This is a genomic window from Allochromatium humboldtianum, assembly GCF_013385175.1.
GTDB classification, from domain to species: domain Bacteria; phylum Pseudomonadota; class Gammaproteobacteria; order Chromatiales; family Chromatiaceae; genus Thermochromatium; species Thermochromatium humboldtianum.
Genome location: NZ_JABZEO010000011.1, coordinates 1 through 56,101, shown reverse-complemented (window position 1 = coordinate 56,101; position 56,101 = coordinate 1). Strand labels below are relative to the sequence as shown.

General features: G+C 65.6%; 58 protein-coding genes and 1 tRNA gene (1 of these 59 cut by a window edge). 41 read left to right on the top strand and 18 right to left on the bottom strand.

Features of this window, described 5'->3' with window-relative positions; all coding sequences use genetic code 11:
* Positions 1–256, top strand: the end of a protein-coding gene (gene nifL / locus HW932_RS15430; protein ID WP_176977385.1) for a nitrogen fixation negative regulator NifL. Its footprint begins 1,391 nt before the window's first position; 256 of the gene's 1,647 nt are visible here — the last part of the coding sequence; its start codon lies off the left edge, out of view; the stop codon is at positions 254–256.
* Positions 257–273: 17 nt separating this feature from the next.
* Positions 274–1,863, top strand: a complete 1,590-nt coding sequence (nifA, locus tag HW932_RS15425; protein WP_176977384.1) for a nif-specific transcriptional activator NifA — start codon at positions 274–276, stop codon at positions 1,861–1,863.
* 26 nt (positions 1,864–1,889) lie between these two features.
* On the opposite strand, the gene HW932_RS15420 is transcribed toward nifA, so the two are convergent.
* Positions 1,890–2,246, bottom strand: a complete 357-nt coding sequence (locus HW932_RS15420; protein ID WP_176977383.1) for a cupin domain-containing protein — start codon at positions 2,244–2,246, stop codon at positions 1,890–1,892.
* 438 nt (positions 2,247–2,684) lie between these two features.
* Here HW932_RS15420 and HW932_RS15415 point away from each other — a divergent pair, with 438 nt between their 5' ends.
* The 15 genes from HW932_RS15415 (at position 2,685) to HW932_RS15345 (ending at position 12,995) form a co-directional block, all read left to right on the top strand.
* On the top strand, positions 2,685–3,950 hold the full coding sequence (locus HW932_RS15415) for a site-specific integrase (protein WP_176977382.1): 1,266 nt from the start codon (positions 2,685–2,687) through the stop codon (positions 3,948–3,950).
* On the top strand, positions 3,943–4,593 hold the full coding sequence (locus tag HW932_RS15410; protein ID WP_176977381.1) for a hypothetical protein: 651 nt from the start codon (positions 3,943–3,945) through the stop codon (positions 4,591–4,593). The genes HW932_RS15415 and HW932_RS15410 overlap by 8 nt, the downstream gene beginning before the upstream one ends.
* 70 nt (positions 4,594–4,663) lie before the next feature.
* Complete coding sequence (locus tag HW932_RS15405) at positions 4,664–4,867, top strand: helix-turn-helix domain-containing protein (protein ID WP_176977380.1); 204 nt, start codon at positions 4,664–4,666, stop codon at positions 4,865–4,867.
* 332 nt (positions 4,868–5,199) lie between these two features.
* Positions 5,200–5,781, top strand: a complete 582-nt coding sequence (locus HW932_RS15400) for a hypothetical protein (protein WP_176977379.1) — start codon at positions 5,200–5,202, stop codon at positions 5,779–5,781.
* The gene (locus HW932_RS15395; RefSeq protein ID WP_176977378.1) at positions 5,778–6,164 is read left to right on the top strand and encodes a hypothetical protein; all 387 of its coding nucleotides are present in this window, start codon (positions 5,778–5,780) and stop codon (positions 6,162–6,164) included. Before HW932_RS15400 ends, HW932_RS15395 begins: the two co-directional genes overlap by 4 nt.
* Positions 6,161–6,352, top strand: coding sequence for a hypothetical protein (locus HW932_RS15390; RefSeq protein ID WP_176977377.1), 192 nt, complete (start codon positions 6,161–6,163; stop codon positions 6,350–6,352). Before HW932_RS15395 ends, HW932_RS15390 begins: the two co-directional genes overlap by 4 nt.
* Before the next feature lie 98 nt (positions 6,353–6,450).
* On the top strand, positions 6,451–8,883 hold the full coding sequence (locus HW932_RS15385) for a DUF3987 domain-containing protein (protein WP_176977376.1): 2,433 nt from the start codon (positions 6,451–6,453) through the stop codon (positions 8,881–8,883).
* A 184-nt stretch (positions 8,884–9,067) separates the two neighbouring features.
* Positions 9,068–9,358, top strand: coding sequence for a hypothetical protein (locus HW932_RS15380; protein WP_176977375.1), 291 nt, complete (start codon positions 9,068–9,070; stop codon positions 9,356–9,358).
* Positions 9,355–9,984: a hypothetical protein gene (locus tag HW932_RS15375; protein ID WP_176977374.1), complete on the top strand. Its 630-nt coding sequence runs from the start codon at positions 9,355–9,357 to the stop codon at positions 9,982–9,984. Before HW932_RS15380 ends, HW932_RS15375 begins: the two co-directional genes overlap by 4 nt.
* 18 nt (positions 9,985–10,002) lie before the next feature.
* The gene (locus HW932_RS15370; RefSeq protein WP_176977373.1) at positions 10,003–10,557 is read left to right on the top strand and encodes a hypothetical protein; all 555 of its coding nucleotides are present in this window, start codon (positions 10,003–10,005) and stop codon (positions 10,555–10,557) included.
* On the top strand, positions 10,554–10,997 hold the full coding sequence (locus HW932_RS15365; protein WP_176977372.1) for a hypothetical protein: 444 nt from the start codon (positions 10,554–10,556) through the stop codon (positions 10,995–10,997). The genes HW932_RS15370 and HW932_RS15365 overlap by 4 nt, the downstream gene beginning before the upstream one ends.
* 119 nt (positions 10,998–11,116) lie before the next feature.
* Complete coding sequence (locus HW932_RS15360) at positions 11,117–11,527, top strand: hypothetical protein (protein ID WP_176977371.1); 411 nt, start codon at positions 11,117–11,119, stop codon at positions 11,525–11,527.
* Positions 11,527–11,742 carry a hypothetical protein gene (locus HW932_RS15355; protein ID WP_176977370.1) on the top strand — a complete coding sequence of 72 codons (216 nt, stop codon included), beginning with the start codon at positions 11,527–11,529 and terminating at the stop codon, positions 11,740–11,742. Before HW932_RS15360 ends, HW932_RS15355 begins: the two co-directional genes overlap by 1 nt.
* Positions 11,726–12,514, top strand: a complete 789-nt coding sequence (locus HW932_RS15350) for a hypothetical protein (protein WP_176977369.1) — start codon at positions 11,726–11,728, stop codon at positions 12,512–12,514. The genes HW932_RS15355 and HW932_RS15350 overlap by 17 nt, the downstream gene beginning before the upstream one ends.
* A gap of 229 nt (positions 12,515–12,743) precedes the next feature.
* Positions 12,744–12,995 (top strand): hypothetical protein, encoded by a 252-nt coding sequence (locus HW932_RS15345; protein ID WP_176977368.1) that lies wholly within the window; start codon positions 12,744–12,746, stop codon positions 12,993–12,995.
* Between the two features lie 198 nt (positions 12,996–13,193).
* On the opposite strand, the gene HW932_RS15340 is transcribed toward HW932_RS15345, so the two are convergent.
* Positions 13,194–13,270, bottom strand: a tRNA-Pro gene (locus tag HW932_RS15340).
* Positions 13,271–13,285: 15 nt separating this feature from the next.
* Positions 13,286–14,254, bottom strand: a complete 969-nt coding sequence (locus tag HW932_RS15335; protein WP_176977367.1) for a polyprenyl synthetase family protein — start codon at positions 14,252–14,254, stop codon at positions 13,286–13,288.
* Positions 14,255–14,516: 262 nt separating this feature from the next.
* Here HW932_RS15335 and rplU point away from each other — a divergent pair, with 262 nt between their 5' ends.
* From rplU to proB, 4 genes are all read left to right on the top strand, one after another.
* The gene (gene rplU, locus HW932_RS15330; RefSeq protein WP_012971351.1) at positions 14,517–14,831 is read left to right on the top strand and encodes a 50S ribosomal protein L21; all 315 of its coding nucleotides are present in this window, start codon (positions 14,517–14,519) and stop codon (positions 14,829–14,831) included.
* A 13-nt stretch (positions 14,832–14,844) separates the two neighbouring features.
* Positions 14,845–15,102 (top strand): 50S ribosomal protein L27, encoded by a 258-nt coding sequence (rpmA, locus tag HW932_RS15325; protein WP_176977366.1) that lies wholly within the window; start codon positions 14,845–14,847, stop codon positions 15,100–15,102.
* A gap of 135 nt (positions 15,103–15,237) precedes the next feature.
* On the top strand, positions 15,238–16,350 hold the full coding sequence (gene cgtA, locus HW932_RS15320; RefSeq protein WP_176977365.1) for an Obg family GTPase CgtA: 1,113 nt from the start codon (positions 15,238–15,240) through the stop codon (positions 16,348–16,350).
* A gap of 42 nt (positions 16,351–16,392) precedes the next feature.
* Positions 16,393–17,517 carry a glutamate 5-kinase gene (proB, locus tag HW932_RS15315; protein ID WP_176977364.1) on the top strand — a complete coding sequence of 375 codons (1,125 nt, stop codon included), beginning with the start codon at positions 16,393–16,395 and terminating at the stop codon, positions 17,515–17,517.
* Positions 17,518–17,541: 24 nt separating this feature from the next.
* Here proB and HW932_RS15310 read toward each other — a convergent pair whose 3' ends face one another.
* Entirely contained in the window at positions 17,542–18,039 is a 498-nt protein-coding gene (locus HW932_RS15310; RefSeq protein WP_176977363.1) for a DUF2939 domain-containing protein, read from the bottom strand.
* Between the two features lie 85 nt (positions 18,040–18,124).
* Between HW932_RS15310 and HW932_RS15305 the strand changes: the two genes are divergently transcribed.
* Positions 18,125–18,769 carry a DUF4126 domain-containing protein gene (locus HW932_RS15305; RefSeq protein WP_176977362.1) on the top strand — a complete coding sequence of 215 codons (645 nt, stop codon included), beginning with the start codon at positions 18,125–18,127 and terminating at the stop codon, positions 18,767–18,769.
* A 1-nt stretch (position 18,770) separates the two neighbouring features.
* Here the strand turns inward: HW932_RS15305 and HW932_RS15300 are convergent, their stop codons facing one another.
* A complete protein-coding gene (locus HW932_RS15300; RefSeq protein WP_343047374.1) occupies positions 18,771–18,953 on the bottom strand; it encodes a Na+/H+ antiporter subunit E in 183 nt (60 codons plus the stop codon).
* Between the two features lie 86 nt (positions 18,954–19,039).
* Here HW932_RS15300 and HW932_RS15295 point away from each other — a divergent pair, with 86 nt between their 5' ends.
* On the top strand, positions 19,040–19,213 hold the full coding sequence (locus HW932_RS15295; protein ID WP_176977361.1) for a hypothetical protein: 174 nt from the start codon (positions 19,040–19,042) through the stop codon (positions 19,211–19,213).
* Between the two features lies 1 nt (position 19,214).
* Here HW932_RS15295 and HW932_RS15290 read toward each other — a convergent pair whose 3' ends face one another.
* Both HW932_RS15290 and HW932_RS15285 read right to left on the bottom strand, forming a co-directional pair.
* The gene (locus tag HW932_RS15290) at positions 19,215–19,808 is read right to left on the bottom strand and encodes a thioredoxin domain-containing protein (RefSeq protein WP_176977360.1); all 594 of its coding nucleotides are present in this window, start codon (positions 19,806–19,808) and stop codon (positions 19,215–19,217) included.
* 12 nt (positions 19,809–19,820) lie between these two features.
* Positions 19,821–21,008 (bottom strand): pyridoxal-phosphate-dependent aminotransferase family protein, encoded by a 1,188-nt coding sequence (locus HW932_RS15285; RefSeq protein WP_176977359.1) that lies wholly within the window; start codon positions 21,006–21,008, stop codon positions 19,821–19,823.
* Between the two features lie 209 nt (positions 21,009–21,217).
* Here HW932_RS15285 and HW932_RS15280 point away from each other — a divergent pair, with 209 nt between their 5' ends.
* From HW932_RS15280 to HW932_RS15255, 6 genes are all read left to right on the top strand, one after another.
* Complete coding sequence (locus HW932_RS15280; RefSeq protein ID WP_176977358.1) at positions 21,218–23,053, top strand: PhoX family protein; 1,836 nt, start codon at positions 21,218–21,220, stop codon at positions 23,051–23,053.
* A 134-nt stretch (positions 23,054–23,187) separates the two neighbouring features.
* The gene (locus HW932_RS15275; protein WP_246296856.1) at positions 23,188–24,852 is read left to right on the top strand and encodes a hypothetical protein; all 1,665 of its coding nucleotides are present in this window, start codon (positions 23,188–23,190) and stop codon (positions 24,850–24,852) included.
* A 121-nt stretch (positions 24,853–24,973) separates the two neighbouring features.
* The gene (locus HW932_RS15270) at positions 24,974–29,221 is read left to right on the top strand and encodes a hypothetical protein (RefSeq protein WP_176977357.1); all 4,248 of its coding nucleotides are present in this window, start codon (positions 24,974–24,976) and stop codon (positions 29,219–29,221) included.
* Between the two features lie 85 nt (positions 29,222–29,306).
* Complete coding sequence (locus HW932_RS15265; protein ID WP_176977356.1) at positions 29,307–29,747, top strand: hemerythrin domain-containing protein; 441 nt, start codon at positions 29,307–29,309, stop codon at positions 29,745–29,747.
* Positions 29,737–29,964 carry a DUF2249 domain-containing protein gene (locus tag HW932_RS15260; protein ID WP_176977355.1) on the top strand — a complete coding sequence of 76 codons (228 nt, stop codon included), beginning with the start codon at positions 29,737–29,739 and terminating at the stop codon, positions 29,962–29,964. Before HW932_RS15265 ends, HW932_RS15260 begins: the two co-directional genes overlap by 11 nt.
* Before the next feature lie 15 nt (positions 29,965–29,979).
* Positions 29,980–31,269: a hypothetical protein gene (locus HW932_RS15255; protein ID WP_176977354.1), complete on the top strand. Its 1,290-nt coding sequence runs from the start codon at positions 29,980–29,982 to the stop codon at positions 31,267–31,269.
* On the opposite strand, the gene der is transcribed toward HW932_RS15255, so the two are convergent.
* The 8 genes from der to ndk form a co-directional block, all read right to left on the bottom strand.
* Entirely contained in the window at positions 31,250–32,653 is a 1,404-nt protein-coding gene (der, locus tag HW932_RS15250) for a ribosome biogenesis GTPase Der (protein ID WP_176977353.1), read from the bottom strand. The two genes, HW932_RS15255 and der, sit on opposite strands and share 20 nt — an antisense overlap.
* Before the next feature lie 5 nt (positions 32,654–32,658).
* The gene (gene bamB / locus HW932_RS15245; RefSeq protein ID WP_176977352.1) at positions 32,659–33,936 is read right to left on the bottom strand and encodes an outer membrane protein assembly factor BamB; all 1,278 of its coding nucleotides are present in this window, start codon (positions 33,934–33,936) and stop codon (positions 32,659–32,661) included.
* Positions 33,937–33,953: 17 nt separating this feature from the next.
* On the bottom strand, positions 33,954–34,580 hold the full coding sequence (locus tag HW932_RS15240; RefSeq protein WP_176977351.1) for a tetratricopeptide repeat protein: 627 nt from the start codon (positions 34,578–34,580) through the stop codon (positions 33,954–33,956).
* Positions 34,581–34,602: 22 nt separating this feature from the next.
* Positions 34,603–35,865, bottom strand: a complete 1,263-nt coding sequence (gene hisS, locus HW932_RS15235) for a histidine--tRNA ligase (protein ID WP_176977350.1) — start codon at positions 35,863–35,865, stop codon at positions 34,603–34,605.
* A gap of 44 nt (positions 35,866–35,909) precedes the next feature.
* Positions 35,910–37,004, bottom strand: coding sequence for a RodZ domain-containing protein (locus HW932_RS15230; protein WP_176977349.1), 1,095 nt, complete (start codon positions 37,002–37,004; stop codon positions 35,910–35,912).
* A gap of 112 nt (positions 37,005–37,116) precedes the next feature.
* Entirely contained in the window at positions 37,117–37,905 is a 789-nt protein-coding gene (gene pilW, locus HW932_RS15225) for a type IV pilus biogenesis/stability protein PilW (protein ID WP_176977348.1), read from the bottom strand.
* A complete protein-coding gene (gene rlmN, locus HW932_RS15220; protein WP_176977347.1) occupies positions 37,902–38,999 on the bottom strand; it encodes a dual-specificity RNA methyltransferase RlmN in 1,098 nt (365 codons plus the stop codon). Before rlmN ends, pilW begins: the two co-directional genes overlap by 4 nt.
* A 20-nt stretch (positions 39,000–39,019) precedes the next feature.
* On the bottom strand, positions 39,020–39,448 hold the full coding sequence (gene ndk / locus HW932_RS15215; RefSeq protein WP_012970493.1) for a nucleoside-diphosphate kinase: 429 nt from the start codon (positions 39,446–39,448) through the stop codon (positions 39,020–39,022).
* Between the two features lie 286 nt (positions 39,449–39,734).
* Here ndk and HW932_RS15210 point away from each other — a divergent pair, with 286 nt between their 5' ends.
* The 3 genes from HW932_RS15210 to lysS all read left to right on the top strand — a co-directional run bounded on the left by HW932_RS15210 (position 39,735) and on the right by lysS (position 43,499).
* Positions 39,735–40,691, top strand: coding sequence for an acetyltransferase (locus HW932_RS15210; RefSeq protein ID WP_176977346.1), 957 nt, complete (start codon positions 39,735–39,737; stop codon positions 40,689–40,691).
* Positions 40,692–40,794: 103 nt separating this feature from the next.
* A protein-coding gene (prfB, locus tag HW932_RS15205) for a peptide chain release factor 2 (protein WP_176977345.1) occupies positions 40,795–41,893 on the top strand; the annotation gives its coding sequence in 2 pieces (ribosomal slippage) (positions 40,795–40,869 and positions 40,871–41,893; 1,098 coding nt in all).
* An 88-nt stretch (positions 41,894–41,981) separates the two neighbouring features.
* Positions 41,982–43,499 carry a lysine--tRNA ligase gene (gene lysS, locus HW932_RS15200; protein ID WP_176977344.1) on the top strand — a complete coding sequence of 506 codons (1,518 nt, stop codon included), beginning with the start codon at positions 41,982–41,984 and terminating at the stop codon, positions 43,497–43,499.
* Here the strand turns inward: lysS and ygfZ are convergent.
* The gene (ygfZ, locus tag HW932_RS15195; RefSeq protein ID WP_343047373.1) at positions 43,496–44,548 is read right to left on the bottom strand and encodes a CAF17-like 4Fe-4S cluster assembly/insertion protein YgfZ; all 1,053 of its coding nucleotides are present in this window, start codon (positions 44,546–44,548) and stop codon (positions 43,496–43,498) included. The genes lysS and ygfZ overlap by 4 nt on opposite strands.
* A 49-nt stretch (positions 44,549–44,597) precedes the next feature.
* Here ygfZ and HW932_RS15190 point away from each other — a divergent pair, with 49 nt between their 5' ends.
* Positions 44,598–46,424 carry a ribonuclease catalytic domain-containing protein gene (locus HW932_RS15190; RefSeq protein ID WP_176977343.1) on the top strand — a complete coding sequence of 609 codons (1,827 nt, stop codon included), beginning with the start codon at positions 44,598–44,600 and terminating at the stop codon, positions 46,422–46,424.
* Positions 46,425–46,547: 123 nt separating this feature from the next.
* Here the strand turns inward: HW932_RS15190 and mepK are convergent, their stop codons facing one another.
* Entirely contained in the window at positions 46,548–47,090 is a 543-nt protein-coding gene (gene mepK, locus HW932_RS15185) for a peptidoglycan L,D-endopeptidase MepK (protein WP_176977342.1), read from the bottom strand.
* Positions 47,091–47,411: 321 nt separating this feature from the next.
* Between mepK and HW932_RS15180 the strand changes: the two genes are divergently transcribed.
* On the top strand, positions 47,412–48,113 hold the full coding sequence (locus HW932_RS15180) for a lytic transglycosylase domain-containing protein (RefSeq protein ID WP_176977341.1): 702 nt from the start codon (positions 47,412–47,414) through the stop codon (positions 48,111–48,113).
* Positions 48,114–48,119: 6 nt separating this feature from the next.
* Here HW932_RS15180 and HW932_RS15175 read toward each other — a convergent pair whose 3' ends face one another.
* Positions 48,120–48,338 carry a hypothetical protein gene (locus HW932_RS15175; protein ID WP_176977340.1) on the bottom strand — a complete coding sequence of 73 codons (219 nt, stop codon included), beginning with the start codon at positions 48,336–48,338 and terminating at the stop codon, positions 48,120–48,122.
* 325 nt (positions 48,339–48,663) lie between these two features.
* Here HW932_RS15175 and HW932_RS15170 point away from each other — a divergent pair, with 325 nt between their 5' ends.
* From HW932_RS15170 to HW932_RS15140, 7 genes are all read left to right on the top strand, one after another.
* Positions 48,664–51,438: a molybdopterin-dependent oxidoreductase gene (locus tag HW932_RS15170; RefSeq protein WP_176977339.1), complete on the top strand. Its 2,775-nt coding sequence runs from the start codon at positions 48,664–48,666 to the stop codon at positions 51,436–51,438.
* A 16-nt stretch (positions 51,439–51,454) separates the two neighbouring features.
* The gene (locus HW932_RS15165) at positions 51,455–52,072 is read left to right on the top strand and encodes a 4Fe-4S dicluster domain-containing protein (protein ID WP_176977338.1); all 618 of its coding nucleotides are present in this window, start codon (positions 51,455–51,457) and stop codon (positions 52,070–52,072) included.
* Positions 52,073–52,075: 3 nt separating this feature from the next.
* Positions 52,076–53,035 carry an NrfD/PsrC family molybdoenzyme membrane anchor subunit gene (gene nrfD, locus HW932_RS15160; protein ID WP_176977337.1) on the top strand — a complete coding sequence of 320 codons (960 nt, stop codon included), beginning with the start codon at positions 52,076–52,078 and terminating at the stop codon, positions 53,033–53,035.
* 104 nt (positions 53,036–53,139) lie between these two features.
* Positions 53,140–53,712 carry a TorD/DmsD family molecular chaperone gene (locus HW932_RS15155; RefSeq protein WP_176977336.1) on the top strand — a complete coding sequence of 191 codons (573 nt, stop codon included), beginning with the start codon at positions 53,140–53,142 and terminating at the stop codon, positions 53,710–53,712.
* Entirely contained in the window at positions 53,702–54,268 is a 567-nt protein-coding gene (hybE, locus tag HW932_RS15150; protein WP_176977335.1) for a [NiFe]-hydrogenase assembly chaperone HybE, read from the top strand. Before HW932_RS15155 ends, hybE begins: the two co-directional genes overlap by 11 nt.
* 190 nt (positions 54,269–54,458) lie before the next feature.
* Positions 54,459–55,412 (top strand): permease, encoded by a 954-nt coding sequence (locus HW932_RS15145; protein WP_176977469.1) that lies wholly within the window; start codon positions 54,459–54,461, stop codon positions 55,410–55,412.
* Between the two features lie 297 nt (positions 55,413–55,709).
* Positions 55,710–56,101: RRXRR domain-containing protein (locus tag HW932_RS15140; protein ID WP_176977334.1), on the top strand; the 392-nt coding region annotated here is incomplete at its 3' end.

The window sequence follows — 56,101 nt, the reverse complement described above, 5'->3', positions numbered from 1 at the left end:
GACCACACGCCCGCTCGACCGGGGTGTCGAGGTCGAGATTCAGGACAATGGTCGAGGCATCGCACCCGAGGATCGTTATCGTGTCTTCGAGCCCTTCCATATCGGCTGGCGCGATCGGCGCGGACGGTCCGGCATGGGGCTTGCGTTGGCTCAAGAGATCGTCAACGCCCACGGCGGATCGATCGAGGTCGATCCCGATTTCACTGGTGGCTGTCTGATTCGACTGTCCCTGAACGCTGTACTTTCGGACGACTGAACTTGACGGATCGACCCATGAGCTTCCAACCTACCGCCCCCGGCGCGTCCGGGGAGACGAGCCGGCTCGCCCTGCTCGAATCGCAACTCGCAGCCCTGTTCGAGGTCAGCCGCGTGCTGAGCCGTTCGCTCGACCTGCGTCAGACCCTGCGCGAGGTGCTCGGCGTGCTGCACGAGCGCGCGCGTCTGCGCCAGGGGCTGGTGTCGCTGCTCGACGAGGAGCGCGGCGAACTCCTGATCAGTGCGCTCCACGGCCAGGACGCCGAGCCGTTCGAGGCCGTCAGCTATCGCCCCGGCGAGGGCGTCATCGGCCATATCCTCAGCGCCAATGCACCCTGGGTGCTGCCGCGTCTGGGCGATGAGCCGCGCTTTCTCGACCGGCTCAATCTCTATGATCCGGACCGGCCCTTCATCGGCGTGCCGATCCGCAGCGACGAACAGGCCATCGGCGTGTTCGCCGCCCAGCCGCCGGTTGGCGCCGAACTGCTGGAAGACCGCGCACGTTTCCTGGAGATGGTCGCCAACCTCATCGGCCAGGCGGTGCGGCTGGCGCGCACGGTCGAGGCCGAGCAGCAGGCGTTGCGCGAGGAGCGCGACAAGCTGCGGCGCGAGGTGCGCGGCTCGCACGGCTTCGACAGCATCATTGGTCGCGCCGATGCGATGCGGCTGGTGTTCGATCAGGTGCGTCAGGTCGCCAAGTGGAACACCACGGTGCTCATCCGGGGCGAATCCGGCACCGGCAAAGAGCTGATCGCCAATGCCATTCACTACAACTCGCCGCGCGCCCGCGCGCCCTTCGTCAAGCTCAACTGCGCCGCACTGCCCGACAATCTGCTCGAATCCGAACTCTTCGGCCATGAGAAGGGCGCCTTCACCGGCGCCGTCTCGCTGCGCAAGGGCCGTTTCGAGCAGGCCGACGGCGGCACGCTCTTCCTTGACGAGATCGGCGAGATCACGCCCGCCTTCCAGGCCAAGCTGCTGCGGGTGTTGCAGGAAGGGGAGTTCGAGCGCGTCGGCGGCGGGCGCACGCTCAAGGTCGACGTGCGGGTGATCGCCGCCACCAACCGCGATCTCGAATCCGAGGTGCGCGCGGGGGAGTTTCGCGAGGATCTCTACTACCGTCTCAACGTCATGCCGATCCGCATGCCGGCTCTGCGCGAGCGCATGGAGGACATCCCGGATCTGGCGCGCTTCCTGGTCGGCAAGGTGGCGCGGATGCAGGGGCGGGAGCTTTCGATCACCGACAGCGCGCTACGGGTGCTGATGCGCTATGACTGGCCGGGCAACGTGCGCGAGCTGGAGAACTGCATGGAGCGCGCGGCGGTGATGAGCGAGAACGGCGTCATCGATCGCGACGTCATTCAGCTCACGGGCATCGATCTGAACGCCGGCGCGTCCGAGCCGGCACGCTCAGCGACCACAGTGACGGCTCCGGGCAGCGGCGCGGTCGATCTCGACGACCCGGATCTCGATGAGCGCGAGCGCGTCATCGCCGCGCTGGAGGAGGCCGGCTGGGTCCAGGCCAAGGCCGCGCGTCTTCTGAACATGACTCCGCGCCAGATCGCCTATCGCATCCAGACGCTCAACATCAAGGTGCGGCAGTTCTGACGCCGGGGCGGTCGCCGCTCCTGGGGTCAGTCGCCGGACCGATGGCGCCGCACCGGCACGGGCGCGCCGAAGAAGGCGAGTACGGTCAGGTCTTCCCGGATGTCGAAGAAGGCGTGATCACAGGCGGCCTGGACGTACATCAGCGTTCCTCGCTCGACATGGTGCTCGCTGTCGCCGATCCGCAGGTGCGCCTTGCCTTCCAGGACCAGATAGAGTTCGTCCTCTTCGTGCGCGCTCGACATGTCCCTGGAGCCGACCGGTAGATGATAGATCGAGCAGGAGAGCGAGGGCGTGCGCAGGAACTCTTTGAGGCTCACGCCCGAACGCTCGACCTTGGCGAGCAGTTCGTCGAGCTGGAAGATCTGCCAGGTCGCGTCGTTCATGGATCGAGATACCTATTGCGCTAACGGTTGGATCGTGGCGGCGTGCGGTGTCCCGCCCGCCTCATCGCGAAGATATCAAGGAGGGGGCGATCGAGCAACTGAGAAACATTCGCATCGTTGTGCGAATCGTCGGAATCCGGATGATACGCGACGTATGGAGGTGACGTGCGGGCAAGAAAAAACCGGCCTGAGCCGGTTGATTCTATTCGTGAATTTGGTCGGGGTGACAGGATTCGAACCTGCGACTTCTGCCTCCCGAAGACGATTCAAGGCCAATCACGATCAGTGACTTACAGTAAAAACAGCGGTTTATAGACCGTCAAAGTTCGCCAAAGTCCGCGCTAGTGTGTATTCTTGCACTTAATAAGTGCGCATTTAGGACACCTGCCGTCCCTCGAACTGGGAAATCGGCGGTTCCTCGATTCGGAGTACACACCCATGCGAGCCTTCATCACTCAGAAGCTGGTCGACTCGACCCGCAAGCGCGCCAAGGCCGGCGAGATCCTCAAGCCGCTGGAGATCCGTGACGAGGATCTGAAGGGTTTCATCCTTCGCGCCCAACCGTCCGGGCACCTGGCCTACATCGTCCAGTACGCGCGCGGCAAGCGCCTCACGCTCGGCGATGCCGCCGTTCTGACTCCGACCCAGGCCCGTAACCGCGCCAAAGCGGTGCTCGGCGCCGTCGCCGAGGGTCGCGATCCCCTGGACGCCATTCGGCAGGCCAAGAGCGCGACCGCACCGACGCTGCGCGAATACCTCGAAGACACCTATGTCGAGTGGGTCACGGTCAATCGCCGATCCGGCGCCGCGCAAGTGGCCCGGCTGAAGGCGTGCTTTTTCGCCCAATTCGGCGAAATCCCCCTCGATCAGTTGGCGCCGCTCGACCTGGAGAACTGGCGCAAGCGCCGATTGCAGCAGGGTCGAGCCGTGGGCACCGTCAACCGTGACTTGAACACGCTCAAGTCGGCCCTGTCGCGCGCCCTGGACTGGGGAATCATCGCCGTCCACCCTCTGGCCAAGCTCAAACCGGGGAGGGAAGATCAGAATGGCGTCGTCCGCTATCTCAGTGGCGACGAGGAGCGTCGATTGCGGCAGGCCCTCGCCGAGCGCGACACCGAGCTGAAGGCCGCGCGCGAGCGGACCAACGAATGGAGACGCCAGCGCCACAAAGACCCCTTGCCCGAGATCCTGAGCTATGGCGACCACCTCACGCCGATGGTTCTGGTGTCGCTGCATACCGGACTCAGACGCGGGGAGCTGTTCAATCTGCAATGGCCTGATGTGGACCTGGAGCGTGCCTTGCTGACGGTTCGCGGGTCCGGCGCCAAGAGCCAACAGACCCGTCATGTTCCACTCAATGCCGAGGCCCTGTCCGCGCTCCAAGCCTGGCAGAAGCAGACCGGCGCGACGAGTGGCTATGTCTTCGCCGGCCGTGGGGGAGGGCGGTTCGACAACACCCGCAAGTCATGGGTGGCGTTGCTGGAGACGGCCGGTATCGAGGGATTCCGCTGGCACGACATGCGCCACACCTTCGCCTCGAAGCTCGTCATGGCCGGCGTGGATCTCAACACTGTGCGCGAGCTGCTCGGGCACTCGGATCTGTCCATGACCTTGCGCTATGCCCACCTGGCGCCCGAGCACAAGGCTGCTGCCGTGGCGCGGCTGGTGGAGGTTGGCAACGAAGCAGGGGGCGTCCGTGCGTAAGCATATCCGTTATCCCCGACTGCACGAGTTGAGCGCGACAGCCGCAGAAGAGTTCGAGCGCTTGCTGAAGAGTGCCCTCGCGGGGCTATGGCACCTGCCGGACCAACATCGCCCAACAGCCGAGCAAGCTTTGACCGAGGCCGGGCTTGATCCTGCCTACGCGATACGCGGTCGAGGGTTTGAAATCGCCGTCTGGCGTTCTCTCCTCGGCGAACCGGATTATGAGGTTCGCTGGATCGGGTTCGATGAGATCGAGTCACAATTTCCCGATGATGTCGTTGCTGCCGCGAAACTCTTGCATCTGCTCAAATTCATTCAGGACCGCGCGCATCGCGAAGGCATCGCCAATACGCCGGAACTGTCATGGTTTCTGATCAAACAGGAGGTCTTGCGCTATTTCTGGATCGCGTTCGTTGTCCCCGAGCTGCACGCTGAAGGCGTCACGCTCAAGCAATCAGCGCGGCGCTCCGGCGGCCCTGATGTGCGCGTCTTCGCATTGAGATTGCAGCGATCAGGGTTATCGCGCGCTCAAGCACGCGATCGACTGATGGAGCGATTCGACTTCGGTAAGCGGCGCGCCTACGCGATTCTTGAAGATGTCTGGGGGCCGGCGCTTGGGAGAAAGAAACCCGAAAAAAGGTAGGGTGTGCATATTTGGAGAGTGCACACCTGTATGGAAGATGGCTTCATCGTCCACCGATGGAGCACATGAAATGCCGCTATCCCCTGATGACCATGCCCGTATTCGTGGCGTCACGATCGAAGATGCCGCCAAGACGCTTGGGATCGCCAAGAGCACCGCTTACAAGCTGATCAGCCGTGGCGAGTTGCGGACCTTCAAGATTGGGCGCGCACGTCGAGTGACACCCGACGCGATCGAGGATTGCATCAAGCGCCTGGAATCGCGCGCCGCCTGACAGGGAGCCGTCACGATGTCGAGAAGATCACAGAAGATCCGCGCAGAACGGCGCGAGAAGATGGCCCGGAAGTGGGCCACAAATGAGGACGCCCCGACGCGCGACCGTCGAGGCGTTGCAAAGCAGTCCGATTTGAGCGTATCGTTAAACCGTCTCGGAGGGGCGCCAACCCCTACCGAGCAAATGACCGACTGATGCCACAGCAGGTCAACCGGCGGGACAAATTGTAGCACCAAGGCCCCAGGCCGCGCACGTCCGCGCGTCTTCGTGCCCGCCGTCTGTCCGCTCGTCCATCAGTCGAACCCTGCAATCCATCTGCACCGAGGTTCGACATGAAGAAGCACCCTGACGACGCTACCGTTCATTTCGGCAGCGACTACCTCACCCCTGAAGCCCTGCTCGCCATCCGCCCCGGAGTTCCGCGCGGTCTGCATATCGATGCGCTCGACTGTGTGCTGTCCCGCGCGGCCGCCGTCACGCAGATGCTGGCCGTCGCACACAGCAACCTCGGCGGCCCATCGCTCCCTCAGGAAACGATCGCTGATGCCATCTGGACCGTCGAGGGCCTGATCGCCGAGGCGCGGATGATCTCCGGCCACTGCGGACAGGAGCTACCCGGCAACCGAATCCCCATCGGGGAATTGATGCGCCAGATTGGACTGTGGGGCGATGCCGCCCTCCAGGCGATGTCTGAATTCGAGTCGCTGAAGACGAGCGAGCAGGAGGGCGAAGCCAAGCCCGCCACCTTCAGCTACTACATCGCGCCATCCAACGCGAATTTGCCGGGACCGTTCAACTGGTTCGTGGTGAATGACTCGACCGCGAGCGTCGAGCAGCATGGCGTCGAGGATTCCTGGCTCGAAGCCGACCGCGCCGCCGTGGTCGCCATCAAGGACGTGGAGGGCGAGCAGTGAACCAACGCCGCTATCTCCCCCAAGCGCTGGGCGCTATCGTCCGCGAACTCGACGACAAGCTGACCGACCTGAGCTGTAGTGAACTCGCCGAGCATCGCGACCACCTGACCTGGCTCACGACCGGAGCGGTCATCCTGGCCGATCTCCTCATTGAGCAGGCCAACGACCGTGAACTGAGAGGTGATCCACCCACCGCGCCTGAGCCGGCACATCGCGATCCATCCGCTTGGGCTACTGATCTGTACCTGACCCCGCTGGAACATCAGCGACTGGCCGAGATTGCCGAGCGCGACTATCGCGGTGATCTGGCTGCCGCTGCGTCCGGGTTGCTGGGGCGTGCGGTGCGGGAACATGCCGCTCGCGTCGTCGGAGGTGCGGCATGAGCGACCTACCCGAATCCTTCAGGCTGAGCTACGCGCTCTCGAAGCAGCTTTCATCCGCCTACGAGATCACCAGCAACTATGGCGGGATTGAACTCGACGACGAGCTGCGCGCCGCCGTCGAGAAGGCCGTCCGCCCGATCCTGGAACGCCGGCTGAAGCAGGCCGAGCGCGAGGAATCGAAGCGATGAACAACCGCCCCATGGAGGGGGCGGCTTCGACCGCTCCTGTCATTCCACCCGTCCAGAGGGGCGCTATCGGCGATCCCCTCTCTCACCTGCCTGAAGCCATGCGCCACGCTCCACGCTGGCTGGTCTGGAAGTCGATCGCCAACGGCGAGAAGAAGCCGCGCAAGGTGCCGTTCTATGCCAACGGCGCGCCGCGCCAAGGCCAGCTCGACACCCCCGAAGACCGCGCGCGGCTGGCCACACTCGACGAGGCCCTGGTGGTCCTGGAGACCGGCGAGTATGCCGGGCTCGGGTTCGCGCTCGGACCCGACGAAGACGGCCACCATTGGCAGGGGATCGACCTGGATGGCACCGACACCCGGCCCGATCTCGCCGCCCTGGTCGAGCGGCTGCCGGGCTATGTCGAGCGCAGTCCATCCGGTACAGGCTGGCACGCCATCGGCATCGGCCGCGACTTCGCCACGCTCGGCAACAACGGCACGGGCATCGAAGCTTATGCCCATGGCCGGTACTTCACCGTGACCAGCACCGATGGCCGGGGCGACCTGGAAGACATCGCCGATTTCGTCACCGTGACGCTCTCCCCGCTGCACGCGCGCGCCAAGGCCAAGGCGGCACCGATCGAGCGGCCGCACGTCGATACCACCGATCAACTGGTCCGGGATCTGCGCTCGGCGCTGGCGTCCATGCGCTCAGACGATCGGGATCTGTGGGTCCGCATGGGTCTGGCCTTGAAGCCGCTCGGCGACCAAGGCCGCGCGCTGTGGCTGGAATGGTCTCAGACATCGGAGAAGTTCGACCCCAAAGACGCCGCGCGCACGTGGGATTCGTTCAAGCCCGAGGGCACCGGCCCGAAGGCCGTCTTCGCCGAGGCCCAACGCTCGGGCTGGGTCAACCCGGCGAAGCGCGAACGCCAGCCGGCCGAGCCGCGCAAACAAGAGGACGCGCGCGCCCAACGTCCTGAACCGCCGCCGGCGGATGTTCACGGCGAGCCGGACGACTGGCCAACCCCCGGCGATCTCTCCGCGCCGATCGATGGCGAACCCTACCCGCTGGCCGCTTTCCCCCAGGCCGCGCAGAACGCCATCCGCGAATATGCGGCCTTCGGTCAGCAACCGCTGCCGCTGATCGGCTCGTCCGCGCTGGCACAGATGGCGCTGGCCGCGCAAGGACTGGCGAACGTCGGCATCAATGATCACCTGGTCTCGCCGATCTCGCTCTACCTGCTGTTGTGCGCGGTGTCCGGCGAGCGCAAGTCTGCGGCCGACAAGTTCTTCGGGCGCGCGATCAAGGCATGGGTCCGCGAAACACGCGAGAAACGCTTGCCGGACCATCGGCGCTCGGTCGCCATGGCGGCCGCGCACAAGAGCCGCGTCGAGGGCACCAAGTCGAAGATCAAGGCCATGGAGGGCAAGGACGATCCTGAAAGCGAAAAGGAGCTGGAGCGCCTGGAGGCGCGGCTCGTCGAGCTGGAACAGAACCCCATCGTTCCCATCCCCCTGCCGAGTCCGAGCTATGAGGACGTGAACCCGGCGTCTCTGGCCTATGCCCTGGCCACCGGCTGGCCGTCCGGCGGTCTGTTCTCTGATGAGGCCGGCACCGTGGTTGGAAGCCAAGGACTGGGGGACGACTCCGCTACGTCCTTGCTCGCGCTGCTGAACATCCTCTGGGACGCGCGCGACTTCCTGCCGACCCGCAAGGGCGCCCCCGTCGCCGAACTGCGCGGCCGGCGCTTCAGCGCCTTCCTGATGATGCAGCCGGATCTGCTGCCCAGGCTGATCGACAAGGGCGCGCGAACCATCGGATTCCTGGCGCGGTTTCTCCTGGCCGCGCCGCGCTCGACCATGGGGACGCGGGCCTATGCTGAACCGCCGGCCTCGTGGCGCGCGCTGGAAGACTTCGAGCGCCACATCCTGGACCTGCTCGCGCTGCCGCTCCCCATCGACGACACCGGCGAAGACAAGGGCGCGCGGATGATGCTGAAGCCGCCCGTGATGCGCCTGAGCGCCGGCGCGAAACTGGCGTGGATCACCTATCACGACACCATCGAACGCGAGCTGGCCGACTTCGGCGAGTTCGCCGAGGTGCGCGACGTGGCCGCCAAGAGCGCGGAAAACGCCGCGCGGGTGGCGACCATCTTCCAGCTGTTCGACCACGGGCGCGTCACGCGGGAAATCGAAGAGCACTACATGGCCGGCGGAATCGCCGTGGCGGCCTGGCACCTGGCCGAGGCCCGGCGGATCTTCTACGAAGCCGACACACCCGAGGTGGTGCTCGACGCGCGCGAACTGTCCGCCTGGCTGACCGGCAAGGGGCGCGAGCTGGCCAACCGCGATGGCGAGCCGATCATCGATCAGGCCGGCCTGGTCTCGCTGCGCGATGTCTCGAAGTTCGGCCCGAACCGCACGCGCGACGCACTGAAGCGAGACGCCGCGATCGATCTCCTGGAAGAGTCCGGGCACGTTCGGCGGATCGATCGAGGACGCCAACGCCTGCTTCAAATCAATCCCCGTCTGCTGGTGTCGGGAGGGTGACGACCATGCTCAATCCAACTGCCGCGAACTGCCGCAGAAGTGCCGCAAGTGGGTTGCGGCACTTCCGGCCCTTGGGTGCCCTGTTTAAACAACGACTTGTGCTGAGTGCCGCAACTGCCGCAAATGCCGCAACCCTTCCAGGAAAATGTTTTGAGAATTCTTTTTTTACCCTTGGAGGTGCGGCATGAGCAGTGTTCTGGGCCAATTCCTGTCCAACTCGAAGACCGAAACCGCTGCGGCAGTTGCGGCAGTTGCGGCAGTTGAAGGGCAAGGCGAGAGCATGTGTACGCGGATCGAGGCGGATGTCCGCTTGCCCCGCGAAGCCCTGGCCGCGCTCAATGGTTGGCTCGACGCCATCGGCGAGACCGATCCCCAGTGCCGAGCCGAATACCTCGAAGCCTGCGCCGCCAATCCCGAGCACCTGCGCTACGCGCTCAAGGCCGCCGCCGATCTCAGCCGGGGGGAAGCCGCATGAACGCCATCGATCGTCATCACCTGGACCCGATCACGCATGACCGACTCACCGGCTCGCTCGGTCGCCTGGTCGAGCACGCCGTCCAGGTCCAGGGTCGGGAGGCCCTGAGCTGCACCCGTCGCCAAGCGGCCTATCACGAGGCCGGTCACTGCATTGCACACCACACGGCCGGCGATCGGATTCGCGAAGTCAAGGTGTTCCCCAGCGGCGAGCAGTGGCTTGGATTCACCCGAGCCGGTCAGCGCTGGGACGCTGGGCCACGCACCGACCCGAGGGCCGATCTCACCCACGCCCGGATCTACATCGCCGGCCCGCTGGCTGAGATCGCTTTCAGTGGAACGCCGGCCTTGGCCGCTGGCGCCGACGAGATCGTCTTGGCTCAGGGCCTCGTCAGCCTGGCTGCCGTCAAGCTCGGCACCGATGCCCAATCGCTGATGCAGACCACCATCGCCGAGACCTTCTGCCTGCTCAGTGACCACCGCCGCGCACTCGACGAACTGGCCACGCTACTCCAACGCCAGCGCAAGCTGCCCGGCGAACGAGTGACCGCGATCTTTCGTCGCCATGCCGTAGGTTCTTCTGCAATTGCCCGCCGTGCGGGTAGCAAACGCGCGCAGTTTGGCTAGACACCGAGGGTTGAGTTTATGGTTTCCTCTTCTGAAACAGGCAGTTACATCAAGACCAGCGAGCTGGTTGCGAAGATCCGAGACGAGTTCAACGTCAAGATCGACGTGCGCACCGTCACCGCGTGGGTGTCGCGCCAGACCGACCCGCTGCCGACCGCCTTCCACGCCAAGCGCGGGCAGTCCCGACTGTTCGACTGGGAGCAGGCCCGCCCCTGGATCGAGCGCGAGATCAGCCGCCCACTCGGTGCCGGCATCGAGGGCCTGGACTGGCACGGGGCGCGTACCATCAGCGCCCGCGCCAAAGCGCAGAAGGATCTGATCGAGCTGGGTGTCATCGAACGCCGCTACGTCGACGCGCGCGCCGTCGAGCGCACCGCCGAGGATCGCGCCCGGCAGGCCGTCAACCTGCTTCGAACCATCCCCTCGCGCGTGGCCCCGACCCTGGTCGGCAAGGACGAGCTGGAGATCGACCGTCTGCTTGATGCCGAGATCCGCCGCGTCTGCGCCGCCATCGAGCAGGCCGCGCGCGAGGCCATCGCCGGCGAAGCGGACGACGAGGATCTGAGCGAGTGAACGCCGCCGAGCTGGCCGCCCTGGCCGATCGGCTGGCCGAGCACGCGCCACCTGGAACACCGGAGCGAGACTTCGCCCGCGCCGTTGCGCGCTGGCTCCAGGGCGAAGAGGACACACTCGACGCTGCGCTCGGGTTGTCGGCACACCGAGGGCAAGATTCCGCGCCGCGCCGCTGGCGTCGCGATCAGCGCAATCGACACCTGACGACCGCGCTCGAACTGGTCGAGGGTGATACTACGGGCGCCCGCTGCCGCGCGCTCGCCGCCGAGATCGCCCGGTTCGAGTCAAGAATCTGGCCGCGCTGGCGAGTGCTGACCGCGCCGCCGCCCGAAGCCAGTCGGCTACGCACCGCCCTCTTCAAAGCTCGCCAATTTGGGTGCCTGCCGACCACGCACGAGCAGCTGCGCAACATCGCGCGCGAAACAGGTTCGTCGTTTTGATTTCACCGCCGCGCGGGGAAAATGTGACCGTGGGCGAGGGTGGGCTGTGGCACCTTCGCGCGGCCGCCGCCCCCCGGCGCCCACAAGGGGGCACCCATCCTCGCGAGGACCACTTTCATATGTTCAGCTGCTTCACGCCCTGCCGCGTCGCCATCCCACGCGAACTAGAGGCGTTGCGTCGCGAACTCGACGAACTCGACGACCGTCCGCCCCCGCCGCGTGAGGCCCTGCACCGCGCCGCCGCGCAACTGCCGGAACTACTGCGTGTCGCCGCCCGCGAACGCCTGAGCCTGGCGCTGCTGGAACTCGCTCGCACCCCGAGCGAGCTGGCCGCGCGGGATTTGGTCGACTTACCCGCGTTGCCCGGCGACTTTGCCTTGCTCGGTAGCGCCCCACGCGCCGCCTTGCAGGACATCGCCGAGCAGCTCGACCGAACCGGCGCCACGCGCCACTTCCTGGCGAAAGCCCGCCGCCACGAATTGGAGCGGGAAATCGCCGATCTCGAACACAAGCTCGGAGGGAAAATCTGATGCTGGCACCCGTAACGCTGGAGCAGGCCCGCCAAGGCTGGGAGCGATACCACAAGGACCGGGGTTTTTTCGAAAACTTCAGTGACTTTGCCCGCAATCTCGGGCTCGATCCCGACGCCGCCGCTCCCAGGTCGCGCGTCGACGTTCAGGCGTTGGAGCGGCAACTGCTTGAGCAGGTAGCCGTTGGAGGACTCATCCATGCGCGCCCTGAGTGACAAAGTCCGCGCCGCCGCGCGCGCCCTGAGTGCCGCCCGCCAATCCGCGCACGGGGCACTGGAAAATCAGCGCACTGAGCTGGCCAGACTCAAGGCCCGCCGCCATGAGCTACGCACCGCACCATTGAGCCGCGCCGATCTGGAGTCCGCCCTGATCGAGGATGTCACCCGCGAACAACAACGCGCGCTGACCGGTGGCGAGCTGTCCGCTTCGCTGTGGGAGATGCAACGCCGCCCACAGGCCACTGCGGCGATTGTCGACGGTGGCACTGAGCGCGCGAATCACTGGCCGCTGAACACTGGCCGCTTCGACATCAACACCGCCAGACTGCTGACCCTGCTGTTGGGCGAGCCGTCGGCACTGGTCGCGCGTCTGGCACCGCTGTTCGATGCGATGGATTTCAGCAACGCCGGCCCGTCACTGGCCGATCGTCGCGCGGAGCTGACGAGCCTCGCATCGAGCATTGCTGCACTGGAAATCGAGATCGGCGAGACGGAAGCCGAAATGCGCGCGCTCGGCGTGATGAGCGCCGCCGATCACAGCCCCCAACAGCCCGAGCGCCCCACGGCCATCATCAGCGGCCCGGACGCCAACGGGCGCTATCGCTTTGCGCGATGGGGGCAAACCCCAGGCAGTGAGCATTTCCCGAGCGCCGCGAGCTACACCGGCTGGGTGTGGAGTGAAAAAACACTCGACCGCGCCGAGGTCGACGTGTTGTTTGAGGCCGGAGCCGTTTCCGAAGACGACTGGCGCGCGCGCCAGTCCGTGTAGCCCGTTCGCCCACCGCCGCCCTCCTGGTCGCCGCCGGTCTGGCGTCTGAGGTCGAAGCGCTGGAGCGGGACCGGGACGGCTGATCCAGCGGAACACCCATCACCGAGCAGCCCGCCAAGCTCTGGTATCCTGAGATGACCGCCGCACCATAGAAGGAGTGACGCCCTCTGGTGGCTCAGGGATAGATCGTTATGCTTCGAAACAACCGACAACCCGAGAGAGACACCCAATGACCGCTGACATCGAGAGCCTTGTCCTGGAACACCTGCGGCATATCCGCGCCCGCGTTGACCAAATCGCCGAAGACGTTGGCGAGGTCAAGCACCGGCTGTCGAGCCTGGAGTTCGCCGCCAGCCGCATCCGTGCTGACATCGCTCATGGCGAGGAAAACAGCGCCCGACAACAGGCCGCGCTGGATCGACTGTCCGAGCGCGTGGCGCGCATTGAGCGACGCTTGGAATTGAATGAAGCGCCACACTGAGGGGATGCGCCCCAGGCTGGCATCACATCGGAACTTCGATAGGGGGATTCTGCCGACCCATTTCTAAATGGCGGCATCCCTCGCACTGGCGAGCCTTAGAAGTGAGGAACCCTCACTTCTATCGTCCGGCCCAGGCACTTACTCTGCACTCACAAAAAAACCGGCTGATGGCCGGTTTCTTGTAAGTCCCTGTTTTATTGGTCGGGGTGACAGGATTCGAACCTGCGACTTCTGCCTCCCGAAGACAGCGCTCTACCAAGCTGAGCTACACCCCGTGAATCGATACACCGTCAATACGTGCGAGCGACCGCGAAATCCGCCAGCATGGCGAGTGCGTCGTTCGCGGGCGAAGCGGGTAGACGTTCGAGAGCGTCTTTGGCCCGTGCCGCGTAGGACTGTGCGAGCTGCGTAGTGTAGTCGATCGCATCGGTGGACGCAATAGCCGCCGTGACGGATTCGATGCGATCGCGTCCGCCATGCTCGATGGCATCACGCAGCAGAGCGCGCTGCTCGGGCGTGCCGACCTGCATGGCGCGGATGATCGGCAGGGTCGGCTTGCCCTCGTCGAGGTCGTCGCCGACGTTCTTGCCCAGCTCAGCATTGTCGACACTATAGTCGAGCGCATCGTCGACGAGCTGGAAGGCGATGCCGAGACAGAGGCCGTATTCGCGGATGGCGTCCTCGATCTCGGGCGGCGACTCGGCGAGCACGGCGCCGAGTCGGGTGCCGGCCTCGAACAGGGTCGCGGTCTTGCGGCTGATGACTTCCATATAGCGCGCCTCGTCCGTGTCGGGATCGCGCTCATTGAGCAGCTGCAACACCTCGCCTTCGGCGATGCGGTTGGTGGCGTGCGCCAGCACTTCCATCACCCGCATGCTGCCGACATCGACCATCATCTCGAACGAGCGCGAGTAGAGGAAGTCGCCGACCAGCACGCTGGCGTCGTTGCCCCAGACCACGTTGGCCGTCTCGCGATTGCGCCGCAGTTCCGAGCCGTCGACCACGTCGTCGTGCAACAGGGTCGAGGTGTGGATGAACTCCACGATGGCCGCGAGATCGATGTGGCGCTCGCCAGCATAGCCGCAGGCGCGCGCGGCCAGCAGCACCGAGAGCGGACGCAGCCGCTTGCCGCCGCTGTTGACGATGTAGTGCCCGATCTGGTTGATCAGCACCACGTCGGATTGGAGTCGGCGCAGGATCAAGGCGTCGACGGCCTTGATGTCCTCGGCGACGGGTTGTCGAATCCTGGAAAGGTCCATGCGTGTCTGGTGTCTACCGTAGAATGGCGGCGGATGCTAGGGGCGGGGACGAAAGGCTGTCAAGCCGAGCGCCCCGGCTGTCGATTCGACAAGGGTACGCAATTTGGCGCTTCCGGTCGACAGCTTGCTGACGTTTGGGCACCTTCGCGCCCGAATCCGGTTTCGGGCGTTGACCCAACAAGGATTTTCTGATTGAATTCCGCTTCTTTGTTCCGGCGCGGAGCGTCGGCCCTATCCGAACACTCCTGGGGATCTTCAGAACATGTACGCGGTCATTCAAACCGGTGGCAAGCAATACCGGGTTTCCGAAGGTGACACGGTCAAGATCGAGAAGCTGACCGCCGAGGCCGGCGACAGTGTCGATTTCGAGCAGGTCTTGATGGTGGCCGATGGCGATGATGTAAAGGTCGGCAAGCCTTATCTGGCCGGCGGCAAGGTGACGGCGACCGTCGAGTCGCACGGCCGCGCCAAGAAGGTCAAGATCATCAAGTTCCGTCGTCGCAAGCATCACATGAAGCGCCAGGGCCACCGTCAGTGGTTCACGGCGGTCAAGATCACCGGCATCAGCGCCGGCTGAGGAGTCAGCATCCATGGCACACAAAAAAGCAGGCGGTAGTTCGCGCAACGGCCGCGATTCCGAATCCAAACGACTGGGCGTCAAGATCTTTGGCGGCCAGCAGATCCGTGCGGGCAGCATCATCGTGCGTCAGCGCGGCACCCGTTTCCACAACGGCGTCAACGTCGGTTGCGGCAAGGATCACACCCTGTTCGCGCTGACCGACGGCGTGGTGAAATTCATCACCAAGGGTCCGAAGAACCGCAAGTTCGTCACGGTCGAGAGCGCCTGAGTTCGCGTCGCATCGGCGCGCGGCCTGCCGCGACGGTTCCACGGACCCTTCGCCGGCCTGTCTCGATCCCGCTGTTCGCGCCGATCGCGAAGCCTCGTCCCTCGGGCGGGGCTTTTTCTTTTTGAGATCAAAACTATGAAATTCGTCGACGAGGCCGTCATTCGGGTCGAGGCTGGCGATGGCGGAAACGGCTGTGTGAGTTTTCGCCGCGAGAAGTACATCCCCAAGGGTGGCCCGGACGGCGGTGATGGCGGTGACGGCGGCAGTGTCTATCTGATCGCCGACAACAACATCAACACCCTGGTCGATTTCCGCTATCTGCGCAAGCATCGCGCCGAGCGTGGCGAGAACGGCAAGGGCAAGCACATGACCGGGCGCAGCGGGCAGGATCTGACGGTCCCGGTTCCGGTCGGCACCCGCGTCTTCGACCAGGAGACCGAGGAGCTGATCGGTGAGCTGCTCGAAACCGGACAGCGGCTGCTGGTCGCGCAGGGCGGTTTCCACGGCATCGGCAACGCGCGTTACAAGTCGAGCACCAACCGCGCGCCGCGTCAGTCCAAGCCGGGCACGCCGGGCGAGCGGCGCGATCTGTTCCTCGAACTGATCCTGCTGGCCGATGTCGGGCTGCTCGGTTTCCCGAATGCCGGCAAGTCGTCGCTGATCCGCAAGGTCTCCAGCGCGCGGCCCAAGGTCGCCGACTATCCCTTCACCACGCTCTATCCGAATCTGGGCGTGGTGCGGGTCGGCGAGCGGCGCAGCTTCGTGATCGCCGATATTCCGGGGGTCATCGAGGGCGCGGCCGAGGGGGCGGGGCTGGGGATTCACTTTTTGAAGCATCTGGCGCGCACGCGCCTGCTGCTGCATCTGGTCGACATCGCACCGCTCGACGAGAGCCTGGATCCGGCCGATCAGGTGCGCAAGATCGAGGCCGAGCTGGATGCTTTCGGCGCCGGCCTGCTGGACAAGGAACGCTGGTTGGTCTTGAACAAGATCGATCAGCTCGAACCGGAAGACTATGAGGCGCGGCGGGCGCAGATCGTCGAGCAGCTCGACTGGCGCGGGCCTGTCCATACCATCTCGGCGCTCACCGGCGCCGGGACCGAGACGCTGATCAATGATCTGATGTATCGCCTGGAAGCGCTCAAGACCGACCCCGACAGTGCCGGCAGCGTCCAGTCCGACGTGGGCGCTTCCGACTGGGACGAGTTCGACGACTCGGCGACCGGCGACTGGCATCCTCTGGACTGAACCCGGATACGACAACTTCAACACTCTGAGCGCGGTTGCAGCATGATCTCGCGAGACAGGATTCCAGGTACGCGGCGTTGGGTGGTCAAGATCGGCAGTGCGCTCCTGACGCGCGACGGCCAGGGTCTGGAGCGCGCCATGCTGGCGCCCTGGGTCGAGCAGATGAGTGCGCGCCGTCAGGCCGGCCATGAGATCGTGCTGGTCTCCTCGGGCGCTGTGGCCGAGGGCATGGCGCGCATGGGCTGGCGTCGGCGGCCCAAAACGCTGCACGAGCTGCAAGCAGCGGCGGCCATCGGTCAGATGGGGCTGGTGCGGGCCTATGAAGACTGCTTCCAGGCGCGCGGGCTGCATACGGCTCAGGTGCTGCTGACGCGCGACGATCTGTCCAACCGCTCGCGCTATCTCAATGCGCGCAGCACACTGCGCACGCTGCTCAAACTCGGCGTGATCCCGGTCATCAACGAGAACGACACGGTCGCGACCGACGAGTTGCGCTTCGGCGACAACGACACCCTGGCCGCGCTGGTGGCCAATCTGATCGAAGCCGATCTGCTGATCCTGCTCACCGATCAGGACGGACTCTTCGACCAGGATCCACGCAAGAATCCGGACGCCAAGCTGATCCCCGAGACCTGGGTCAGTGATCCGCTGCTCGATCAGGTTGCCGGTGGCAGCGTCACTGGGCTTGGTACCGGCGGCATGGTCACAAAGGTGCGCGCAGCGCGTCTGGCGGCGCGCTCGGGGACGCCGACCATCATCGCGCCTGGGCGGGGCGAGCAGGTCTTGAGCCGTGTCGGTGCGGGCGAGTCGGTCGGTACGCTGCTGATTCCCTTCCAGGGACCGCAGGCGGCGCGCAAACAGTGGCTCGCCGGGCATCTCCAGGCGCGTGGTCGGCTGGTGCTGGATGCAGGGGCCGTGCGGGCGTTGCGCGAGAAGGGCACCAGTCTGCTGGCCGTGGGTGTGAAGGCGGTGCAGGGGCGTTTCAATCGCGGTGAGGTCGTCATCTGTCTCGACGAGGCCGGGCAGGAAATCGCGCGCGGTCTGGTCAACTATGACGCGGATGAAGCCGAGCGGATTCGCGGTCGTCCATCGTCGAGTTTCGAGTCCATCCTCGGCTATCTCGACGACGAGGAGTTGATCCATCGCGACAATCTGGTGTTGACCTGACCGGCGGTCATTGCAGCTGAGCTGTCACCGATCCTGGGCGCGCTCTTCGAGCGCCGTCACCCGCCAGTTCAACCCCTGAAGCTGCATCACGACCTCGGTCGAACCGAGGCGGATGCCGAACCTGTTCCAGGACTGGAAAAAGGCGTGATCGATGCTGGCGATGAAATAGGCGGGACGTTCGTCGGTGGCGCGCTGGGCGGCGTCTCGCAGCGTATACCGAACCCAGTCGAGCGTGACGGTGCGTTCGAGCGCCGCTTCACCGAGCGGACGTAGACTCTCCGCGAGCCATTCGACGAGCGGCTCGCTTTCACCACCGCGCGATGAGTCCGGCATCATGTCCTTCAGAGCCGCCCCGGCCTGTTCCCTGTAGCCGGCACGGATGGTAGACAGATCGACGAAGGGGGCGATGGCTTGTACATCCTCGGCACCCAAGGCACTATCGAGCCGATAGATGGTGTAATAGGGCCAGGAGCCGTAGAGCACGACGACGAGCACGACAAGGAAGAGCGCGATACGCTTCATGAGGTGAGTTCCGAAAAGCCTGGATTGAAAACTGGACGTCTGGATTCATTCACCTGACGACCATCCGCCCCAAGAGGATCCGACTTTGGACGAACTGACTCAAACCTTGGCGCTGACCCTGGGCGCGGCCTGGGCGAGCGGTATCAATCTCTATGCCGCCATCCTGATCCTCGGACTGCTCGGCGCGAACGGCAGTCTGGAACTGCCGCCCGGGCTCGACATCCTGACCGATCCGCTGGTGCTGTTCGCCGCCGGTCTCATGTATCTGGTCGAATTCGTGGCTGACAAGGTGCCGGGTGTGGATACCGCCTGGGATTCGCTGCACACCTTCGTGCGCATCCCGGCCGGCGCCATGCTCGCCGCCGGCGCAATGAGCGACCTCGGACCCGGCGCCGAGATCGCGGCGGCCATCCTGGGCGGCGGATTGGCTACGGCCTCACACGCCGCCAAATCGGGCACGCGCGTACTCATCAACACCTCGCCTGAACCCTTCACCAACTGGGCGGCGTCTGTGAGCGAGGACGTGGGCGTCCTGGCTGGTCTGCTGATCGCGATCAATCATCCGGCGGTCTTTCTCGTCCTGCTGGCGCTCTTCGTGCTGCTGCTGTTCTGGTTGCTGCCCAAGGTCTGGCGTGGGCTGGGACGGGTGTTTCGCTTCGTCGCGCGTCTGTTCGGCGGCGGATGGGACGAGCGGGCGGACCGGAACCAGGACACCGCCGAGCGCGACTGATTCAGATCCGCCGAATCGCGCGCTCCAGTTCACCCTTGATCGTTTCGCCTGCCGTTTCGGGATCCGTCTCACGCACATCAATCCAACGGAAGTACAGATCCTCGCCCTCTGTCTCCAGCATGACCGTGCCCGGCATTGGACGCGGAATCGCCAGCCGAACGATGACGAGATAGCGGATCAGCACATGGAGCTTTGGGTCGGCCCATGCGCAGACCTCACTGGAGTGTCAGACCACGTCTATAATGCCTCAGGATCGATCAGGAGTCCGCCATGCCCAAGACCACTCCTCCACCCGCTCGTCCCGCCACTCAGCGCCCGAAGGCGAAACCCGCCACGGCGACACCCGCCGGTGCCGAACCGCGCACGATACCGGCGCCGATCAAGCTCAGCGCCGGAGATGCCAAGCTCATGGCCGCGGTATTGATGGAGATGCTGAAACGCTGATTCAATCGCTCGTCATCAGCGCCTTCATATCCTCGGCCATGTCGGCGCTGTTCTCGGTCTCGGGCAGGATGGCGCGCAGGCGCGCGTCGGGACCGATCACGAACAGCGTGGGTCCGACCCCGCTCGCCATCCCAAGCGCCTCGCGCAGAGGCGTGATCGACTCGGCCGACCCGGCGAGCGGTCGTAGCGCCGGCGAGAGACGGGCGAAGTCGCGTGCCAGCTCCAACCGTTCGCTGGTCTGGATCAGTACCAACCGAAGCGACTCGATCAACTCGGGCCGATCGGCGAGCCGGTTGCGGGTCTCGATCAGGCGTTGCGCGGCACGCTGCCCCGTGGCCTCGGCGAGATCCCCGAACGCCAGCAGTGTCCAGCCGGCGGTCAGATCCGTGCGCCCGAACGGCCGCCCGAAGGGGTCGCGCAGACCGAACTCCGGGATTTCGCCCGGCGGCTGGATCAGGACGCCCCGGATCTCGGCCGGATCGGCAGAGCCGAATTTGTACTGATTGCCCCACTGATAGCCGGCCACGAAGAGCGCCATCGCCCCGAGCGCGAAGACCAGACGCACGCCGAGACGCCGACGATTGGGCAGAAACATGCTGCGCTGGTCTCAAGCCGCTTGGTCGAGTACGGCGCGCGCCGCCGCGATGGCCGCGCCCGCGTCGGCCCGATAGCCCATGGCGTCCAGTTCGCTGGCCATGGCGCCCAGACAGAGCAGGATGTTGGCCGGACGGCTGCTGTAGCCCATGAGTCCGATGCGCCAGACCTTGCCGGCCAGATCGCCGAGTCCGGCGCCCAGTTCCAGGTTGTAACGCGACAGCAGGCGCGCACGCAGCGCCGCTTCATCGATACCGGCCGGCACGGCGACGCTGTTGAGCTGGGGCAGACGCTCGGACTCGGGAACGATCAGTTCAAGGCCCAGGGTCTCCAGTCCGGCGCGCAGGGCCAGATGATGATGGGCGTGACGCTTCCAGGCCGCCTCGACGCCTTCCTCGGTCAGCATCACCAATGATTCGTGCAGGGCGTAGAGGGCGTTGACCGGCGCGGTATGGTGATAGCTGCGCTTCTGCTCGCCGCTCCAGTAGCCCATGACCAGATTCAGATCCAGGAACCAGCTCTGGACCTTGGTCTTACGCGCACGGACCTTCTCCAGAGCGCGTTCGTTGAAGGTCACGGGCGCCAGTCCGGGCACGCAGGACAGACATTTCTGCGAGCCGGAATAGACCGCATCCAGTCCCCAGGCATCGACCTCCAGCGGCGAGCCGCCGAGCGCGGTCACGGCATCGACGATGGTCAGACAATCGTGACGGCGGGCGATCTCGGCCAGGGTGCGTGCGTCGGACTGGGCGCCGGTGCTGGTCTCGGCCTGGACGAAGGCGAGCAGGCGGGCGTTGGGGTGGCGCTTGAGGGTGTCGGCGACCTGATCGGGATCGACGGCGCGGCCCCAGGCGCCCTGGACGACGATGGGTACGCCACCGGCGCGCTCGACGTTCTCCTTCATGCGGCCGCCGAAGACGCCGTTGATGCAGACCACGACCTCGTCGCCCGGCTCGACCAGATTGACGAAGCAGGTCTCCATGCCCGCCGAGCCGGGGGCCGAGACCGGCATGGTCAGGGCGTTGCGGGTACGGAAGGCGGTGCGCAGCAGGTCTTTGACCTCGTCCATCATGCCGACGAAGGCCGGATCGAGATGACCGATGGTCGGGCGGGCGAGGGCGGCGAGCACGCGCGGGTGGACGTCGGCCGGGCCTGGACCCATGAGGGTGCGAACGGGAGGATTGAAGGAACGAATGGTCATCGGCAGTACCCTGGAAATCAATCGACTGGCCGGCGAGTATAAGGCGATTTGCCGGGTCGTATGCAATGCGCGACCGAGGTTCCGAGACGGCTCGACGCGGTGACTCATGCAGTCGTCACAGAATGGCCATCCGAACGTCATGACCCGCCTTTATGCTCTCGCGGTTCGAATCCCAGTCTTTTCCAACCTCGAACCCACGGAGCACGACCATGGAGTCTTCAGTCAAGCAGGCGGTGGCAGCGGTCCTGGCGCTCGGTTGTTGCGCATCGGCCCTGGCAGGCGCCATCCAATTCAGTGAGGCGCCTGTCCCGCGCACCGATGCCGAGAAGCGCGCGATCCTGACCTCGCCCCAGGCCGTCGTCGACGGCGTGACAGTCGATCTCGGCTACAACACCATCCTGCGCTCCGGCCAGACCGGCGTCCAGGATGCGAACGGATTCCGCTTCGGCCAGCTCCACGACATCGATGGACGGCCGTTGCTCGCCGAGGATGGTTCGGCCTACATCTCCAACGACAATGACTTTGCGTCGCTGCTGCGCGGCGCCGACGGCAAGCTCTACATGGTCTCGCACTTCGAGTCGCGTCCCGGAGCCATGTATCTGACCGAACTGGCCCAGGATCCGGGCAACGGTCATCTGACCGCGCTGCGCACCCGTCCGCTCGACTTCTCGCAGGTCAACGGCGGCTGGGTCCATTGCGCCGGCAGCGTCACGCCCTGGGGCACGCATCTGGGGTCGGAGGAATACGAACCGGACGCCAAGCAGTGGCGCGACGGCGCCATCACCGAGTACAACGCCGCCATGGCGACCTATTTCGGCGCCACGCCCGCCGAGGCCGGCTCGGTCATGAATCCCTATGACTATGGCTGGCCGGTCGAGGTCAAGGTCGACGGCTTCGACTCGGCGCGGGTCGAGAAGCACTATGCCATGGGCCGTATCGCGCTCGAACTCGGCTATGTGATGCCCGACCGCAAGACCGTCTACATGTCCGACGACGGCACCAACGTCGGACTGTTCCGCTTCGTCGCCAGCCAGCCGGGCGATCTGAGCGCCGGTGCGCTCTGGGTCGCGCAGTGGAACCAGAAGGACGCCAGTGGCGCCGGGCTGGCCAAGCTCAACTGGATCTATCTCGGCTGGACCACCAACGACGAGGTGCGCGACTGGATCGAGCGCTATCGTTTCGCCGACATCTTCGACGAGGCCGAGCCGGTCGCGCTGGCCGAGGGCGAGCGTCCGACCTGTCCCGAGGGCTTCACCTCGATCAACGCCGGACACGAGGATGGTGATCATCAGTGTCTCCAGCTGCGCGACGTCAACCAGGACGGCGCCGTCAACTGGATGGACGAGAACATCGCCTCACGTCTGGAGACCCGCCGCTGGGCCGCGATGCAGGGCGGCACCACCGAGTTCCGCAAGATGGAGGGCATCACCTATGACTCCGATCGTCATCGGCTCTATATCGGGATGTCCGAGGTCGATCGCGGCATGCTCGATTACAGTCGCGCCGGCCGCGCCCAGGGCGCCTATGACAAATACGACGTCGGTGGCCCGAACCACATGAGACTGGCTCAGGCCAATGTCTGCGGCGCTGTCTATGGGCTGCATCTGGACGGCAACTACACGGCCGTCGACATGTTCCCGCTCGTCGCCGGTACCCCGCTGACCATGGACTATGGCGCTGGCGCCGAGTCGGCCGACTATGACGGGATCAACAAGTGTGATGTCAACGGCCTCGCCAATCCGGACAATGTCACCTACATGCCGGGCTACAACACACTCATCATCGGCGAGGACACCGGGTCGGGTCATCAGAACGACATGATCTGGTCCTACGATCTGAACTCCGGACGGCTCACCCGCATCCAGACCACGCCCTACGGCTCCGAGACCACGTCGCCGTACTTCTATCCCGACATCAACGGCTTTGCCTATCTGATGTCGGTCGTCCAGCATCCCTATGGCGAGTCGGATGCCGACAAGCTCGAAGAACCCGGTCAGCTCTCGGCCTACACCGGCTACTTCGTCTTTCCGGCCATGAACAAGTGATCTTCGCTCATCTTTGAAGTCGGGGGACTTCCACGTCGCCTCGGATCGGTCGCGTGCCGATCCGAGGCGACGGCGGGAGTTTTTGCCGCTCGATTCGAAGCATGAGGCCGTTCGCGTCAATCGGTACCGCTGCCATGTCATTTCCATCCCGCTTTCCCGCCATGCTCTCGATCCTGCTCGGCCTGTCTTGGGCCGGCTCGGCGCCGAGCGCCGGACTCGACGAGCGCATCCTCAAGAACGAGACGCCCCACATCGTCTCGCAGTGCTATACCAAGACGACCGACGATCATGGGCGGATCCACAATCCCTGCTATGCCTGTCACACCCAGTCGCAGGCGCCCAACTATCTCAACGACTCTGATCTGCAACTGACCTTCAGTTTTCCGGCGCCGGCCGAGGAAAATCCCTGGAAGAATCTCTACAAGGATCGGCGCGCCGCGATCGCGGCGATCGGCGATGACGAGATGCGCGACTACATCCGCCAGAGTAACTATCTGGATGCCGAGGGTCGCATCATCCCCGCCCAGCGCCTGGCCGAGCCGCCCGAGGACTGGGACTACGACGACAACGGCCGCTGGGACGGCTATGTCCCGGATGCCTATTTCCGCTTCGACGACGAGGGCTTCGATCTCGACCCCGAGGGTCGGCCGACCGGCTGGCGTGCCTTCGGCTACTACCCCTTCGTCGGCACCTTTTGGCCGACCAACGGCTCGACCGACGACGTGCTCATCCGACTCGCCGCATCCTTCCAGCGCAACCTGGCCGGCGAGTTCGACCGCGCCGTCTACAAGACCAATCTGGCCATCGTCGAGTCACTGATCCGTCGGCGCGACATCGCCATCGAGCCGGTCGACGAGGCCGCGCTCGGCGGGGTCGATCTCGATCGCGACGGTGCCATCGGTACCGCCGAATGGGTGCGCTACGACTGGGCGCCGCGCGAGGGGCGTCTGATGTGGTACGTCGGTCAGGCGCTCGAAGAACAGCGCGCCGGGCGGGTGCATCTGGCTGCCGGACTCTATCCGGAAAGCACCGAGTTCCTGCATACGGTGCGCTATATCGACGTCGACGAATCGGGCGACAACCAGCTCGCCGCGCGCATGAAGGAAGTGCGCCACGCCAGGAAGCGCTATTGGATGACCTATGCCGAACTCGACAGCCGCATGGCCGCCGAGACCAAGGAGAAGCACGACTTCCCGGATCGGGTGCGCGTCTTCCGGGGCAATCTCGAATCCGGAGTCAGCAACGATCAGGGCTGGGTCTATTCGGCGCTGATTGAAGATGCCGAGGGACAGTTGCGTCCGCAGAGCTATGAGGAACTGGCCTTTTGTGTCGGCTGTCACGGCGGCATGGGCGCGACCACGGATTCGAGCTTCGCCTTTCCGCGCCGCTTCGAGGCCGACGGCTTCCAACGCGGCTGGCATCACTGGAGCCAGAAGGGGCTCGACGGCCTGCCTGAGCCTCTGCGGCGCGATGGCGAGCCGGAGTATGCCTTCTATCTAGCGGCCAATGGCGCGGGCGACGAGTTCCGCCAGAACCGCGAGGTGCGCGAACGTTTCTTCAGCGCTGATGGCGAACTCAAGCCCGAGATGCTGGAACGGTTGCGTGAAGACATCAGCGTCCTGCTCTATGCCTCGCCCGAGCGCGCCATGCAGCTCAACAAGGCCTATCGGGTCATCGTCCGGGAACAGAGCTTCATCGAGGGGCGTGATGCCATGATCGAGACGGCCGGCTTCAACGTCCATCCCTGGGTCGATCAGAACACCCCGACCGGGGTCGAGGAGCCGCTGTTGGGCTACTGAACGCCCGTGTAGCCAGGTGCCGAACCCGACGCGCGCGGGTTCGGCCATCCGGCCTCGTCGCACCATGCTATGCTCGTTTCCGATCATGGCGTGGTTCGATTCAACCCGACGAGGTCCAGGTATGTCAGGCTCCAGTCCCGGACGGTTTGCCGTATGGATGGTTCTCCTGGTATTGGCGCTACCGCTGGCGCGTGCCGAAGCCCAAACTCTGTTCCAGCCCGCCGAGTCCACGACTCGATCGGGCAGCGACGAAAGTACCGGGATCGCGATCCCCAAGTCACTCGAACCCTGGGTTCCCTGGGTGCTGGAGCAGGGACCGAACGGGCGCGACCGCCGTGCCTGTCCGCTGGATGCGCGTGGTGTGAATCGGCTCTGCGCCTGGCCGGGTCTGTTGCAGCTCGAACTGGACGCCAGGGGCGGTCGCTTCGAGCAGGTCTGGGAGCTGAAGGCCGAGGACTGGATCGCGCTGCCGGGCGACGTCGATCTCTGGCCGCAGGACGTGCGCGCCGATGACGTGCCACTGCCGGTCGTGGCGCGCGATGGACGTCCAGCGGCCCAGCTACCCGCCGGCCGACATCGTCTGACCGGACGCTTCCAGTGGCGCGAGCGTCCCGAATCCCTGCCGCTGCCCCCCGAGACCGGCCTCCTGACCCTGGCGCTCGATGGACGTGCACCGATCTCGCCGCGACTGGACCGGGACGCGCGTCTCTGGTTGCGCGATCCCGGTCAGACGCGCGCGGACGGGGAGGGCGATCGTCTGCGGCTGGAGGTCTATCGACGTCTCGATGACGATCTGCCATTGCGCGTCCTGACCCGGCTCGAACTGGAGGTCTCCGGACGCGCCCGCGAGATCCAGCTCGGCCCGGTCCTGCTGCCGGCCGGCATCCCCTCGAACGTCGTCAGTCCCCTGCCGACCCGCCTGGAGTCGGATGGGACGCTGCGCGTCCAGGTGCGTCCCGGACGCTGGGTGCTGGAAGTCGCGAGTCACCATCCGGGCGCTGTGACCCGACTGGCGCGACCGACCGACCTGACCGCGCCCTGGCCCGAGCGCGAGGTCTGGGCCTTCGCCGCCCAGCCCGAACGCCGTCGGGTCGAGCTGTCCGGCCTGGAGAGGCTCGACCCGAGCCAGACAGGGCTTCCGGGCGATTGGGCACGGCTGCCGGTCTATGCGGCCGGCCCAGGTGCGGTCCTCACATTCACCCAGCAGGGACGCGGCGACACGGACCCCGAACCGGACCGACTGCGGCTCGCGCGCGAGATCTGGCTCGACTTCGACGGACAGGGCTATAGCGCGCGCGATCGTCTCGACGGCGATCTGACCCGAAGCTGGCGGCTGGAGGCCGCGCCCGGTCTCGATCTGGGTCAGGCGCGGGTCGATGACGAGCCGGTGCTCATCACCCGGCTCGATGCCGACGCACCGCCCGGTGTCGAGGTGCGGCGCGGGCGCCTGGATCTGGTCGCCGACAGCCGTCTTGGCGCCAAATCCGACTGGATACCGGCCTCGGGCTGGTCGCTGGTGCTCGACGGCGCGACCAGCCGGCTGCATCTGCCGCCGGGCTGGGATCTGCTGGCCGTCTCCGGGGTCGACAATCGTCCCGACACCTGGCTGACGCGCTGGACCCTGCTCGATCTGTTCCTGGTGCTGATCCTGGCGCTCGGCGTCGGGCGTCTGTGGGGACTGGGTTGGGGTGCGCTGGCGCTCGTGACGCTGGCGCTCACCTGGCTCGAACCCGGTGCGCCGCGTCTGGTATGGCTGCATCTGCTGGCGGCGGCTGCATTGTTGCGTCTGCTGCCCGATCAGAGCGAATCGCGCGGGCTGGCGCGCTGGCGCACCTTCGTGCTCTGGTATCGGCGGCTGGCCGTGCTTGCACTGCTGGCGATCGGCCTGCCCTTCCTGGTCTCCGAGGTCCGCGGCGGACTCTATCCGCAGCTCGCCCAGCCGTACTGGAGTTCGACCGGCGGCGTGGCAGGCGCCCGAGCACCGGCACCGACCTTCGCCTTCGAGAAGACGCTGACGGAGTCGGACGCACTCTTGCCTCAAGCCGAACCGGAGCCGGCACGTCGTGAAGGCAAGGTCTACGCCCCCTCATCCCTGGCGTCTCCAGCCGCGCCACCGCCGCCTCTGGAACGGCTCGACCCCAAGGCCCTGGTCCAGACCGGACCGGGGATTCCGGACTGGCAGTGGCGTCAGGTCGATCTGAGCTGGACCGGACCCGTCGGACCGAACGATGGGGCGCGACTCTGGTGGCTGACGCCGGGCTGGCACCTCGTGCTGGTGATCGTCGCTGGACTGTTGCTGGTCGCTCTGGGACTGCGGTTGTCGGACCTGAATCTCTCGGGGGCGGACCTGAAACAGCGCTGGCAGACCCAGTTTCGCGCCGGTGCTCCGCTGTCGCTGTTGGCACTGGCCCTGATGCTGGGGGCCGCTCTGACCCCACGTCCGACCCTGGCCGCCGACTTCCCGAGTCCGGCCCTCCTGGACGAATTGCGCACCCGCCTGCTCGCCCCCCCTGAATGTCTGCCCGAATGCCTGACGCTCGCCAGCCTCGCCCTGCGCGCCGAACCGGAGCGTTTGACCCTGGATCTGACCCTGGACGCGGCGACGGCGATGGCCGCCGAGTTCCTCGATGCCCGCTCGGGCTGGTCGCCGAGTTCGGTGGTGCTCGATGGCGTCGTGCTGGAACGTCTGCGCCGCGACAGCGATGGACGTCTGTTGATCCCGCTCGATCCGGGCCGGCATCGGTTGCAGTTGACCGGCGCGCTTGGGGCCGAGACGCGCATCGACCTCCCGCTGGCGCTCGATCCGCGCCGGGTCGAGGTCGTCGCGGCCGACGGCTGGCGGGTCGAGGGTATCCGTACCGATGGCCGGCCTGGACGCCAGATCCAGCTGATCCGTCTGGCGAGCGCCGAGTCCGAAGGCGAACGGCCATTGACTCAGGATGCACTGCCGCCGCTGCTCCTGATCGAACGCCGGCTCGAATTCGGACTCGACTGGCGAGTCGAGACGCGGGTCAGTCGGCTCTCGGCGCCCGAGTTTCCGGCGCTGGTTCCAGTACCGCTGCTGCCCGGCGAATCGGTCCAGACGGCGGCCCTCCAGGTCGAGGGCGGACAGGTTCGGGTCGCGCTCGCTCCGGGACAGACCGAGCTACGCTGGACCTCCAGCCTCAAACCCGTGGCTGAACTCGAATTGACGGCCGGCACGGATCCGCGCCTGACCGAATCCTGGTGGCTGGATCTCAGCCCGATCTGGCATCTGGACAGCATGGATCTGGCCCCGATCCATCATCGGGGCCAGGGCGAGCGCTGGCTGCCGCACTGGCGTCCGCTGCCCGGCGAGTCCCTTCGTCTGCGGATCAGTCGTCCAGAGGGTGTGCCCGGACCCACGTTGACGTTGGATCGGGTCGACGTCCAGGTCGAGCCGGGGCGGCGCGGCACGGACACGACCCTGACCCTGACGGCGCGCAGCACTCAGGGCGGTGTCTACAGGCTCCAGTTGCCCGAAGGCGCCGAGACCCGAACCCTGAGCGTCGATGGCCGCACCCTGCCGCTACCGAGCGGCCAGACGACCCAGGTCGAACTGCCGTTGGCGCCGGGCACGCAGGAGATGCTGGTCGGCTGGCGTCTGGAGTCACCGCTGACACCGAGCTTCAGCCCGGCCAGCCCGGATCTGGGACAGACGGCGGTCAATATCACCCAGCGCCTGCACCTGCCCGACGATCGCTGGGTGCTGTTCGCCTGGGGGCCGGGGATCGGGCCGGCGGTGTTGTTCTGGGGGCTGTTCGTGGTGCTGGTCGGCGTGGCGCTGGTGCTCGGGCGGGTGCGTCTGACGCCGCTGCGCTGGTACGACTGGCTGTTGCTCGGTCTCGGGCTGGCGCTGTCCGAGGTCTGGGTGGCGCTCTTGATCGGCGGCTGGCTGTTCGCGCTCGGCTGGCGCGGGCGTCTGAATACGGCCGGCGTGCTCTGGTGGCGTTTCAATCTGCTCCAGTTCGGACTGGTGCTGTTCACACTCCTGGCGCTGTCGGCCCTGATCGGCGCCGTCCAGCAGGGTCTGCTTGGTCATCCCGAGATGTGGATCCGCGGTCATGGCTCCAGTGCAACCCTGTTGAACTGGTATCAGGATCGCGGCGGACCGCGTCTGCCCGAGGTCTGGGTGATCTCGTTGCCGCTGTGGGTCTATCGCGCACTCATGCTCGCCTGGGCGCTGTGGCTGGCGGTGCGTCTGCTCGACTGGCTGCGCTGGGGCTGGCAGGGATTCGCGCATCCGAGTCCCTGGCTGGATCGACCCAAGCCGGGGACTGGGCCGGATCCCGAATCCGAACCACTGCGGCTCGACGGCTATGGCCGGGAGCACGGGGCCGGGCGCGGATGATCCAGATCAAGGCGGCGCTTGCCGCCGCCTTGCAGAATCGCGCCCAGCCTTCGTTCATCCAGTCATCCAGCGAGTCGATCCAACCATGTCTTCCATCATCACCGAAGCCTTCACCCACGATCATCATGCCTGCGACCATCTGTTGGCTGCCGCCGAGAAGAGCCTGACCAGCGGCGACTGGGCGGTCATCGGCCAGGCGTCCGAGGCGCTGATCTCGACCGTCAACCATCATTTCGACGTCGAGGAACAGACGCTCTTCCCACGTCTGGCGAGCATCTATCGGGTCGCGTCCAATCCGATCGAGGTCATGTGCTCCGAGCACGCTCAGATGCGCGCCCTGCTCAGCGATCTAGGCGAGGCGGTGGCCCAGCGCGACCGCGACACCTGTCAGGGCGTGCTGGAGACCTTCCATTTCCTCACCCAGCAGCACAACTCCAAGGAAGAGATCGTGCTCTATCCCATGGCCGATGGCGCGCTGCGCGATCAGGCGACCGAGATCGCCGGGCTGGTGGCGCGTGAGTCCTGAGACCGGCGAGACGCTTGAACTCGATGTGCGCCGGCTCGAACCGCCCGAGCCGCTCGAACGCATCCTCGATACGCTCGCTGACATGCCCAGGGACGCTCGACTGCGGGTCGTGCATCGGCGCGAGCCGTTTCCGCTCTACGATCTGCTGCGCCGTCTGGGCTATCAGTGGCACACCGAGGGTGCGGACGAGTATTTCGAGATCCTCATCTGGTCCTGAAGCGGAGATCGTACTGTGCTCAATACCGCTGGACTGAGTCTGGATCAGGCCCCGCCGATTCGGGTGCCTTTCGCCTTCTTCCTGGCCGCGCCGTTCTTCGTTTTCCTGGCGGGTGCGCTGCTGCTGTGGCAGGGCGAGGCGGCGTTGCTCACGCGCTGGTCGCCGAGCGCCCTGGCGCTGACCCATCTGATCGCGCTCGGTTTTCTGACCCAGGTGATGCTGGGCGCCTTGTTCCAGATGCTGCCGGTTCTGATCGGCGCGCGCGTGCCGGGGGCCGCCTGGATTGCGCCGCTGGTACAGGTGTTCCTGATCCTGGGAACGCTGGCGCTCGCGGTCGGACTCCAGTGGGGCGGGGCCGTCTGGCTCAGTCTGGGGGGCGGTGCGCTCGCGGTCGGTCTGGCGGTGTTCATGGGCGCCGCCGGGGTCGCGCTCGCGCGTGGCCGGGGTGCACCGCGCACGCTCCAGGCGATGCGGCTGGCGCTCTTCGGGCTACTGATGACGCTGCTGCTCGGCGTGCTGCTGGTGGCCGGTCTGCTCGGCGTGCCGATCGGCGGACTGACGGCCTGGGTCGATCTGCATCTCGGCTGGGCGCTGCTCGGCTGGGTCGGAATGCTGATCCTGGGCGTCGGCTATCAGGTGGTGCCCATGTTCCATGTCACACCGGCCTATCCGGCCTGGCTGGCGCGACCGGCGGCCTGGGTGATCCTGAGCGGCCTGCTGCTGGCTACAGCCGCGACGCTCATGGGCTGGGGCGGTCTGGCGGTCTGGGGATTCGGGTCCGCCGTCGGAGTTCTGGCCATCTTCGCGCTGGTGACGCTGGACCAGCAGCGCCGGCGCGAGCGTCCGCGTATCGATGTCACGCTGCTGCACTGGTGGAGCGCCATGCTGAGCGTATTGCTGGCCGCCGTGGTCTGGCTGTCAGACGGACGAGCGGAACTGGTCGGCGTACTGGTCCTGGTCGGCGTCGGCCTCGGACTGCCGAGCGGGATGCTGTTCAAGATCATGCCGTTTCTGAGCTGGTTCCATCTTCAGCATCGGCAGGTCGCGGCGCGGCGTTTCGACGTGCGGCTGCCGCACATGCAGGCGTTCATCCCCGAGCGCTGGGCGCGCGTGCAGTTCGGGCTGCATCTGAGCGCACTGCTGGCGCTGACGCTGGCGGCCGTCTGGCCTGAAACGGTCTGGCTGACGCCGCTCGGCGCACTCATGATGATGAGCGCCGCCGCCCTGCTGAGCTGGCTCCAACTCGGCTGCTATCGGCGTCATCTCCAGATCGGACGGCGTTTCCTCACTTCTTGCGCTCAGTGAAACGCTTGAGCCGCTGCTTCTTGGCGATCTGACGCGCCGTGAGCGTGTTGCGCTTGCCCTGATAGGGATTGGAACCGCTCTTGAACTCCAGCCGTAACGGGGTGCCGAGCAGGTCGAGTTCCTTGCGGAACCGGTTGATGAGATACCGCTTGTAGGTCTCGGGCACCACGTCGGTCTGGTTGCCGTGGATGACGATGATCGGCGGATTGCGCCCGCCCTGATGGGCATAGCGCAGTTTGATACGCCGGCCATGGACCAGCGGCGGCTGATGCTCCATCACCGCCGCTTCCAGCAGCCGGGTCAGCTCAGGCGTCGACAGGTCGCGGGTGGCATTGGCATAGGCCAGATCGACATCGTCGAGCACATGGCCGACGCCGCTGCCGTACAGCGCCGAGACCCGGTGCAGCTTGGCGAAATCCAGAAACGCCAGCTTGCGCGCGAACTGATCGCGCACCCGGTTGCGTGCATCCGGGTCCAGCCCGTCCCATTTGTTGATCGCCACCACCAGCGCCCGCCCGCTCTCGATGATATGCCCGGCGAGCGTGGCGTCCTGCTCACCGATGCCCTCATGGGCGTCGATCACCAGGATGATGACGTTGGCCTCTTCGATCGCTTGCAGGGTCTTGATGACGCTGAACTTCTCGATCGGGTCATGGACGCGCGCGCGCCGGCGCAGTCCGGCGGTGTCGATCAGGGTGTAACGCTGGTCGTGGCCGGGCCGCTCGAAGGGGATGAAGATACTGTCGCGCGTGGTGCCCGGACTGTCGAACGTGACCTGCCGCTCCTCGCCGAGCAGCCGGTTGATGAGCGTCGACTTGCCCGCGTTCGGGCGTCCGACGACCGCGACCTTGATCCGGTCGTCCTCGTTCTGCGCCGCGTCCTCGTCCGTGCCCTCTGGAAGCTGCTCGAAGACATGGTCGATGAGTCCGCGGATGCCCAGACCCTGAGTCGCCGACGCCGCCCAGGGATCGCCCAGTCCGAGCCGATGGAAGTCGGTCACGGCCAGCGTCGGATCCATGGTGTCGCTCTTGTTCACGACCAGGGTGATCGGCTTGCCGAGCCGGCGCAGCCGCTGGGCGATGTCGATGTCCTCGGGCGTGCAGCCGTCCCGGGTGTCGACCAGGAACAGCAGATGGTCGGCTTCCTCGACGGCGCGCTGGACCTGGCGTTCCATCAGTGCCTCGACGCCCTCGGCGGCGCTGCCGATGCCGCCGGTGTCGACGATGACATAGGGACGCGGCCCGATGCGCCCGATGCCGTACTGCCGGTCGCGCGTCAGACCGGGGAAGTCGGCGACCAGCGCATCACGGGTGCGCGTGAGACGGTTGAACAGCGTCGATTTGCCGACGTTCGGGCGGCCGATCAGAGTGATGACGGGCAACATGCGGATCAGCGCTTCCCTTGGGTGGTGGGTTGAGTGGCGGGCGGTGTGGATTCCGGCTCCGCCTTGGGGGCCTGAGAGGCCTTGGTCGGTACGGTTGTCGTCGCACCGAGCGTCAGCGCGGCGAGCGTGCCGTCGTCGGCATAGACATAGACGCGGTTGCCCGCGACCAGCGGGCGGGCGGTGATGCCGGCCTTGGTCAGACGCATCCGCCCCACCAGTCGCCCATCACGCTTGTCGAGCAGATGCAGATAGCCCTCGAAGTCACCGACCAGCAGCCGTTCGCCGAGCAACGCGGGTGCGGTGAGCCGACGATAGCGCAGTTGATCCTGCTTCCAGCGCCCAGAGCCATCGGCCATCTCGGCGGCCCAGACCTGATCCTGGGAGTCGGTCACATAGAGTCCGCCGTCGTCGGCCACCAGTCCTGCATGAGCCGAGAGTTCACGCCGCCACAGCACTTCACCGAACTCGAGATCCACCGCCGCCAGATCGCCATTGTAGGCGCCGACATAGACCGTCGGGCCGACCACGACCGGATCGGCATCGATGTCGGCGATGCGCGCCAGTTCAGAGCGTCCGCTCGGACGGGTGACGGTCACTTCCCAGAGCGGCAGACCGTCCTTGGGATCGAGCTTGACCAGCTTGCCGCCCGAGAGTCCGACGATGATCCCGTTCTCGGTCAGGGCCGGGGTGCTGCTGCCGCGCAGGGTCAGGACCGGCGGCGGATAGTCGATGCGCCACTGGCTCTGGCCGGTCGCGGCGTCCAGCCCATGAAGACTGTCGTCGAGCGTATGGACGAAGACCCGACCATCGGCCCCCAGACGCGGTACCGAGAGCACCTCGCTGCCGAGCTGGGCGCGCCAGAGTTCATGCCCGTCCTGGGTCGAGAGCGCGACCAGCTCGCCCTGGCTGGTGCCGAGCACCAGACGCTCGCCGGCCACGTCCGGTCCGCCGCTGAAGGCCAGACCCGTGTCACGCTGCCAGAGTTCGCGTCCCGAGTCGGCGGCGAGTGCCACCACCCGGCCGCGCGCATCGGCGACATAGAGCCGCCCATCGGCGAGCGCCGGAACCAGATAGAGCCGCCGCCCCTCGGTGCCGCGCGTCGGGCGTGTCGACCAGAGCGTGTCGAACCGCGTCTCCTGCGCCAGGGGCGGTAGCGGGGAGGGCGGTGTCGGGTCTTTCTCCTTGCCGAACCAGGGAATACCGCCACAGCCGGTCAGCAACAGGGCCGGCAACAAAACCAGGCTGAGCCGCAAGAGCGAAGATCCGAAGCGAAGTCTCATCATGGCGGTATCCGGGCCGCTCAACCGGCGGCAGGCAGGTTGTCGAGCTTGAGTCGGATCAGTTGCGAGAGGCTGCTGCCCGACTCGATCGCACGCTGATAGGCCGCGCGCGCCGCGTCCAGATCACCGCGCGCGGCGGCGATGTCGCCACGCACGGCAGCGAACTCGCCGGCGAAGGCGGGGCTGACGTCGTATTTGTCGAGCGTCTTGGCCGCCGCGTCGAGCTGGTTCTCAGCGAACTGGAGACGCGCCAGACGCAGCGCGGCCAGACGCGCGATGGCCGGATCGGGGGCGGTGTCGATCGCGTTCTGGAGCGCGGTCATGGCCTCGGCCGTCTGGCCAGCCTCATGGAGCGCCTTGGCCGCGACCAGGGCGCCGAGCGCCGTGTAGGGCGTGGAGCCGAAGTCGTCCTCAAGCCGGTCGATCTGCTTGCTCACCGCCTCGGTCTGCTTGTCGGCGGCATCGAGCATCAATTGCTCGAAGGCCATGGACGCCTGGCTGGCGGTGCTCTCCTGATGGCCGATCCACAAGCGCCAGCCCCAGATGGCACCCAGACCGATGGCCGCGCCGGCGATCACCGACAGACCATTGTCTTTCCACCAGGTCTTGATCGCCTCGACTTTTTCGTCGTCGGTTTCGTAGCTCACGACAGTCTCCGTCAATAGGGGGTCAAAGCATCTCGGTGAGGAAGGCGGCCACGTCCTCGTGACGCAGCTCGCGCTGCCCGGACTCGCCGCGCAGATCTTTCACGCCGATGACGCCGCGTTCCAGTTCCTCGTCGCCCAGGATCAGGGCGAAGCGCGCCCCGCTCTTGTCGGCTTTCTTGAACTGGCTCTTGAAGCTGCCGCCGCCGCAGTTGGACTGTAGACGCAGACGGGGCAGGGCATCGCGCAGTCGCTCGGCCAGCGCGGGCGCTGCCGCTTCGGCGCGTTCGCCGACGGCGACCAGATAGGCGTCGAGGCGCCGCTCGGGGGCGAATCCGGACTGCTCCAGGATCTCGACCAGCCGTTCCAGCCCCATGGCGAAGCCGACCGCCGGGGTCGGTCGCCCGCCGAGCTGCTCGACCAGACCATCATAGCGCCCGCCGGCGCAGACCGTCCCCTGAGCACCGAGATCCTCGGTGATCCACTCGAAGACGGTGCGATTGTAATAGTCCAGACCGCGCACCAGACGCGGGTTGATCTGGTAGTCGATGCCGGCGGCATCGAGTCCGGCACGCAGACGCTCGAAGTGCGCGCGCGTCTCCTCGCCCAGGACGTCCATGAGACTGGGTGCGTCGACCAGCAGCCGCTGGGTCTCGGGGTGCTTGGAGTCCAGGATGCGCAGCGGATTGGTGCTCAGGCGCCGCTGGCTGTCGGCGTCGAGCCGGTCGGCGCGCGCCTGGAGATAGTCCACCAGTCGCTCGCGATAGACCTGACGCTCGGCGCTGTCGCCCAGGGTGTTGATCTCCAGCCGGAAGCTGTCGAGTCCCAGACGCCGCCACAGCCGCGCCGTCAGCAGGATGACTTCGACGTCGATGTCGGGACCGGCCAGCCCGAAGGCTTCCACGCCGATCTGATGGAACTGACGATAGCGTCCGCGCTGCGGGCGCTCGTAGCGGAACATCGGTCCCTGATACCAGAGTCGCTGCGGCTGCACCAGCAGACCGTGCTCGATGGCGGCGCGCACGCAGCTCGCCGTCCCCTCGGGACGCAGACTGAGACTGTCGCCATGACGATCGGCGAAGCTGTACATCTCCTTCTCGACGATGTCGGTCACTTCGCCGATGGAGCGCTTGAACAGCTCCGTCACCTCGACCAGTGGCGTGCGGATCTCGCTGTAGCCATAGCCGGCCAGCACCTCGCGCGCGGCTTCCTCGATACGGTGCCAGATGGCGATGCGCTCCGGCAGGATGTCGTGCATCCCGCGGATGGCTTGGATGTATTTGCTCATGGATGAGGGCGCAGGTCAGGGTCGGCCGGAATCCAGCCAACGGGTCATTCGAAAGAACTCGGATCGAGCGTGAAGCGCGCGACATTGCCACGGGCGCGACGCTGGAGATCGAAGGGGCGACCACCGATCGTCAACTGGGTCGCGGAGGTATTGCCGATGACGAATTTGTAGGGCGGTTCCCCATCGAGCACGCGCCGATCCCCCGAGCGCATCTCGCCATTGAGCACCACGCCGCCACCGGCGCCGCGTACGTCGATCCAGGAGGTGCCGGTGAACTCGAGCACGACCTCGGTGGAGGTCGGTTCGGGTTCGGGAGCCGGTTCTTCCGTCACGGATTCGGTCTGCGTTTCCGCGTCCGATGCCTCATCGCCATCCTCGGGCGCCTCTTCGGGCGTGCTCTGAGCGCTCGTCAGCGTACTGGCGGCGACGAGCGTCTCTGCGGGCGCCGGGGTGGTCGGCGCGGCGGGTTCGGCTGGAGTCGCGCCGGCAGGCGACGGGGATTGCGTGCCTCGGAGCGGGATGCTCTCGGGAGGCGCGGCGATCGTCGACTCGGGAGCGGGGCGAGAGGAGGCGGGCGCGGGCGTCACGGTATTCGCCGCCGTGGTCGCACCGGACGTATCCGAAGGCGTGGCGGGTGCGGCGACCGTGCTCGCCGACTCCTCGCCCTTGGGCGACAGGGCGAGCGCATCCGATTGCAACGCGGAATCGCTCTGTCCGCGCAACCAGAGTGCGCCCGCTCCGGCGACGACGCCGATCAGCAGGACGGCGATCACCCAGACCAAGCGGCCGCCCCCGGACGACTGCGAGGAATCGTCCGGGACGCTCAGGGCATGGCTCAGACCGACCTCACGGGTCGGAACCATGGCGCGATAGGCCGTGACGATGGGCGCCGGGTCGGCCCCCAGGAGCCGAGCGTAGTTCTTGAGATAACCGACGACGAACACGGGCGCCGGCAGACGCTCGTACTGATCGCCCTCGATCGCCTCCACGACATAGCGCTGCAAATGGAGCTGAGCCGCAACCCGCTCGATGTCGAGTTTGCGCGACTCACGCAGCGCCCGCAGTCGGCGACCCGGGGTGTCGTTTGGCTCCAGCATGTTGGGATCGTCTGACGGCGTGGTGTTGATCGATGGACTCATGGCGTGATCAATGGTCGGTTTTCAAAGTGCGGTATCACTTGACTGGGCGATTCGCGGGATCGGCCGGCGGCGAACGCCAAGGAGGCGGCCTGGTCGGTCTCGTCTTGGTCATCTAGGGGACGCGGCCCGTCGTCGCCGGGTCGGGGAAGTTCTTTTTCAGGGCGTCTTGATAGAAGGCGGCGCGCTTGCGGTTGCCGAGCGCGCGCTCGGCCTCGATACCGACCTGGAGGGCGGTGCGTGAGGCGGCAGGCGTGCGCACCGTCTCCGGTTTGAAATAACGGTCGATGTAGTCCTTGGCGCCCTTGGCGTCGCCGCGCTTCATCGTCAGCTCGGCGAGACTGGCCAGCGGTGCGCCGAAACCGGCGTTCGCCTGTAGGGCCGCACGGTAATGGGTCTCGGCTTTAGTCGTGTCACCCGCCTCGACGGCGCAGTTGCCGGCATTGGTCAGGGCGATCCAGGGCGCGGCGTAGACGGGGTTGGCGGCGGCCTTGACGAACTGGGCATCGGCCTCGGCATAACGGCGCTGATTGCACAGGAAGGAGCCGTAGGCATTGAGCACGTCCGGGTTGTTCGGGGCGAGCCGGATGGCGCGCTCATAGTGCTTGGCCGCCTCGTCGGTCTGCTGCAACTGTTCGAGCAGGAAAGCCAGCCAGACGTGCGCCGGTGCATATTTGTCATCGGTCTTGACGGCCTGTTGGGCACGGCGCAGGGCGACCTCGGTCTGTCCCAGCCGATGGTATTCCTTGGCCAGATCGACATAGAGCTTGGCCGGACTGTCATCCGGGGTCAGGCCCAGTTCCGTGTCGCCCGTTTTCAGGGGCGACTTGCCGCCACAGGCCAGCAGCGTCAGGCAGAGGCCGAGCACCAGCGGCAGGCGTGGAGCGAATCCGTGCAGCGTCATCGCAGACCCGCCCGCGTGTCCGTCTCGACCCGGACGCGCCCGAGCCGTCCGGTACGATCCTGGACACGCCCGACCAGTTGTCCGCAGGCGGCGGCGATCTCATCGCCACGGGTCTTGCGCGTCATGGCGAAGATCCCCGAACGGGCCAGCCGCTCGCGGAAGGTCTCGACCCGATCCGGCGGCGAGGTGCCGAAATCGCTGCCGGTGAAGGGGTTGAAGGGAATCAGATTGACTTTGGACGGCACGCCTTCGAGCAGCCGGATGAGCTGCTTGGCGTGAGCCGGGCTGTCGTTGATGCCGTCGAGCATCACGTATTCCCAGGTCACTTTGCGCCGCTTGTCGCCGGCGACATAGTGCTTGCAGGCGGGAATCAGCTCGGCGAGCGGATACTTGCGGTTGATCGGCACCAGCTCATCGCGCAGTGCATCGTTGGGCGCGTGCAGCGAGACGGCCAGGGAGACGTCGCTGACCTCGCGCAGCCGGTAGATGTTGGGCACGATGCCCGAGGTGCTCAGGGTCACGCGCTGCTTGGCCAGCATGTAGGCCAGATCGTCCTGCATGACGTCCATGGCCTTGACCGCCGCCTCGAAGTTGGCCAGCGGCTCGCCCATGCCCATCATGACCACGTTGGTCGGTGCGGCGCCGAGCTGGCGCGCGGCATGCCAGACCTGACCGATGATCTCGGCGACGCTCAGGTTGCGGTTGAAGCCCTGGCGCGCGGTGGCGCAGAAGGCGCATTCGAGCGCACAGCCGACCTGCGAGGACACGCAGATGGTGCTGCGCTTGCCCTCGGGGATGAACACGGTCTCGACCCGTTGCCCGTCGTCCAGCGCCATCACCCACTTGACGGTGCCGTCGGCGGAGGGATGGGTCTGGAGGATGCGCGGCAGCCGGATCTCGACCGTATCGAGCAGGACGGTGCGCAGGCTCTTGGGCAGATCGGTCATGGCGTCGAAGTCGACGACGCCATGCTTGTGCATCCACTTGAAGAGATTGCGGCCATGGAACGCCTTGAAGCCGAGCGCCGTCACCAGCGACTCGCAACCGGCGAGGTCGAGGTCGAGCGGATTGGGTTTGGCTTGCGTGGCGCTCATGGCAGTCCTGATCGTCTCGATCAGCGGGTGCGGGGGCAGACGCCCTCGGGGAAGAAGAAAGCGATTTCGACGGCGGCGTTCTCGGGCGAGTCCGAGCCGTGCGCGGCGTTCTCGGTGAAGGAGTCGGCGAAGTCGGCGCGGATGGTGCCGGGTGCGGCCTGGGCCGGGTTGGTGGCGCCCATGATCTCGCGGTTCTTGGCCACGGCGTCCTCGCCCTCCAGCACCTGCACCATCACCGGGCCGGAGATCATGAAATCGACCAGTTCGTCGAAGAAGGGCTTGCCCTGATGGATGGCGTAGAAGGCGCTGGCCTGCTCGCGGCTCATGTGCAGCATGCGCGCCGCGACGATCTTGAGACCGGCGGCCTCGAAGCGGCCGAGGATGGCGCCGATGGCGTCCTTGGCGACGGCGTTCGGCTTGATGATGGAAAGGGTGCGCTCAATAGCCATGCGGGCTCCTAACGAAATGGGGCGTTTGATAATGGGAGTTTAGAGTCGGAATTCGACGCGGATTGGAACGATGTCGGGAGGCGGCTGGTCCGGTCCGAACGCGGACTGTCCGACGGATTCCAGCGACGTCTGTGTCAGGTCGATCCCTAAGTCTAATGGTAGCGGCGTGGTCGGGCAATGGCGCGATGCTTTGGATCGCGGCCGGAGTGTTGTAGAGTCGTGCGCGTTCGCACGCGTCAGCCTGATGGCGATGCGACGCTTGCACATGATTCGATTAGAGATTTGCATGAGCCGATACGACGTTTTCAATGGCGATGCCGACGGGCTGTGCGCCCTGCATCAATTGCGGCTGATCGAGCCGCTCGACACCCGGCTCGTGACCGGCCCCAAGCGGGAGATCGATCTGCTCGGGCGTGTTCCCGTGGGTGAGGCCGAGTCAGTGACCGTGCTCGACCTCTCGATGGAAAAGAATGGCGTGGCACTGCGTGCTCTGCTGGAGGCCGGCGTCCGTGTGACCTATTTCGATCATCATTTTCCCGGTGAGATCCCGGAGCATCCGGGGCTGAGTGCGCATCTGGACATGCGGCCCGAGGTCTGCACCAGTCTGCTGGTCGATGCCTATCTCGATGGACGGGCGCGGGCCTGGGCCGTGGTCGGCGCCTTCGGTGACAATCTCAATCGCTCGGCGCGGCGTGCAGCCGAGTCGCTGGGTCTGGACGCGCTCGAGGTCGAGCGCCTGCGCGAGCTGGGGATCTGCCTCAACTACAACGGTTACGGCCCCAGTATCGAGGATCTGCACTTTGCGCCGGATGCACTCTATCGACGTCTCCAGCCCTACGCCGATCCGTTCGACTTCATCAACGAAGAGGCAGCCTTCGCGCATCTGCGCGACGGCTATGCCGATGACATGGCATGCGCACGCGCACTGAAGTCCGAATACGAGGACGACCGGCATCGTCTCGTCATCCTGCCGGCCGAACCCTGGGCGCGGCGCGCGAGCGGTGTCTATGCCAATGAACTGGCTCAGGCGGCGCCCGAACAGGCGCACGCCATCCTCACGCGCCTGAGCGCGGGCGGCTTTCTGGTCAGTGTCCGCGCTCCGGTGGCCCGTCCTCAGGGCGCCGACCAGCTCTGCCGTCGCTTCCCGACCGGAGGCGGGCGCACGGGCGCGGCCGGCATCAACCATCTGCCCGAGGCCGATTACGACGCCTTCATGGAGGCGTTCCGCGCGGCCTTCGTCTGAACGCCCGTCGTCAGCGGGCGTTGGCATTCACGCTTCGCCATCACTGGAAAGCCCGTGTGACGACGGGTTATGATCTCAAACTTTTATCCGGCCGGGACTGCTCATGCTCGACATCAATCCGATCGCCCATCAAATCGCCGACCTGAAGGGACGTGTCGAGTCCCTCAGGGGGTATCTTTGACTACGCCGAACGCAAGGATCGGCTGACCGAGGTTCTGCGCGAACTGGAGGATCCGACCATCTGGAACGATCCGGGCCGCGCCCAGGCGTTGGGGCGCGAGCGCGCCACGCTGGAAGCCGTGGTACTCACAATCGACGAGTTGACCGGCGCGCTCGCTGACGCCGACGATCTGCTCGCGCTCGCCGCCGAGGAATCCGACGAGGACACCATCGCCTCGCTGGCGGCGGATCTCAAGGAGCACGAGGCGCGCGTGTCCGAGCTGGAGTTCAGGCGCATGTTCTCCGGCGAGATGGACGCCTGCAACGCCTTCGTCGACATCCAGGCCGGCTCGGGCGGCACCGAGGCGCAGGACTGGGCCGAGATGCTGCTGCGCATGTATCTGCGCTGGGGCGAGCGGCGCGGCTTTAAGACCGAGCTGATGGAGGTCTCGGCGGGCGAAGTGGCGGGCATCAAGTCGGCCACCGTCAAGTTCGAGGGCGATTATGCCTTCGGCTGGCTGCGCACCGAGATCGGCGTGCACCGTCTGGTGCGCAAGTCGCCCTTCGATTCGGGCAACCGGCGGCATACGTCCTTCTCGTCGGTGTTCGTCTCGCCCGAGGTCGACGACTCGGTCGAGATCGAGATCAACCCGGCCGACCTGCGCATCGACGTCTATCGCGCCAGCGGCGCCGGCGGTCAGCACGTCAACCGGACCGAGTCGGCGGTGCGTATCACCCACAACCCGACCGGCATCGTGGTCCAGTGTCAGAACGACCGTTCGCAGCACAAGAACAAGGATCAGGCGATGAAGCAGCTCAAGTCCAAGCTCTATGAGCTGGAGATGCAGAAGCGCCGCGCCAGCCAGCAGGCGCTGGAAGAGACCAAGTCCGACATCGGCTGGGGCAGCCAGATCCGTTCTTATGTGCTCGACCAGTCGCGCATCAAGGATCTGCGCACCGGGGTGGAGATCGCCAACACCCAGGGCGTGCTCGACGGCAATCTCGACCCCTTCATCGAAGCCAGCCTCAAGAGCGGGCTTTGAACCGCTGTCCGTTTCAGCCAGCGCGATCAGCCGGCCGCCGACCCAGGCCGCCGGCTGATCGCCGGATCACCTGGAGACTCCCAATCCGATGAGCGACGCGCCATCAACCGCCACCGAGGCACTCGACGAGAACAAACTGATCGCCCAGCGGCGCGAGAAGCTGGCGCGGCTGCGTGAGCGCGGCAATGCCTTTCCGAACGATTTCAGGCGCGATGCGCTGGCGGGCGACCTGCTGGCTCAGTACGAGGCGCTGGAGGCCGAGGAACTGGAAGCGCGTGCGGTGCGCGTCAAGCTGGCCGGTCGACTGATGACCCGGCGCGTCATGGGCAAGGCGAGCTTTGCGCACATCCAGGACATGTCGGCGCGCATCCAGGTCTTCGTCCAGCGCGATCAGGTCGGCGAAGAGACCTACGACCACTTCAAGCGCGAGCTGGATCTCGGCGACATCGTCGGCGTCGAGGGTCAGGTGTTCAAGACCAAGACCGGCGAGCTGTCGGTGCGCTGTGATTCGCTGCGTCTGCTGACCAAGGCGCTGCGTCCGCTGCCCGAGAAGTTCCATGGTCTGACCGACATGGAGAGCCGCTATCGGCAGCGTTATCTCGATCTGATCATGAACACGGGCACGCGCGACACCTTCCGCGTGCGCACCGCGATCGTGCAGTTCATCCGCGACTATCTCAACGGTCGCGGCTATCTGGAAGTCGAGACGCCGATGATGCAGGTGATTCCGGGCGGCGCGGTGGCGCGGCCCTTCATCACCCATCACAATGCGCTCGACATGCAGCTCTTCCTGCGCATCGCGCCCGAGTTGTTCCTCAAGCGGCTGGTGGTCGGCGGCTTCGAGAAGGTCTACGAGATCAACCGCAACTTCCGCAACGAAGGTCTCTCGACCCGGCACAACCCCGAGTTCACCATGCTGGAGTTCTACGAGGCCTATGCCGATTATCACGATCTGATGGATCTGACCGAGGACATGCTTCGCCGCATGGCGACCGAGGTGCTGGGCACGACTCAGATTCAGTATCAGGGCGCGACCTATGATTTCGGTCGGCCCTTCGCGCGGCTGAGCGTGCGTAACGCGATCCTTCAGTTCAATCCCGAGCTGACGGCGGCGGACGTCGACGACCTGGATCGCCTGCGCGCGGTGGTCGAGCGTCATGGCGTCGTACCCAAGGCGACCTGGGGGCTGGGCAAGCTGCAAGTCGAACTCTTCGAGCAGACGGTCGAGAGCCGGCTGATGGACCCGACCTTCATCACCCGCTATCCGACCGAGGTCTCACCGCTGGCACGGCGCAATGACGAAGATCCGAGCGTCACCGACCGCTTCGAGCTGTTCGTCGGCGGGCGCGAGATCGCCAACGGCTTCTCGGAGCTGAACGACGCCGAGGACCAGGCCGAGCGCTTTCGTGCCCAGGTGGCCGAAAAGGAGGCCGGCGACCAGGAGGCCATGTACTATGACGCCGACTATGTCCGCGCCCTGGAGCACGGTCTGCCGCCGACGGCGGGCGAGGGCATCGGCATCGACCGGCTGGTGATGCTCTTCACCGACTCGCCCTCGATCCGCGACGTGCTGCTGTTCCCGCACATGCGGCCGGAGTCGGTCTAGGCCGCAAACCCGTAAGGCGGCTCGCGCAAGCTGAGCACCGGCCCACCGACCCCGAGCCGGATGTCGCAACCGCTGTCGACGGCAGCACTCTCGGTGACGACCAGCAGGGCATGGCGCCGGTCGCCGATCGGACAGGCATCGACTACCCAGCCTTCCGTCTGTTGCGAGGCGCTGGAGGCGGCCGAGAGTTCATCGCCAGGCTCAGGCGGAACGTCGCGCTCGATCTCGGCCAGATACATGCGCCGCTTGAGCTTGCCGAGGAACTGCATGCGTGCGACGACTTCCTGGCCGGTATAGCAACCCTTGTTGAAGCTCACGCCGTCGATGAGTTGCAGATTGAGCATCTGGGGCACGAAGGTCTCGACCGTCCGGTCATAGACGTTCGGCAGGCCAGCCTGGATGTCGAGCCGGGTCCAGTCGGCGGCGTTGGCGGGCGTGGCCTGGGGCGCGAGCGCCTCCCAGAGCCTACGCAGCGGCTCGAAGGGGCCGATCAGTTCGAAACGTGGCGTGGGGCCGGGAATCCGGATCACGGCGACGTCATCAGACTGAACCAGCCCATTGTCGCGCTCGGGCACTGGCAGACCCTGAGCAGCGAGTAGTGCCGGAGCCGTCTCGCCTGCCAGCCCGATGCGGATCAGCTCGTCACTGGCATCGTTCAGCGTGACCTTGGCGCGCAGGATGAAGCGGCTCAGGCGCTGGATGCTCTCGGTCACGCGCTCCATCGGCGTCTGGAGATAGATCGTCTCGCCCAGACGCAGGACGCGAAACAGCGTCAAAATGCGCCCCTTCTGGCTGCAATGCGCGCTGAGTTGGGTATGACTGGCCGACAGCTCGCGAATGTCGTTCGTGAGCTGTCCCTGCAGAAAGCTCGCTGCGTCCGCACCGCGCGCCGCGATCAGCCCGAGATGCGAGAGATCGAACAGCCGGCCGTCCGTGGGCGTCGCCGGTTCCGGGAACTGGACGCGCCCCTGGGCGTCGATGGACGCCGTGCCGGCGGTCAGGAAGTCTCGCCATTGATGCATCATGATATGGACCTCGAAAATAGACATCTAAGCCGCGTCCAGTATGACATGCGGTTCCACCGGAGATAACAGCGCTTTGCCGACACATCAAGTGACACCGCCCCTCGATAGTCTGGTGCTCTACAAGAGCCGGCCGGCGCGCGTGGCCGCGCTCGGCGAGAAGATCGAGATCGAGCTGGAGGGCGGTCAGACCAAGCGCGTCCGGCCCAAGGACATCGAACTGCTGCATCCGGGGCCGCTGCGCCGGTTGTCCGAGCTGGCGCCGCTGGAGGGCGAACTGAACGCCGCCTGGGAGCTACTGGAAGGCGGCGAGACCACTCTGCGCGAACTGGCCGAACTGGCCTTCGACGCTTACACGCCGGCGAGCGCCTGGGCTGTCTGGCAGCAGGTCGCCGAGGGGCTGGCCTTCGTCGGCACACCCGAGTCGATCCAGGTCCGCCCGCGCGAAGTCGTCGAGCGCGAGCAGGCCGAGCGCGCCGCCAAGGAAGCCGCCGAGCGCGACTGGCGCGCCTTCCTCGAACGCATGGCCGCCGCGCGCCCGGCGCCCGAGGATGTCCACCGGCTCAGCGAGGTCGAGCGTCTGGCGCTCGGTCAGTCCGAGCACAGCCGCATCCTGGAAGCGCTCGGTCATCCGCAGACTCCGGAGAGCGCCCATCGCGCCCTGATCCAGGTCGGACACTGGCCCGAGCGTCACAATCCGCATCCGCGCCGCTGCGGCGCCCCGATCACCGACATCGAACTGCCGGTCCCGGATCTCGACGAAGAGACCCGGCTCGACCTCACCCATCTGCCGGCCTATGCCATCGACGACGAGGGCAATCAAGACCCCGACGATGCCCTGAGCCTGGATGGCGACCGCCTCTGGGTCCATGTCGCCGACGTCGGCGCTCTGGTGCGTCCGGACAGCGAGCTGGAACGCGAGGCACGCGCGCGCGGCTCGAACCTCTATCTGCCCGAGGGCGTGGTCAACATGCTTCCCGGGCTTGTGACCGAGCGTTTGGGGCTGGGCTTGCAGGAGGTCTCTCCCGCGCTCTCCTTCGCCCTGCGCTGCGACACGGACGGTGAGATCCGCGACATCGAGATCCACCGCACTTGGGTGCGCGTCACGCGGTTGAGCTATGAGGCCGTCGAGCACCGGCTGAACGAGGAACCCTTCGCCGCCCTGCGCGCCTTCACCGACCGCTTTCGCACCCGCCGCTTCGCCCAGGGCGCCAGCCGTCTGGCTCTTCCCGAGGTCAGCGTGCGGGTCGAGGACGGCCGGGTCAACATCCGCCCGCTGCCACGGCTGATGAGCCGCGAGCTGGTGACGGATGCCATGCTGATGGCCGGCGAGGCCGCCGCCCGCTTCTGCCTGGAGCGCGAGATTGCCATCCCCTTCGCCGTCCAGCCGCCGCCCGACTCTGCCGAGGAAAGCACGGATCTGGCCGGCATGTATGCCCGTCGGCGCGGCTTCAAGCCGACGCGACTGGTGCTGGAGCCTGACCGACATGCCAGTCTGGGGCTGGAGCGCTACACCCGCGCCACCAGTCCGTTGCGGCGCTATTCCGATCTGCTGGTCCATCAGCAGATCCGAGCCTGGCTGGACGGCGTGCCGCCGCTCGATCGTGCCCAGGTACTGGAGCGCGTCGGCGAGGCCGAACAGTCGTCGATCGCGGTGCGACGCGGCGAACGACTTTCCAACCAGCACTGGAAGCTGGTCTATCTCAAGGAGAATCCGGGTTGGAAGGGGCAGGGCGTGGTGGTGGCGCTCGAAGAACGCCGGGCCGTGATCCTGGTGCCTGATCTGGCGCTAGAAACACGTATTCGGGTCCGTGATGCCGTGACGCTCAACCAGTCGCTCAGGATCGCGGTCAACGAGGTCGATCTACCGGATCTCAGCGCCAGTTTCCGCACGCTGGGTTGAGCGGGGGAGAGCGTCGTGGAGGCAGGGTGCGCGAAGGGATTCGGCGACTGACGTGTGCCGGAAATGTCGGTGTCGAGGGATTCGAGCCGACCGCCTTCGCGCTTTGGGTTTCGCTCGGAGCGCTCAGGCGCCCCAGGAGCGGACCGCGCCCGTGTCGAGATGGACGAAATCGGAGCGCCGGTAGTAACCCACGCCGCCACGCCCGAGCGACACGGCGGCATCGCGCAGACGACGGGTCGAGAGGTCGGGCAAGCGCACGTCGATCGCCTGGCCGCGCAGATGCAGGCTTTTCTTGGCCACGCCGCTGGACGTCTTTCTGAGTCGCGCGTTGGTGGCGGGCGAGCGGTAAGCGCTGATGATGTCGAAGCGGGCGTCGGTGTCGCCGAGCCTGAGCTTGAGATCGTAGAGGATGTCGAACAGTTGCGGATCCATGTTCGTGACGTCGCCGGTGCGGAAGTCACGGAAGAAATGGTTCAGCCGTTGCAGCGCGGGGCGCTGGTAGCTGTCGCCGATACGATAGGTGACATCGACCCATTCATCGGTATGCAGATGGCGGAAAGACAGGATACGCGGACGTTCGGTCGTGCGGCGTGAGAAGAAGGGCGAGGCGGCGACGGGAGCAGCGGCTGCGGACAGCGCCATCCCTAGGAAGTAACGTCGATTCATGTTCCCCCCGGTACATTTAGTGACGTTAGTCGGTTTGGAGGCTCGATTATAGTGCGCTCGACAGCCGAGGCAAATGAAAATTTGTTCGATCTCAATTTCAATGCGATTTTTATACTTGACACTAGAAACCAATCATAACTATCGAGATTCAAAGCAAACCGCGATGCGCCCTGAGCACGATTTGATCGAACTTCGAGTGGCTTTGGAATCAGGCGGTTGGCGCGTGTTATGACGTTGGCTGTATGCGCGATTCAGGCTGATTTCAGGGCGCGAATGGACTATGCTAGTCCTGATCGTCGAATCTCGAAGGGGGATTGGAGGATGTATGGAACGCTGAGGCTGGCCGTGGTGCTCGGTGCCGTTGCGCTTGCATCCTGGGGAACGGCACGGGCGGATATCTACAAATACGTCGATGCGGCGGGTAACGTCTACTTCACCGACTCGCCGCTCCAGGGCAGTCGTTACAGGCTCGAATGGCATCGCGAGTCGCGTAAGGTCGCGCGCGAGGTCACGACGCGATCGGAGTCGAGCATCGCCGCGCGCGGGCGTGTCATCACCAGCAAACCCGCTCCGAAGCTCAGCCAATCGCAATCACAGCGGCGCGAACTCTATCATCATCTCGTCCTGGCCAACGCGCGCCGCTACGGTCTCTCGCCGAGTCTGCTCCATGCCGTCATCCGCGCCGAGTCGGCCTACGATCCCGCGGCCGTCTCGCGGGCCGGCGCCCAGGGGCTGATGCAGCTCATGCCGGGCACGGCCGCGCGCTACGGCGTCCGTGACAGCTTCGATCCAGCCGAGAACATCCGCGGCGGTTCGGCCTATCTGCGCGATCTGCTCGACATGTTCGATCAGGACGTCAAGCTTGCGCTCGCCGGCTACAACGCGGGCGAGGGCGCCGTGATCAAGCACGGCCGCCAGATCCCGCCCTATGCCGAGACCCAGGACTATGTGCGCAAGGTGCTGCGTTTCTATGCCGCCGAGCGTCCGAACAGCTTCATCATGTCGGCCCAGTCGGCCCGCTAGTTCGGCTCAGTCTTCGCCGATCACGCGCGTGTCACGCGGGGTCGAGAGCAGACGCTCGGCCTCGCCCTGCTGACGCGCGAAGATCAAACGATACTCCACGCCCGTCTCGCGCGGCTCGGTCTGACGCCGTTCGCGCACCAGTTCGCGTGCGCGCTGATACTGCTCGACGGTGTCGAGATGCTCCAGTTGGCGGGGCGGGGAGATCTTGTAGACGAAGTACGGCATGTCTCTGGTTTCCAGGTTCAGATTGGGTGCATTTCTTGGAGATACGGGCACGAGTGTGCCTATATCCTGCGGCTGGACGGTTTTTCAAGGTAGCGTAGGCGGCGCCCTCGTGCCACAAGGCGTGCAGTTTGCCCGCACCGCCGGCCCTCCTCCAATGTCCCGCAATTGACCCATATCAAGCAATCCGAATCTTCCGATAGACCCAGAACGGGCGCTTGCCGTAATGTTGCCGACCGGCCCACGCTTGCCGGCTCACAGTGCGCAAGACACCCGAATCCCGCGGCCAAGACCCGGGATCCTATCGACCATCTCGGAGGACATCCTCATGGCTTGGAGCATTCCACGCCTCTCCCGCCGTGCCTTCCTGAAAACCACGGGTTATGGCGCGGCCGGGCTGACACTCCTGTCGCCCGCCACCCAGTTCGTCAAGACCGCCGCCGCCAAAGACGAGACCATCGAAGAGGTCTCCTACAGCATCTGCAACTTCTGCTCCTCGCTGTGCAACCTCAAGGTCACGACCCACACCCGCAACGGCGAGAAGCGCGTCGTCAAGCTCGACGGCAATCCGCATTCGACCCTCAATCGCGGCAAGATCTGCGCGCGCGGCCAGGCTGGACTGCGCCAGACCTATGACACCGACCGTCTCAAGACGCCGCTGATCCGCGTCGAGGGTTCCAAGCGCGGCGAATACGCCTTCCGCGCCGCGAGCTGGGAAGAGGCTTACGACTACATCGCCAAGAAGACCCAGGCCGCCGCGATCCAGCCCTGGGAGTGGACCATGGTCGGCGGCTGGACCTCGTGCGTGTTCTACATGAGCTGGGCCGTGCCCTTCGCCATGGCCAACGAGGTGCCCAATATCGTCGCCTCGCCGATGCAGCACTGCGTCACCACGGGGCACCTGGGCACGGATCTCGTCACCGGCAACTTCAACATCCACGACGAGATGCTGCCGGACTTCGACAATGCCAAGTACATCCTCTTCATGGGCAACAATGCCTCCATCGGCGCGGTCTCGACTTGTCGCATGGTGCGTTTCGCCCAGGGGCGCAAGAAGGGCGCGAAGATCGTCTCGCTCGATCCGCGCCGCTCGGAGACGGCGGCCAAGGCGGATGAATGGATCCAGATCCGGCCCGGCACCGACCTGCCGTTCCTGCTGGCCATGATGCGCATCCTGATGGACGAGGGATTCTACGATGCCGCGTTCCTGCGCAAGCACAGCAACATGCCTTTCCTCGCCTATCGCGACGAGGCCGGCGAGCTGCGATTGCTGACCGACGAGCAGGGGCGGCCCAGGGTGCGGGTCGAGGGGAGCGACGAGGTACGCACGGTCGCCGCCTTCGGCAACGACAATACGGTCGATGTCGACGGCAATGCCTTCACCCCGGCGCTCAGGACGCCCAAGGATTACAGCCTCGACGGACGGGCGCTGATGACGGTGTTCGAGGCCCAGCTCCAGGAACTCGAACCCTACACCGCCAAATGGGCCGCCGACATCACCGGCATTGACGCCGAGGTCATCGAACGCATCGCCCATGAGTTCGGTACTACGCGCCCGGCGATCATCGATCCGGGCTGGCATGGCGCGCGCTACGGCAACATCATGATGACGCGCCGCGTCCAGGCCATGATCCAGGCGCTCACCGGCGGACTCGACCGCGTCGGCGGCTGGATGAACTCCGCCGAGGTCCATCACAAGGCCGCGCACATGTACGAGGCCATGGAACATGGCTATGAGATGGGCTCACCGCTGGCCACGCTCGCCGGCATGGCCTTCGCCAAGATGGTGATCGGCGCCCTGTCCAAAGGCGAGAACTTCTCGCACGGGCGTCCGGGTTGGACCTGGGCCTGGAACGCGCAGGAGAAGGCGGCCGGGCATTTCAATGTCGCGCTGCCGGTGATGACCGAGTCCGGACTGCGCGAATCGGTCGAGGGGCGGGTCAAGTTCAACGACGAGCCCTATCTGACCCGCGCCTTCCTGATCAATGCCTCCAATCCGGTGCGTCACTATTATCCCGACTCGCGCTGGAAGGAGACCCTGAGCCACGAGAACGTCGAGCTGGTGGTGATGATCGAGGTGCTGCCCTCGGACACCGCGCCCTATGCCGACGTCATCCTGCCCAACACCACCTATCTGGAGCGTGACGAGCCGACCCTCTACGGCAACGGCGTCAACCACGATCTGGCGTTGACCACGCGCTACGCGGCGATTCCGCCGCTCTACGACACCGAGGAGACGGCCGACATCCTGCTCAAGATGACCGAGATCATCTCGGGCAACACCGATACCTTCCACGACTGGGTGGAGAAGCTGACGGGCCTCAAGGCCGCGCCGATCAAGGCCGCGCTCGAACGCAACCGTCAGACCATGAAGAAAGGCGCCTATCAGCTCGCCTGTCGCGAGGTCGCCTTCGATCAGGCCGCCGAACGGCTCGGGGTCTCGCCCGATCACATCGACCGCGTTCTGCGTGCCAAGGGCGTCTATCACGAGATCGACCGCGAGCAGATCCTCGAAGAGCACGCCATGCCCTGGAAGATGCCGGTGCCGACCGAGAGCGGACGGGTCGAGTTCTTCTCCAGCCTGATGCGCCAGTTGCGTGACGGCGGTCACACGGCGCCGAACTTCAATGTGCTGGCGGGTGATGTCCCGATCCAGTTGCGCTCCGGCTCGCCGCGCGAGATCGCCGCACCCCTGGCCAAGGACGAGTTCTATTTCACCTACGGCAAGACGCCGACCGTCTCGCACGCCTCGACCAACAGCAACAATCCGGTGCTCTCGGCGATCAACGAGTTCAAGAGCGACGTCTACAAGGGCGTCTGGATCCATCCCGAGCGCGCCGAGCGGCTGGGGATCGCGATGGGCGATCCGATCCAGCTGACCAACACCCAGTCCGGCCAGCAGACCACGGGACACGCTTATGTGACGCGCCTGATCCATCCGGACGTCCTCTTCGTCTACAGCTCGTTCGGCGTCGAGAACAAGGCGCTGTCGCGCACCCACGGCGACGGCACCGCCACCAGCAAGCTCATCCCCTATCAGGTCGAGCCGGTGGTCGCGGGCTTCCGCTCGCAGGAGTTCACCGTCCGCGTCAACCGGGCCTGAAGGAGGCTTCTGACCCATGACTCACTATGCAATGGTCATCGACCTCAACACCTGCGTCGGCTGCAATGCCTGCATGGCCGCCTGCGCGATGGAGAACCAGACCCCGGTCTGGGACAAGAACAAGTGGCGCACCTATGTGCATGACAAGGAGATCGGTCTCGGCTCGGACGTGCAGCGGCGCTTCTTCCCGCGGCTGTGCAACCACTGCGACAACCCGCCCTGCATGACCGTCTGTCCGACCGGCGCGACCCAGAAGAAGGCCAACGGCATCGTCTTCGTCGACCAGGATCTGTGCATGGGCTGCGGCGCCTGCGCCATGGCCTGTCCCTATCATGCGCGCGTTCCGGTCACGCGGCGCGACATGCGTGAAGGACGCGAGTTCTACGGCTCGGACTATCGGCGCAGCAGTCCGAGCATGGACAAGTGCTCCTTCTGCGATCATCTGGTCGAGCAGGGCCGTAAGCCGGCCTGTGTCGAGACCTGTGTCGGTTCATCGCGGATGTTCGGCGATCTCGACGACCCCAATGATCCGGTCGCTCAAATGGTCGCGAGCGGCGCGGCACGGGCGCTGATGCCGCACATCGGCACCCGGCCAAACGTGTATTACATCGACGATATCCGCTGGAGGGGCTGAACGATGGACGTCAACATGACCTATGCGACCCAGGACATGTGGACCTGGTGGCTCGCCATCTATCTCTACTTCGGCGGTCTGGGTGCGGCGACGCTGGCCGTGACCTTTCTGACCGATATGTATCTCAAGCCCAACCGCGCGCTGGTGATCTGGGGCGCGGGCGCGGGCGTGGTGCTGCTGGCGCTCGGTTCGCTGATGCTGTTCGGCCATCTGCTCGACAAGACGGCGGTGCTGACCATCCTCAATCCGATGGCGATGCTCGATCAGTCGACGGCCTGGATCGCCTGGGGCACACAGTTCATCATCTGGATGATGGTTTGGGGCGTTCTCTATGCGCTGCCCTATGTGCGCGAGACCGAGTTTCCGCGCAAGGTGCCGGGCATCCGCGACCTGATCGACAAGCCGTTCGTCATCGGTACGGCTAAGCTGGTGCAGAGTTTTCATCGCAGTGTCGGCTGGCTGGCGGTCATCAATGGGGTGGGTGTGGCCGTGTATACCGGACTGCTGCTGCAATCCTTCCCGGCGGTGGCGTTGTGGCACAATCCGGCGGTGCCGCTGCTGTTCACGGTCTCGGCCTTCTCCACCGCGATGGCGTTCCTGCTGGTGCTGATGTATACCCTGCTGCACGATCAGGCCGACGAGCACGTGCGGGTGCTCTATGAGCGCATCGATCTGGTGCTGATCGCCGCCGAGCTGGTGATCCTGTTCTCGCTCTATCAGTACCTCAAGAACGGCTCGGAGTCCGGCGTGCGCTCGATGGAACTGCTGTGGAACGACTACGGCTGGCTGATCGGCTTCATCGGCTTCGGTCTGATCGTGCCCTTCCTGCTCGAACTCAAGGGCGTGATGCGCGGCTGGGCCAGTCGGGTGCCGATCCTGACGGCAGCGGTGCTGGTGCTGGCCGGCGGCTATCTGCTGCGGCATTACTTCATGTATGCCGGAGTCTATGCCTATCCCTGGTGAGGGGCGACGCCGTAACGAACCGCATCGATCACAAATGAGGCGGTTCGTTACGCTCACCACAGCCTACGAGAATCCGTGTTCTGGAAATCACCCAAGACCATCCCATGACATTCGACCAAGACCCGAGTCATCTGCGCCGACTCGCCATGTTGCTGGCGATGCCGGAAACGGGCGCCTTGGAAGCTCTGCGCGAGATCGCTGATGCCGAACCCTGGCTCGTGGAGCCGGTCGCCGAGTTGGAATCCCTGCCGCTGGAGCGCTGGCAGGCCGAACACACGCGGCTGTTCGTCAGCGGCTACCCCAAGACACCCTGTCCGCCGTTCGAGTCGGCCTATCGGCAGGGCAACATGGGCGGCACGGCGGCACTGGATCTCCAGGGACTCTATCGGCGTGCCGGTCTGGAAGCCGGCGAGACGCCGCCCGACTATCTGGGCACGCAACTGGAGTTCGCGGCCTATCTGCTGGATGCGGGGTCGGGTGAGGGCGACACGGATTGTCTGGCCGGTACGCTGGCCGCCGAACTGTGGAGCAACCATCTATGCCGCTGGCTGCCGCGTTTTGCCCGCGATCTACAGACACAGGCGGACTTAGCACTCTATCGCGGTCTCGGCGAGCGTTTGGCGCGGCTCTGTCCGACGGACGACGATCAAGCGTCGGAGCATTCGGATGACGTCTGAAACCGCGTGGCGCCTCTGTGCCGAGGATCTGGCCGAAGATCAGGCGCTGAGCGCAGCGGTCGTCGCGATCCACGAACGCCTCCTCAGGGAAACGCTGGCTGGCGATCCCATGCTCAACATGGCCCTGCCGATCGAGGTCCGCGCCCTGCGCCGGGTCGAGGACTGGCGTGTGCTGTTGCTGCTGACGCCCTGGATGCTGGCGCGTCTGCTGTTCCCCGACCGTGCGCCGCCGCTCGCGTTGCCCGAAGGCTGGTCAGCCGCCGAGCGCGCGGACGCCGGGTATCTGGTCCTGGGGCCGCGTCTGAGCTTCGATCTGTTCGGCCAGTCGCAACAGGCCCATCTCGGCTACCACGAACGGCTCGGGCACTATCTGCTGCAACCGCTGTGTCTGAGCATGGAACCCTATCGCGACGCTGACGCCGTCTTCGAGCGCTGGAGCGAGGTCATCCGCGTGCGCGACGAGAACATGGAGGCCGCACGCCGCGATTGCCCGATGCAGAAGGAAATTTCGCGGCGTGAACTCTTTCGCCGCTTACGGCCTGCCAATAACGAATGATCGATCCTGGTAGGAACAGATACACTATCGTTTGCATCCCAATTTGCCGGACTGGATCCGCACCATCCTGCGCGAGACGGTCGCGGTCGCGCATACCCAATCACCCTTCATCGAGGACGCGCGCGCTGGCGGCGATGTCGAATCGACCCACGCGCCTCGGCCTCGCTACAGAAACCGAAGCCTGAATACGATGTTCGACGCACTCGGCGCACTGATCGCCTTCCGGCTGCTGCATCTGGAGCCGGCCTCGGCCCTGGGCGCGGCGGTTCATTTTTTCGTCATGGACGTGGCCAAGATCTTCGTGCTCCTGGTCGTCGTCATCTATGTGATGGGTCTGCTGCGCGCCATGCTCTCGCCAGAGCGGGTGCGCGAGTTCGTGCGCGGGCGTCCTGACTGGCAGGCGCGCGGGATGGCGGTCACGCTGGGTGCGGTCACGCCCTTTTGTTCCTGTTCCTCGGTGCCGCTGTTCATCGGCTTCGTCGAGGCCGGGATTCCGCTGGGCGTGACCTTTTCGTTCCTGATCGCCAGCCCGATGATCAACGAGGTGGCCGTCGTCATCCTGGTCGGGGTGCTGGGCTGGAAGCTGACCACGCTCTATGTGCTCGCCGGTCTGACGGTGGCCTGGTTCGGCGGGATCGTCATGCAGCGGTTTCGGCCCGAGCGCTGGGTCGAGGATTATGTCTGGAAGATCCGTCTGGGCGAGGCCAATCGCGTCGAGCCGGATCGGAGTCTGCGGGGACGTCATCGTCAGGCGCTCGCCGAGGTGCGCGAGATCCTGCGCCGGCTGTGGCTGTGGGTGTTGATCGGGATCGGCGTGGGGGCGCTCTTCCACGGTTTCGTGCCCGCAGACTGGGTGAGCCGTCATCTGGGCGGCGAGACCTGGTATACGGTCCCTGCAGCGGTACTGCTGGGGATTCCGCTCTACTCGAACGCCACCGGCGTCATCCCGGTGGCCGAGGCGATGTTGACCAAGGGGGTTGCGGTCGGTACGACCTTGGCCCTGATGATGAGTGTCGCCGCGCTGTCCTTGCCCGAGATGCTGATTCTGCGTAAGGTCATCCGCTGGCCGGCGCTGGCGCTGTTTGTCGGGGTGCTGGCGGTGGCCTTCACGCTGGTCGGCTGGGGATTCAATCTGATTGCCTGACGCGAGGAATTTCTTGCAGTCAACTACCCCCGCCTGAAGGCGGGGGCTTGTGAGGCGACTCGCAAGCCGGGTTGACCAGGGACAGCGGTGAACATCCGCTCCGTTTGCAACAGGTCGTTGAGACCCACTCCGGGATGCTTCCTCAGTCCCGGACTCTGGAAGATCAGGATCATGCAGGCGAAAGGTAAAGCGCCGAAGGTTCTGATCGCCGCTGCGAGGCGGGAGCCGGTTGCAGACCTTCCCGAGGGGAGCGGGCTGTAAAGCCCCGTCACCAGGCCCGTAAGGGTAGGACTGGAAATGGCTGTATTCGTACTCGACAAACAGAAGAAACCACTGATGCCGTGCACGGAGAAACGCGCGCGGCTGTTGCTGGAACGCGGACGGGCGGTGGTGGTGCGTCTGGCGCCGTTCACCCTTCGGCTGAAAGATCGGCTCGGCGGGGCGCTGCAACCGCTGCGCCTGAAGCTCGATCCGGGCAGTCGCGTCACGGGGTTGGCCCTGGTGCGCGAATCCGAAACCGGCGATGCGGACACGGGCGCGGTCGAGCGCCTGGAGCATGGGCTGTGGTTCGGAGAACTGGCGCATCGCGGTCAGGCGATCCGGGAGGCGCTGACGCTGCGGCGTCACTACCGCCGGGCACGTCGGTCTCGGAAGACGCGCTACCGGGCGCCGCGCTTCCTGAATCGCCT

Bases quoted from the DNA above. Each gene is read 5' to 3' on its own strand.
- HW932_RS15290 (WP_176977360.1), bottom strand. From the start codon at position 19,808: ATGTTTCTGCCCAATCGTCGGCGTCTCGGCGTGCGTCTGGTCTTCGCG.
- HW932_RS15405 (WP_176977380.1), top strand. From the start codon at position 4,664: ATGCCGCTATCCCCTGATGACCATGCCCGTATTCGTGGCGTCACGATC.
- proB (WP_176977364.1), top strand. From the start codon at position 16,393: ATGATCTCGCGAGACAGGATTCCAGGTACGCGGCGTTGGGTGGTCAAG.
- bamB (WP_176977352.1), bottom strand. From the start codon at position 33,936: ATGATGAGACTTCGCTTCGGATCTTCGCTCTTGCGGCTCAGCCTGGTT.
- HW932_RS15155 (WP_176977336.1), top strand. From the start codon at position 53,140: ATGACATTCGACCAAGACCCGAGTCATCTGCGCCGACTCGCCATGTTG.
- HW932_RS15210 (WP_176977346.1), top strand. From the start codon at position 39,735: ATGAGCCGATACGACGTTTTCAATGGCGATGCCGACGGGCTGTGCGCC.
- HW932_RS15270 (WP_176977357.1), top strand. From the start codon at position 24,974: ATGTCAGGCTCCAGTCCCGGACGGTTTGCCGTATGGATGGTTCTCCTG.
- HW932_RS15275 (WP_246296856.1), top strand. From the start codon at position 23,188: ATGTCATTTCCATCCCGCTTTCCCGCCATGCTCTCGATCCTGCTCGGC.
- rpmA (WP_176977366.1), top strand. From the start codon at position 14,845: ATGGCACACAAAAAAGCAGGCGGTAGTTCGCGCAACGGCCGCGATTCC.
- HW932_RS15400 (WP_176977379.1), top strand. From the start codon at position 5,200: ATGAAGAAGCACCCTGACGACGCTACCGTTCATTTCGGCAGCGACTAC.
- HW932_RS15295 (WP_176977361.1), top strand. From the start codon at position 19,040: ATGCCCAAGACCACTCCTCCACCCGCTCGTCCCGCCACTCAGCGCCCG.
- HW932_RS15350 (WP_176977369.1), top strand. From the start codon at position 11,726: ATGCGCGCCCTGAGTGACAAAGTCCGCGCCGCCGCGCGCGCCCTGAGT.
- HW932_RS15280 (WP_176977358.1), top strand. From the start codon at position 21,218: ATGGAGTCTTCAGTCAAGCAGGCGGTGGCAGCGGTCCTGGCGCTCGGT.
- ygfZ (WP_343047373.1), bottom strand. From the start codon at position 44,548: ATGTCTATTTTCGAGGTCCATATCATGATGCATCAATGGCGAGACTTC.
- HW932_RS15175 (WP_176977340.1), bottom strand. From the start codon at position 48,338: ATGCCGTACTTCGTCTACAAGATCTCCCCGCCCCGCCAACTGGAGCAT.
- HW932_RS15335 (WP_176977367.1), bottom strand. From the start codon at position 14,254: ATGGACCTTTCCAGGATTCGACAACCCGTCGCCGAGGACATCAAGGCC.
- HW932_RS15310 (WP_176977363.1), bottom strand. From the start codon at position 18,039: ATGAAGCGTATCGCGCTCTTCCTTGTCGTGCTCGTCGTCGTGCTCTAC.
- HW932_RS15355 (WP_176977370.1), top strand. From the start codon at position 11,527: ATGCTGGCACCCGTAACGCTGGAGCAGGCCCGCCAAGGCTGGGAGCGA.
- HW932_RS15390 (WP_176977377.1), top strand. From the start codon at position 6,161: ATGAGCGACCTACCCGAATCCTTCAGGCTGAGCTACGCGCTCTCGAAG.
- nifA (WP_176977384.1), top strand. From the start codon at position 274: ATGAGCTTCCAACCTACCGCCCCCGGCGCGTCCGGGGAGACGAGCCGG.
- der (WP_176977353.1), bottom strand. From the start codon at position 32,653: ATGTTGCCCGTCATCACTCTGATCGGCCGCCCGAACGTCGGCAAATCG.
- HW932_RS15385 (WP_176977376.1), top strand. From the start codon at position 6,451: ATGCGCCACGCTCCACGCTGGCTGGTCTGGAAGTCGATCGCCAACGGC.
- HW932_RS15180 (WP_176977341.1), top strand. From the start codon at position 47,412: ATGTATGGAACGCTGAGGCTGGCCGTGGTGCTCGGTGCCGTTGCGCTT.
- cgtA (WP_176977365.1), top strand. From the start codon at position 15,238: ATGAAATTCGTCGACGAGGCCGTCATTCGGGTCGAGGCTGGCGATGGC.
- mepK (WP_176977342.1), bottom strand. From the start codon at position 47,090: ATGAATCGACGTTACTTCCTAGGGATGGCGCTGTCCGCAGCCGCTGCT.
- HW932_RS15170 (WP_176977339.1), top strand. From the start codon at position 48,664: ATGGCTTGGAGCATTCCACGCCTCTCCCGCCGTGCCTTCCTGAAAACC.
- HW932_RS15145 (WP_176977469.1), top strand. From the start codon at position 54,459: ATGTTCGACGCACTCGGCGCACTGATCGCCTTCCGGCTGCTGCATCTG.
- hisS (WP_176977350.1), bottom strand. From the start codon at position 35,865: ATGAGCAAATACATCCAAGCCATCCGCGGGATGCACGACATCCTGCCG.
- HW932_RS15265 (WP_176977356.1), top strand. From the start codon at position 29,307: ATGTCTTCCATCATCACCGAAGCCTTCACCCACGATCATCATGCCTGC.
- HW932_RS15380 (WP_176977375.1), top strand. From the start codon at position 9,068: ATGAGCAGTGTTCTGGGCCAATTCCTGTCCAACTCGAAGACCGAAACC.
- ndk (WP_012970493.1), bottom strand. From the start codon at position 39,448: ATGGCTATTGAGCGCACCCTTTCCATCATCAAGCCGAACGCCGTCGCC.
- HW932_RS15420 (WP_176977383.1), bottom strand. From the start codon at position 2,246: ATGAACGACGCGACCTGGCAGATCTTCCAGCTCGACGAACTGCTCGCC.
- HW932_RS15165 (WP_176977338.1), top strand. From the start codon at position 51,455: ATGACTCACTATGCAATGGTCATCGACCTCAACACCTGCGTCGGCTGC.
- HW932_RS15360 (WP_176977371.1), top strand. From the start codon at position 11,117: ATGTTCAGCTGCTTCACGCCCTGCCGCGTCGCCATCCCACGCGAACTA.
- HW932_RS15345 (WP_176977368.1), top strand. From the start codon at position 12,744: ATGACCGCTGACATCGAGAGCCTTGTCCTGGAACACCTGCGGCATATC.
- nrfD (WP_176977337.1), top strand. From the start codon at position 52,076: ATGGACGTCAACATGACCTATGCGACCCAGGACATGTGGACCTGGTGG.
- HW932_RS15375 (WP_176977374.1), top strand. From the start codon at position 9,355: ATGAACGCCATCGATCGTCATCACCTGGACCCGATCACGCATGACCGA.
- lysS (WP_176977344.1), top strand. From the start codon at position 41,982: ATGAGCGACGCGCCATCAACCGCCACCGAGGCACTCGACGAGAACAAA.
- HW932_RS15285 (WP_176977359.1), bottom strand. From the start codon at position 21,008: ATGACCATTCGTTCCTTCAATCCTCCCGTTCGCACCCTCATGGGTCCA.
- HW932_RS15230 (WP_176977349.1), bottom strand. From the start codon at position 37,004: ATGAGTCCATCGATCAACACCACGCCGTCAGACGATCCCAACATGCTG.
- hybE (WP_176977335.1), top strand. From the start codon at position 53,702: ATGACGTCTGAAACCGCGTGGCGCCTCTGTGCCGAGGATCTGGCCGAA.
- HW932_RS15370 (WP_176977373.1), top strand. From the start codon at position 10,003: ATGGTTTCCTCTTCTGAAACAGGCAGTTACATCAAGACCAGCGAGCTG.
- HW932_RS15415 (WP_176977382.1), top strand. From the start codon at position 2,685: ATGCGAGCCTTCATCACTCAGAAGCTGGTCGACTCGACCCGCAAGCGC.
- rlmN (WP_176977347.1), bottom strand. From the start codon at position 38,999: ATGAGCGCCACGCAAGCCAAACCCAATCCGCTCGACCTCGACCTCGCC.
- rplU (WP_012971351.1), top strand. From the start codon at position 14,517: ATGTACGCGGTCATTCAAACCGGTGGCAAGCAATACCGGGTTTCCGAA.
- pilW (WP_176977348.1), bottom strand. From the start codon at position 37,905: ATGACGCTGCACGGATTCGCTCCACGCCTGCCGCTGGTGCTCGGCCTC.